Origin of the sequence: Bacteroides timonensis (assembly GCF_000513195.1) — a bacterium.
In the GTDB taxonomy this organism is placed as follows: domain Bacteria; phylum Bacteroidota; class Bacteroidia; order Bacteroidales; family Bacteroidaceae; genus Bacteroides; species Bacteroides timonensis.
This window is the reverse complement of sequence record NZ_CBVI010000020.1, coordinates 1-57,671: the sequence shown is the minus strand read 5'-3', so window position 1 is coordinate 57,671 and position 57,671 is coordinate 1. Positions and strand designations below refer to the sequence as shown.

The window sequence follows — 57,671 nt, the reverse complement described above, 5'->3', positions numbered from 1 at the left end:
TATAACAATACTTCCTCATCTATTAGCGCATAATCCGGCACAAAGATAATCAAAACGAGAATGAATTATTATAAAATGATTATGTTTTTATTATAAACCCTTTGATAAAAAAGCATTTACTTTGTAGCATCAAAAACAAATATGAAGACTATGGAATTAGAAAAGTTATCAAAAAATGAGATGCTACAAGTAAAAGGTGGCGAACACTCATGTGGAGAGTGGGTATATATCAAAGGAGAATGGATATATATTGAAGACCTCAATCTTGGAGAAGACGATTAATCTTATATCCATTTACATCAACGATTATTCATTCGGACGAATCGCGATAGTCCGACTAAATAATACAGGCCTCAACTGTATAAAATATGAGGAGCGAAAGCCAATACGCTAAATAGTAGGTAACAATTAATATTAGGTAGCATGAATATTAAACATTTTGAAATCACTCCTTCTTCTATTCTAAGCGAAGAAGAAATGATAAACGTATTGGGTGGATCTTATGAAGATTTTGAAGAAATCCAGCAACCCGACGCTAACTCTGACAAATGTAACAAATGTGACAAGTGCGACAAATGTACATGGTTTTGCAGTTAGGAGTTAAATGATGTGGAGGTTCTCACTATTGAGGGCTTGTTCAAATCATCATATTTCTAAACTTAATATGCACGAATCCTTATTATAAGATTCGTGCATAGCTAATAATATATATATGAGAGCAAACAAATACCTATATATTGTTCCATTGGATACTGAACGTACAGTATTATTCAATGGCATAAACAAAGAATTTCTGGTTATCAACAATGATGCTGTAAACTCTTTTATACAAGTATTACAATCACCCGACTCTTATAATGATTCCCATAAATCACTTATAAACATCCTTAAAACGATGGGGCTTATCGTGGAAGACCAAGAAGATGAACGTAAATATCTGATTGATATCAGAAACAAATTCATACAATCTAAAGAGTATAAAACCACCATACTTCCCACATATGAATGTAATTACAATTGCTGGTACTGTATTCAAAAGCACGAACCTATAAAACTGAATCTGGAAAAAATCAGACTGATAGTAAAACACATTAAGAAATATTTACTTGAAAATGCGATAGAGTCTTATGTATTATCCTGGTTTGGTGGCGAACCATTGACCCAACCCGAAATTATAGATGCTGTAAGCAAAGAGTTACGGCTTTTCTGTGCAGATAAGCATATAGAGTTCAGTGCTTCCATTACAACAAATGGAGCTTTGCTAAATTCCGACAATATAAAAATGCTTGCACGCAATGATATCAATTACTACCAGATAGCCATTGATGGTGATGAGAAAAATCATAATTTAAACAAACATGATAAAAATAGTGACAACTCATTTTGTCTGGTTTTAACTAACATTGTCAAATTGCTCCAAATTAATAGCAATGCTCAGATAGTCTTAAGATTAAATTATACGTTAGCAACATTAAAAAGTCCTGATTTATTAAATGATATATGTAAGTATATCCCAATAGAATATAGAAGAAGAATCAAAGTTGACCTTCAAAAAGTTTGGCAAATAAAAGAAGAGACTGTAAAAATAGAGCTATTGAGTAAACTACAAGAGAAGCTTGTCTTATGTGGCTTTGAGTTATCCACTGAACATGTATTTTCCATGTGTTATGTTGAGAAGCAACATTATAACATGTTTTTTTACAACGGAGGAGTCGAAAAATGTGATAAACGTGCAATAGATGATTTAAGAGGCCATTTGGATTCTGACGGTAATATCGTCTGGAAAGAAAAGCCTATTTTCCAAGACTATGATTTGTTTGATGAGAACTGCGTATGTAGTCAATGTCTATACTATCCACTCTGTTATTGTGGATGTCCTGTACTCAGAGAAGATAGAATAAATGAGCACAATGGTAAAATTGTATGTGGACATTGCGAAGATTATTCTATTTTTGAGAATCGTATCCAGGATTATTGTTGGAGAGTTTTAAACAACAAGAAAATTAAGAAGGACTATGAAAATAGACAAAAAGCATAAAGTTTTCTTAGCGATGATGATTGCAATTCCCAATATGGCTTTTTCGCAAGACATTGAACCGGAGAAATCAATTACGACATCGGAAGTGGTGGTGAAAGCTGATTTATTGAAGAGAAATGCCGTATCGGAAACATACATAATAACAGACTCTTTGCGAAAGGGAACAAAAAACGGACTGCAACTTTTTGATAAATTACAAGGGATAACGGTGGATTGGGTGTCGGATGAAGTCAAGATCGGTGAAAATCGTAATATACCGTTAATGATTGACGGACGTGATGTAAGCACGGAATCCGCACGCAGCCTTAATCCTAAACGCATCAAAAAGGTGGAAGTGCTCAGATACCCAAAAGGGAAATATGGTGATATCCCCATTATACTGAATATAATTCTACATGAAACCTATGTTGGATATGATTATGGCGTTCATGCGAGAAACTTACTTTCATTTCGAAACCGCAACTCTAATAATACAGACATTGGTACAAATATAACTTATACTTTAAACCGTTGGAATCTCTATGGCGAAATAGGTATGATGCATAAAAAGATGTTCAAAGCTACAGCCCATGAATATATTTATAATGATATAGCAAACGAGCAAACAGCTACGGAGGATTATCATCAGCCCAATTATAGTGACACTGACACCCAGTTAAATCTTAGCGTAGGCGCTGATTATAAAATCGCTCCCAAGCATGTAATCTCACTGCAAACCTGGATGGAAGGGAAAAAGAACTCAAATCATGAGGACTTTAAGGATCCATCGTCTCTTCCTCTGTTGAGCAATATTGCCGACTATAAAGCAATTAACACTACTACCGGACTTTTTTATCGCGGCTCGATAGGTCCTCGATTCACTGTGTCCAGCGATTTAACTTTTAACTATTACAAAGTTTCGGAAGATAACTTCTATTCTCGATATTCCGATAGAACGGATTTGTTCTATCAAGGAAAGAAATATTATTGGAATTACAATGTAGATGCAAATTATATCTGGAGTGATGTCTTTCGTAGCACCATCGGTTACACTTTCACAAGAAATGAATATCAGAATAAAGACCGATTGACCCATAGTGAATTATTTAAAACATCCGAACACCGCCAAAACGCTTATTTCTCTGTATTGGTAAATCCGACACAGAATATGAACTTCATAGTGGGAAGTAATCTATTATTCGTAAACGAAAAGAACGCGTCCATATCCGACGGACATTGTTCATGGATGCCAATGGCTAAATTCTTTTGGCAACCCATACACCTGCTTTCTCTTACCGCAAACTATTTTTGTGATGTACAATATCCTAACCTCGATCAATTGTCGACTGTTGCATACAGGAAGAACCCGATTTTATGGCATAAGGGAAATCCCGATTTACGGGCAAGGATAATGCACTATATGGAGTACAGAATAAATTTAAATAAAATTATTCAGCTCACGTATATGCTAAAGCATTCCTCAAATGACATTACTCCTTGGTACAATATTGAAGATAACCAAATTGTAGAAACACTGGCAGGCAGTGAGTATTTTCATCAATATACGGGTATTAACGGTGAATATAAAATGCCACATGATATTGAATTAAACCTCACCGCAAATTATCAATGGTATAAACGAAAACAAAACGAAAGCGTATGGCACAAGGGGCGCACATGGTATTTAGATGCGATGGTCGTGTGGAGAGGATGGCGACATTTAAGTTTGATGACAGGTTATTTCCTGCGCCATGATAAAATGCCGTTATTGCAAGGCAAACAGTATAGTCAGGATGAAAAATTCATGTTGGGGGCGATGACATCGCTGCTGAAAGACAAACTTTCACTCTCGATTGCATTTTCAATACCGACAAATGCTATTTCAAAGCGTATGTACACGGCTATTGATACTCAAGGCTTTCAATTCACTTCCTGGGAAAACGACAGGGTGAACAATACATTAATGCAAGTAAATTTGAGATATAATATCGGCAAAGGACATATATCAAAGCCCAGAAATCGTAATAAGAGTGAGTCGGAAAAAAACTAATGTCCAAGAATATGCGATATTTCTGTTGTTGCTGGATATTATAAAAATGATTGTAAAATGAAATTTATAAAGCAACATGATAGTATGCAATGTGGCATAACCTGTCTTCAGATGGTATGCAGTTATTATGGGAAAGAGTATTCGATAGAAGCTCTTTCACATTATTGCTTTGCCACAACTGAAGGTGTTTCTTTATTGGGTATTAATGAGGCTGCAGGAAAGCTGGGGTTTCATACTCAATGTGGAAAAGTCACCATTGAACAGCTATCCAAGGCCGAACTTCCATGTATCTTACATTGGAATCAGAATCATTTTGTGGTGCTTTACAAAATAAAGAAAAACAAGAAATTCTATGTAGCGGATCCGGGAAAAGGACTTCTTACTTACTATCGCAAGGAATTTGAGGAGCATTGGACCACTACAGTTGCCAATGGTGAAGAAAAAGGTATTGCCATGTTTCTGAATCCTACTCCCGAATTTTACCGGAGGACTGATGAACCGGTTGAAAAGAAACGTTCTTTCGCATTTCTGTTCGGATACTTTCGTCAGTATCGTAAGTTCTTTGGACAGATTGTTTTGGGACTGCTTCTTGCCAGTTTATTACAGCTTATACTACCTTTTTTGACGCAGGCTATCGTTGATGTGGGTATCACACACCAGGATATAGGCTTCGTCTGGCTCATACTACTGGGACAGCTAATGATTACCATAGGTCGAACATCCGTCGATTTCATACGCCGATGGCTACTGCTTCATATCAGCATGCGTATCAACATATCTTTGGTAAGTGATTTCTTCATCAAACTACTGAAACTTCCTATGTCGTTCTTTGATACGAAACTCATGGGTGACCTCATGCAACGCATGAACGACCATAGCCGTGTAGAGAAATTTCTGACCACTAAAACTCTGAGCGTTACTTTTTCCATGTTGAGCTTCATCGTGTTTGGTGCGGTGCTATTTTCATACAATCACCTTATATTTGGCATCTTTTTGATTGGCAACATCGTTTACGGTGCATGGATTTTCACCTTTTTGAAACGAAGAAAGGTTTTGGACTATATGCTGTTTGAGCAACAGGCCGACAACAACAATAAGACCTACCAGTTCATCACTTCGATGCAAGAGATAAAACTCCAAGACTGTGAACAGCGCCGTCGTTGGGAATGGGAAGATGTGCAAGCTAATTTGTTCGGTGTACAGATGAAAAGCTTGAAACTCCAGCAGGGTCAAGAAGCAGGAAGTATTTTTATCAATGAAGTCAAGAACATTGTCATTACAGTAGTGGCAGCTACGGCAGTCATTCATGGTGAAATGACCTTGGGTATGATGCTTGCCGTTCAATATATTATCGGCCAACTCAACAGTCCAGTGGAACAGCTAATGAGCTTACTTTATGCTCTGCAGGATGTCAAAATCAGCTTGGAGAGAATCAATGAAATTCATTCTATGGAGAATGAAGAGACCGATACTCATACAGTATGCGCATTACCGAAAAACAATAAAAGTATAACATTCAATCAAGTGGATTTCAAGTATGACCCTCACAATCCGAAAAAGACTATCGATGCGGTAAATATGTCCATACCCGAGGGCAAAGTTACCGCTATTGTCGGAGCTTCAGGTAGCGGGAAAACCACTCTCATTAAACTGATGCTGGGCTATTATCGGGTAAGTAACGGCTCAATATGTATAGGCAATTCTAATTTGAATACCTATAATTTGAAATGGTGGCGCAGGCATTGTGGTGTAGTGATGCAGGATGGTGTAATATTCTCTGAATCTATCGCCCGCAACATTGCAGTCGATGACGGTGAGATTGACAAAGAGCGCTTGTTACATGCAATGGAGATAGCTTGTATCAAAGACTATGTAATGAGGCTTCCACTGAAACTGAATACAAAAATCGGACGCGATGGCATCGGACTAAGTCAAGGCCAAAAGCAGCGCATTCTTATAGCCCGTGCAGTGTATAAGAATCCGAACTATATCTTTTTGGACGAAGCGACCAATTCGTTGGATGCGCAAAACGAACGCTCTATCGTTGAAAATTTAGATAAGTTCTATCAGGGAAAGACGGTGGTTATTGTTGCTCATCGCTTGAGCACCGTCAAGAATGCCGACCAAATCATAGTTCTTGATAAAGGCAGAATTATTGAAGTGGGTAATCATGCTTCATTAATAGCCAAGCAAGGGGCTTATTATAATTTAGTAAAGAATCAATTGGAACTGGGAAACTAAGAAAGAATTATGGAACAGAAAAATTTTGACCAAATAGAACTCAGAAGCGAAAAGGTTCGAAATATTATTGGTGTCATACCTCCATCATTAGTCAGGTTCGGCATCTCAATTATAGCCTTTATATTTGTGTTGCTTGCCATTGCCGCTTACTACATTCCATATCCTGAAAATATAGAAGGACAAGCCGTTGCTATCATTTCTAATCACAAAATTCATGTAAGGACGCTTGTTCCTTATAAATATTTGAGTGAGATAACTCTTGGTATGGATATTCAAATAGAGTTTGATGGTTATCCTTCAAAAAGATATGGTACCATTAAATCCCAAATTGCAATAATAGATAATAAAGTAATCACCATTGATAACGACAACTACTTTGTTGCAAATATCCTTTTGCCATCTCAAACTCAATATGAAATTCGGAATGGGATGAAAGGTAAGGTTTCCATACTGATATCCAACGAGACTCTTTTAGATAAAATATTCTAAAACACTGTTTTCCTTTCACAGATGAAAACTTTTCTCCGTGTATTGTTGCACCAAGTAAAAGTTTGTTTTATTTTTGTGCCTTAACAATAAAATTTATAGCCTAATAGGTGAAAAACATTATCAACTATGGATACAAGCAAGATTGTCGGAGAAAAGATAAAGTCACTCCGTGAAAGCCAATCAATCGGCATTGAGCAATTGGCCGAACGTTCCGGTTTAGCCGTAGAACAGATTGAACGCATTGAAAATAACATTGACTTGCCATCACTGGCTCCACTTATCAAAATAGCACGTGTTCTGGGTGTACGCCTGGGAACTTTCCTTGACGATCAGGATGAAACGGGGCCGGCCATCTGCCGCAAGACGGAAGCCAAAGACAGTATCAGCTTCTCCAATAATGCTATCCAGAGCCGCAAGCACATGGAATATCATTCCCTGTCCAAGTCGAAAGCGGACCGCCACATGGAGCCGTTTATCATCGACGTAGCTGCTACGGAAGATAGCGATTTCGTACTCTCCTCTCACGAAGGTGAAGAGTTTATAATGGTTATGGAAGGTATCATGGAAATAAGTTACGGTAAAAATACATATCTGCTTGAAGAAGGAGACAGCATCTATTATGACTCCATCGTTCCGCACCACGTGCATGCTTACGAAGGCAAAGCAGCAAAAATTCTTGCAGTAATCTATACACCCATTTAAGAATGATAGGATGGTAAGATGGTAGAATGATAGGATTGCTATTCTAATCTTATCACCATACCATCTTACCATCCTATCACTTTTATAACATTATCACTTCATTTATGTTATACGAAAGAACACTCGGCCAATGGCTGGAGCACTGGGCAGAGACTACGCCCGATAAAGAATATATTGTTTATTCCGACCGCAACCTGCGCTTCACCTGGAGCCAGTTCAACCGACGGGTAGACGACATGGCGAAAGGACTGATCTCTATTGGTGTAGAACGCGGAACCCATGTAGGCATATGGGCTGCCAACGTACCCGACTGGCTTACGCTACTGTATGCCTGTGCCAAAATCGGCGCCGTCTATGTCACTGTAAACACCAACTACAAGCAGGCTGAGCTGGAATATTTGTGCGAAAACTCGGATATGCACACCCTTTGCATTGTGAATGGTGAAAAGGACAGCGATTTCGTACAGATGACTTACACCATGCTGCCGGAACTGAAAACCTGCGAACGCGGACATCTGAAGAGCCAACGTTTTCCACACATGCGCAACGTTGTTTATGTAGGCCAGGAGAAACATCGTGGTATGTACAATACGGCTGAAATCCTCCTACTGGGTAACAATGTGGAAGACGAATGTCTGAATAATCTAAAAAGTCAGGTAACCTGCCATGATGTAGTGAATATGCAATACACATCCGGCACCACCGGTTTTCCGAAAGGTGTCATGCTTACTCACTACAACATCACCAACAATGGCTATCTGACCGGAGAACACATGAAGTTCACAGCTGATGACAAACTTTGCGTCTGCGTACCCCTGTTCCACTGTTTCGGTGTGGTGCTGGCCACTATGAACTGCCTGACACACGGTTGCACGGAGGTTATGGTGGAACGTTTCAATCCGTTGGTAGTGCTTGCCTCTATACATAAGGAACGCTGCACGGCTCTGTACGGTGTGCCTACTATGTTCATTGCCGAGTTGCACCATCCGATGTTCGATATGTTCGACATGTCCAGCCTGCGCACCGGCATCATGGCAGGTTCGCTCTGCCCTGTGGAATTGATGAAGCAGGTGGAAGAAAAGATGTATATGAAAGTTACGAGTGTGTATGGTCTGACAGAAACATCGCCGGGCATGACAGCTTCACGCATTGACGACCCATTCGATGTCCGTTGCAATACCGTAGGACATGATTTTGAACATACAGAAGTCATGGTGATTGATCCCGAAACCGGAGAAGAATGTCCCGTAGGCGTGCAAGGTGAAATGTGCAACCGGGGCTATAATAACATGAAAGGTTACTATAAGAATCCGCAAGCCACAGCCGAAGTAATCGATAAGGACGGTTTCCTCCACTCCGGAGACCTTGGAGTAAAAGATAAAGACGGTAACTATCGCATTACGGGACGCATCAAGGATATGATTATCCGTGGTGGCGAAAATATCTATCCGCGAGAGATTGAAGAGTTCCTCTACAAACTGGAAGGTGTGAAGGATGTGCAAGTGGCAGGCATTCCATCGAAGAAATATGGCGAAGAAGTAGGTGCTTTCATCATCCTGAAAGAAGAAGCGGATATACACGAATCGGATGTACGCGACTTCTGTACAGGCAAGATTTCACGTTACAAGATACCGAAATATGTATTCTTCATTGATGAATTCCCTATGACGGGCAGCGGCAAGATACAGAAATTCAAACTGAAAGATGTAGGCCTACAGCTTTGTAAGGAACAGGGGATAGAGATCATCTGATTTTAAACACTATCGTTATTAATAACAAAATGAAGAATGAAGAATGAAGAATTACCATGCGGCATTACAGCGCAGCCAATTCTTCATTCTTCATTCTTCATTCTTCATTTCATATCTCTGACCGCCCTTCAAAGACCAAAGAACCTGCTCTCTTTCATTCTTTAGAGAGCAGGTTCTTTGGGTTCATAATACCTTTAAGCCATCGGCAGCGTAAAGTAGAACGTCGTCCCTATTCCTTCTCCTGAACGTACCCAAATACGCCCACCCATCCGTTCCACCAGCATACGGGAAACAGTCAGTCCCAGTCCGGTACCCTGCGCAAAGTTATTAATCTTACCGAAACGTTCAAATATCTTAGCCACCCGATTGGTCGGAATACCGATACCCGTATCTTTTACATAAAATTGTACGATATTCCCCCGAAGCTGATAACCGAGATGAATCTCTCCGGACGGAGTAAATTTAGCGGCATTACTTAACAGGTTCATCAACACCTGCATGATTCGCATCCTATCTCCGATAACATATAGATTCTTGTCAACATCATCCAGCGCCAGTTTCACACCCTTATTAACTTTCATCCGGTGCCTTTCATATTCTTCAAGACAGGCTGCATACACATTTACTTTCTCCTTAACAAACCTCAAAGAGCCCACCTCCATAGCAGACAAGTCCAGAATATCATTAAACAGACACAACAGCAATTCCGAATTCTGCTCGATAATGTTGCAGTAATCATCCTTGTCTCCATCATGCCCCGGATAAATAACCAATCTTGAGAATCCTACAATCGCATTCAGAGGCGTACGGATCTCATGACTCATATTTGCAAGGAATGCCGATTTCAAGCGGTCGGATTCTTCAGCCTTTACACGGGCAGCGGCTAACTCACGCTGTGCATTTTCCCGACTCGTCACGTCCCGGCACATACACAACAAGTATTTATCTCCCAGCGGACATACCAGATTCTCGTAATGATGCGTCTCGCCTTCGAACTGTAACGAATGTTCCCCTATACTGGGCAAACCGGTACGCAACACTCTTTCCATATTAGCACGAATCTTACGATATTCTGATTCCGGCACTATATCCTTCAGGTTAGGATGTGACTTATCTTCACCGGACAGACCTTCCACATGATTGGTACCAGGAGAAGATAGTAGTTCTATGTAGTCCAGATTACGATCAAAAACCGTCAACATATCAGGGATAGCCTCCAGTATTTCCTTGCCATATTTCTCACGGAAGCGTTCTGGTTCTTCATCCGGACAAGGATCGGCCGGCAGGGAGCGGCTTGCCAGCTGTTCTTCCAAATCCCGGATTATCTCCAGCAGTTCTTCTTTCGTTTTATCTTTATAATCCCTCATTTCAAGGCAGATATGTTGTAGAGTGTTATTTTCGGGGAGCAAATATAGCATATCTTTTCAATTATATCAACACATATTGCAGGCTTTTATTTAAAAAAAACCAATAGCTTTTGTCCTACTAATCAGAATGTTCTATCTTTGCATCACTTTTTATTTTAAATCATTGATAGATATGTCTAAAGAATTATTCTCTACTCTGCCCTACAAGGTGGCAGACATTACGCTTGCCGACTTCGGTCGCAAGGAAATCGATCTGGCAGAACAAGAAATGCCCGGCCTTATGGCTCTTCGCGAAAAGTATGGAGAAACAAAACCGTTGAAAGGTGCTCGTATCATGGGTTCCCTGCACATGACCATCCAGACGGCGGTACTGATTGAAACCCTCGTGGCACTGGGTGCCGAAGTACGCTGGTGCTCATGCAACATATATTCGACTCAAGACCATGCCGCAGCTGCTATTGCCGCAAGTGGAGTACCTGTATTTGCCTGGAAAGGCGAAACGTTGGCCGACTACTGGTGGTGCACGCTTCAGGCACTGAACTTCCCCGGTGGTAAAGGCCCTACGGTAATCGTTGACGATGGCGGTGACGCTACCATGATGATACATGTGGGATATGAAGCCGAAAGCACTGCTTCTATTCTGGACAAAGAAGTCCATGCAGAAGATGAAATAGAACTGAATGCAATTCTGAAGTGCGTACTGGCCGCAGATCCTACTCGCTGGCAACGTGTAGCAGCCGAAGTACGTGGTGTTTCTGAGGAAACAACTACAGGCGTACATCGTCTGTATCAGATGCAGGAAGAAGGCAAATTGCTGTTCCCGGCATTCAATGTAAACGACTCTGTAACGAAATCCAAATTCGATAACCTTTACGGCTGCCGCGAATCGCTTGCCGATGGCATCAAGCGCGCCACGGATGTAATGATTGCCGGTAAGGTAGTGGTGGTCTGCGGATATGGTGATGTAGGTAAGGGATGTTCACATTCCATGCGTTCATACGGTGCCCGAGTATTGGTTACGGAAGTAGACCCGATTTGCGCTCTGCAAGCCGCTATGGAAGGCTTTGAGGTAGTAACCATGGAAGAAGCCTGCACACAAGGCAATATCTTTGTTACCACAACAGGCAATATCGACATTATCCGTATCGATCACATGACGCAGATGAAGGACCAGGCTATTGTCTGCAACATCGGTCACTTCGACAATGAAATCCAGGTGGATGCTCTTAAACATTATCCCGGTATCAAATGCGTTAACATCAAGCCACAGGTAGACCGCTATTATTTCCCTGACGGACACAGCATTATTCTGTTAGCTGATGGTCGTCTGGTAAACTTGGGTTGTGCCACCGGACACCCGTCATTCGTTATGAGTAACTCATTCACCAACCAGACATTGGCTCAGATCGAGTTGTTCAACAAGAAATACGAAACCGGTGTTTACCGCCTGCCTAAGCACCTCGATGAGGAAGTAGCGCGCCTGCATCTTGAGAAAATCGGTGTAAAGCTAACGAAGCTTACTCCCGAACAAGCTGCCTATATAGGCGTGAATGTAGACGGACCGTATAAGGCCGAACACTATCGTTATTAAAAACAACGAAATTGACAATTGACAATTGACAATTGACAATTAAGCTGCGCTGTCATTCTGCATAGCCATTGTCAATTGTCAATTGTCAATTGTCAATTTCATAAAAGCTCCGTTTTTATGAAGAAGTTCCTCCCTGACCTCCTGGTCATCTTTATGTTTGCAGTACTTTCATTCGCCTATTTCTTCCCGGCGGATATAGAAAACCGCATTCTTTTTCAACATGACACGGCTGCCGGTGCAGGTGCCGGACAAGAAGCGACTCAGTATCGCGAAGAAACCGGTGAGTATACACGCTGGACTAACTCTCTGTTCGGTGGTATGCCGACTTATCAGATAGCCCCCAGCTACGAGTCAACCCAACCGTTGACCTGGGTACAGAAGGTCTACCAACTATTTTTGCCTACGTATGTCAACCTGACATTTATCCTGATGCTGGGCTTTTTCATCTTGTTGCGTGCATTCGGTATACCTACATGGTTGGCAGGATTAGGCGGATTAATGTGGGCATTCTCATCCTACTTCTTCATTCTGATATCTGCCGGACACATCTGGAAGTTTATCACGCTAGCTTATATACCACCTACAATAGCAGGTATCGTACTGGCTTACCGGGGTAAATATCTGGCAGGAGGCATTGTTACAGCACTGTTCATTGCCCTGCAAATTCTGTCGAACCACGTACAGATGAGTTATTACTTCCTGTTTGTCATCCTCTTCATTGCAGGAGCCTACTTTGAAGACGCATGGCGCAACAAGACCTTACCGCAATTCTTCAAGGCAAGCGGTGTGCTTGTGGTAGCTGCGCTGATTGGTATATCCGTCAATCTGTCGAACCTGTATCACACTTATGAATACAGCAAAGAAACCATGCGCGGCAAAAGCGAGCTCGTAGAAACCGGTGACGCCGCCAAACAAACCAGTAGCGGACTGGACCGTGACTACATCACCCAATGGAGCTATGGTATCGGCGAAACCTGGACCTTATTAGTGCCCAACTTTAAAGGTGGTGCTTCTGTTCCTCTCGCCCTGAATGAGACAGCCATGGAAAAAGCCAATCCGACCTATGCCGGACTCTACCAGCAACTGTCCCAATACTTTGGTAGCCAGCCTATGACGTCAGGTCCTGTATATGTAGGTGCTTTTGTACTATTCCTTTTCATTCTAGGCTGCTTCATCGTCAAAGGTCCATTGAAATGGGCATTGATCGGAGCCACATTCTTCTCCATTGTTCTTTCATGGGGTAAGAACTTCATGCCACTGACAGATTTCTTCATTGATTATATACCCATGTATAGTAAGTTCCGTGCAGTATCATCCATCCTCGTTATTGCTGAATTTACCATTCCACTACTGGCTATCTTTGCTCTGAAAAAGATTCTGGACGAACCGGAGATATTGAAAAAGAAGATAAAGTTCGTTGGTATCAGTCTGACACTGACTGCCGGTGTAGCTTTGATATTAGCCGTGATTCCAGGAGCTTTCAGTTCAACTTTCGTCCCCGCACAGGAAGCGCAGATGTTGCAGAATGCGGTCAATCAGCAGATGATTCCTGCAAACGAGCTATCCGGCATCCTTTCCAACCTGGCAGAAATGCGTGCTGCAATGGTAAGCGCCGACGCACTGCGTAGCTTCATTATCATTGTAATTGGCTGCGTGTTGCTGTGGCTTTACTACAGCGGAAAACTAAGAAAGTCATTCGTAATTGCCGGCATCGCTATTCTCTGTGTAGCAGATATGTGGAGTGTCAACAAGCGTTATCTGCACGATGACCAATTCGTCCCCCGTTCTGCCCAGGTTGACACCTTTAAGAAAACGCAAGCTGATGAAATCATCCTCCAAGACACTGACCCGAATTACCGCGTATTGAGTTTTTCCGGAGATGCATTCAGCGAGAATAAAACTTCTTACTGGCACAAGAGCGTAGGTGGATATCACGCAGCCAAACTGAGACGTTATCAGGAAATGATTGACCGTCATATTTCCCCCGAAATGCAGGCAGCCTATCGGGCTATCGCTACCGCAGGTGGTGAGATGGACAGTGTAGATGCTTCCAAGTTCCGTGTTCTGAATATGCTGAACACGAAATATTTCATCCTCCCTGCCGGACAAGGGCAGACTGTTCCTATCGAGAATCCGTACGCTTACGGCAATGCATGGTTCGTCAACAATGTGGATTACGTGGACAATGCCAACCAGGAAATTGATGCCCTAAGCACCATATTGCCAACAGAGACTGCCGTAGTAGATGCTCGTTTCAAGGATATTCTGAAAGGTATTACCACTGCCCATAAAGACAGTCTTTCCAGCGTGCATCTGACAAGTTACGAACCGAACCGTCTGGCTTATGAAACGAATAACTCTAAAGACGGCGTTATCGTATTCTCCGAAATCTATTACCCGGACGGCTGGATAGCCACCATTGACGGAGAGCCTGCCGACATTGCCCGCGCAGACTATATCCTACGTTCTATGTACGTCCCTGCCGGAAAGCACACCATCGAAATGCGCTTTGATCCGAAGAGCTTGCATGTAACGGAAGGTATCGCTTATGCAGCACTGGCTCTGATGGTGATAGGCATTATGATAATGGTGATTGTATATAGAAAGAAGCTGAGTTCACGCTAATACTTTTCAGGATGAGGTAAACTTCTTTTCTATAGATTAATATAAACACCCGAATGTGACGATTACCTTCGGGTGTTTATATTATGACTCTTACATCTTATTTATATTTACTTCTGTATTCTTTGGGAGTAATCTCCATTTCCTTTGTGAATGCTTTTGAGAAATGAAATTGGTCATAATATCCCAGCCGGAAAGCAATCTCCTTGATCTTTAAATCAGAGAATTGCAGATAAGAACAGGCACGCTGAATTTTCAACTGATTGTAATATTCCATCGGAGCATAAGAAGTCCTTTCCGAAAATAAGGCACTGAAATGGGATGCAGAATAGTTCACATGCTGTGCTATATCTTCCAGCGTAATTTTAGTTTCCATATGCTCTTTCATATACGAAATACTTTTCTGCACAAAATCTGTTTCCCTCACCTTTTTGATTTCCCTAAATTGGTTGATGTACTTCAAGGAAGCAAGAAAATGCATCAGACAGAAACTTACATACTCCAGGTTTTCAGGACTATACCCCATTTCCAAATTCTGAAACATTTCCTCGAATAATAGAAAACGGTCATCATAGCGGCTTTTATCCGACTCTTCCAAAGATATAACCTTACCTATTATAGATGAAAACATAGTCACACTCTCGCCACAAAAGTGTATCCAGTAAATGCTCCATGGGTTAACCTCATCAGCACCATATGCATGTTTTTCATTGGCAGGTAATATAAAGGCCTGGTTTTTATGCAAAATATACTTTTCACCATTATAAGCAATCCAGCCCCCCCCTTCTTCACAATATATAAAAACATTCTCATTCGTTCCCAGTTCCCTTTCCCTAAAATGGAATTGCGCACGAGGATAGTAGCCTATGTGACTGACAAATAATTGCTTTGTAATATTATTCTCCCGTTGAAGGTTACGTATATTATAAGGTGTAACAATAGCCTTCTCTCCTTTAAAGCCTTCCGCTACTTTTTCCATGATATATGATTTTGGTTGATTTTTACATATTTCTCATAGTATTTTACATGTATACCTGTTTTTGTAGTATTTTCGAGGTATTCCACTGATAAATATAATAAGATTATACATACTTTTGATAACAATCTGCATTTTTTTATTGACTTTTAAGGCATACATTTGCCATACATTAAAACTGATATCATGAAAACAAAATCTATTAGCAACAATTTTTACCTCTTGCTTATTTCATTAGTTTCAGCCATGGGCGGACTACTTTTCGGATACGATTGGGTAGTTATCGGTGGCGCCAAACCTTTCTATGAAGTTTTCTTCGGAATAGCCAATTCTCCCGGCATGCAAGGGTGGGTTATGGGCAGTGCCATCCTCGGTTGTTTAATAGGAGTCATGATTGCCGGTGTCCTATCCGACCGGTACGGACGTAAACCTCTCATGATAGTTGCCTCCATCACATTTACCGTCTCTGCAATCGGAACAGGAGCTGTGAATGACATTGACTGGTTCATTTTCTACCGTATATTTGGCGGTATCGGAATCGGAATCGCTTCCAATCTCTCACCTATGTATATTGCCGAAGTCTCTCCCGGTGAGGTAAGGGGAAAATTCGTATCTATCAATCAGCTGACAATAGTATTAGGTATTCTGGCCGCCCAGATTGCCAACTGGCTGATTGCAGATCCGGTGATAGCCGGTGAGGATATGCTGAATACGTGGAATGGGCAAATGGGATGGCGCTGGATGTTTTGGGCAGAAGTTGTTCCCTCGTTACTGTTCTTTATTCTGGTATTCTTCATACCTGAAAGTCCCCGTTGGCTGGCCACCAAACACCAATACACCAAAGCCGAAAGTATTTTAAGCCGTATAGGTGGAAAAGAATATGCAAAAACAGAGGTTGCAACCATAAGAACTGTTTTGCAGGCAACCAAAGAGAAAGTAAATATCCGCCTGCTCTTCCAGGGAAAAATGCCGGGGATATTATTGATAGGTATCGTTATCGCAGCTTTCCAACAATGGTGTGGCCTCAATGTCATTTTCAATTATGCACAAGAAATCTTTGCAGCAGCCGGTTATGGTGTTTCCGACATTCTGTTTAATATTGTAGTGACGGGCGTGACGAATGTGATATTCACTTTTGTGGGTATGTACACTGTAGACAAGTTAGGACGCCGTTCGCTTATGTTGTTCGGTGCTTCGGGATTGGCCTGCATTTATATAATCATGGGAGTATGCTACTACCTCAACATTACCGGAATAGCAGTACTGACAATGGTAGTATTAGCCATCGCCTGTTATGCCATGACTTTGGCTCCCGTGACTTGGGTGGTATTATCTGAAATATTCCCGAACCGCATACGTGGTATGGCAATGGCTGTTTCCACCTTTTCCCTTTGGGCTGCGTGTTTTGTTCTGACATATACATTCCCGCTATTGAACTCCGGATTAGGAGCTTACGGCACTTTCTGGCTATACGGGATTATATGTATTCTCGGATTTATATTCATCAAAATCAAGTTGCCCGAAACGAAAGGGAAATCATTGGAAAGCATTGAGAAAGAACTGACTAATTAAAATAAGAATATCACTTTTTAAATTCATTTTTACTTAAGCGATGAAGCCTGTTCATCGTTTAAATCACCCTTATTGTCTCAAAAAACAATAAATACCTTATGGAAAAGATTACAGAATATTTGATTCAGCCCACTCTTTTTGAAAAAGGAGTAGTAAAAGTCTGGAAAGAGACCGTAAAGCTTCCAACCTACGAAATAGGAGAGGAAGAGAAAAACCCTATTTTCCTGGAGAAACGCGTTTATCAGGGAAGTTCGGGAGTAGTATATCCCTATCCTGTTGTTGAAAAAATATGTGATGAGAAGAAGGAGAAGGAATACAAAGCCTATTTTCTTGAAAATGAATATCTCAAGATAATGATACTGCCGGAATTAGGTGGACGCGTGCAAATGGCCTACGATAAAGTAAAGAAACGCCATTTTGTATATTACAACCAAGTCATCAAACCTGCATTAGTAGGATTGACCGGTCCCTGGATATCAGGCGGAATAGAATTTAACTGGCCTCAACACCACCGTCCCAGTACTTACCTTCCCACCGACTGTACCATTGAAGAAAATGCGGACGGCAGTAAAACCGTATGGTGTAATGAGGTGGAACGCATGTTCAATATGAAGGGAATGCAGGGATTCACACTACATCCGGGTAAATCCTATTTGGAAATCAAAGTCAAGGTCTACAACCGTACTCCTTTCCCGCAAACTTTCCTATGGTGGGCGAACCCTGCCGTAGTTGTCAACGACCATTATCACTCGGTTTTCCCACCCGATGTGCATGCCGTCTTTGACCACGGAAAAAGAGATGTATCCAACTTTCCGATTGCCACAGGAGTATATTACAAACAAGATTACTCGGAAGGGGTTGACATCTCCAAATATAAGAATATCCCTGTCCCTACTTCATACATGGCTATCCAGTCACGCTATAACTTTGTCGGTGGTTATGAGGAAAATGCACAGGCAGGACTATTACACGTAGCCGACCATCATCTGTCCCCCGGCAAAAAACAATGGACCTGGGGTAACGGTGATTTCGGGATTGCCTGGGACAGAAACCTCACCGATGAAGACGGCCCTTATATTGAACTGATGACCGGAGTCTACACAGACAACCAACCGGACTTTACCTGGCTGCAACCTTACGAAGAAAAATCATGGATGCAATACTTCATGCCATACAACGAAGTAGGATACGTTAAAAATGCATCCAAAGATTTCATTCTGAACCTGGATGTGGCGGATAATACCGCCCATATCATAGTATATGCAAGCGGACAGCAAGAAGACATCAAAATCGAATTAAAAGATGTAACCGGAAAAATCCTGCTAAGCCAGATAACAGCCCTTTCCCCGGAAAGCATATTTAAAACTCAAGTAGAGACTGCCGGACAACTGCCGGAAGAACTCATCCTCTCCATATACAATAGTGATGGAAGAGTTCTTTTAGAGTATAAGGCCGACAAACCGGAAATAAAGCCCACACCAGATCCCGCCAAAGCGGCTAAACAACCCGAAGAGATAGCTTCCATAGAACAGCTTTTCTTAACCGGATTGCATCTGGAACAATATCGTCATGCCACATATGACCCTATGGCTTATTATAAGGAAGCTTTGGACAGAGAACCCGGTGACGCCCGTTGCAACAACGCAGTCGGTTTATTGAATATGCGCCGCGGAAAGTTTGGAGAAGCCGAGAAATATTTCCATAAAGCCATAACGACACTGACAGAACGTAATCCGAACCCATATGATGGAGAACCCTATTACAATTTAGGATGGAGCCTGAAAATGCAAGGTAAATATGATGAAGCATACAATGCTTATTACAAATCGACCTGGAATTCAGCCTGGAGAGATGCAGGATATTTCGGTGTAGCCCAAATAGACTGTATCAGAAAGGACTGGACCGCCGCTTTGGAACATATCGACCTGGCACTCATACACAACTGGCACAACCATAAGGCGCGCCAGCTTAAAGCCTCTATTCTAAGGTATTCCGGACAAACAGATGAAGCATTAAAATTCATCGGAGAATCGTTGACCATTGATAAATTCAATTTAGGATGCCGCTTTGAAAAGTATTTCATCGAAAACGTCTCTACTGATTTACAAGAGATGAAAGAGATGCTTAACGGCAGTGTACATAACTATATTGAATACGCATTCGACTTTGCCGCAGCCGGAATGTACGAGGAAGCATCCCGGATAATGCACACCTATATGGATGGAGAAACCACCATTTACCCCATGGCAGCCTACATGACAGGATATTTTGCAGCGATGTCGGGAGATACGGAATTGGCATTGCAATGGTACCGGAAGGCGCAAAATTTGTCTCCTCACAAATGCTTCCCCAACAGAATTGACGAAGTAAATGTATTGACAGATGCCATGAAGATGAATCCGGAAGATTTCAAAGCTCCCTACTATCTGGGAAACTTCTGGTATGCACACCGCTGTTATGAAGAAGCTATTGCCTGCTGGGAAAAATCAGTAGAGATAAATAACCAGTTCCCTACAGCTCTACGCAACCTCTCATTGGCTTATTACAACAAGAAAGGCAGGAAGGAGGAAGCGTGCCGATTATTGGAAAAAGCATTCGAATTGGACCAAACGGACTCCCGTATCTTTATGGAGTTGGACCAACTGTACAAGAAAATGGGAAGACCCCATGCAGAACGCCTGGCTTTTCTTGAGGCACATCAGGAATTGGTGGCACAACGGGATGACTTATGCATAGAACGAATAATCCTCTACAATCAGTTAGGAGAGTATGAAAAGGCAAAAAGACTGATAGCCGCACAAAAATTCCATCCGTGGGAAGGTGGTGAAGGCAAAGTTACAGGGCAATATATTCTCTGCCGGGTAGAACTTGCCAAGAAAGCTATTAAGGAGAACCGGTATGCGGAAGCCATCAGCCTTTTAAAAGAGACAGAACATTATCCGCACAATCTGGGTGAAGGCAAACTGATCAACGTTGAAGAGAATGAAGTGGACTACTATAGAGGAATAGTCTATCAAAAGCTGGGCAACGAAGTTGAATCCATTAAATACTTAATGAAAGCGACACAAGGTTCCAGCGAGCCTCAACAGGCATTTTACTATAATGACCAACAACCTGACAAGATTTTCTATCAAGGACTTGCCTGGAGGGCATTGGGCGAAGAAAGTAAAGCACGCAGCCGTTTCAACAAACTGATTGACCACGGCAAAAAACATCTCTTTGATGAATGCAAAATCGATTATTTCGCAGTATCCTTGCCGGAGCTTGCTATTTGGGAAGACGACCTGAACATTCGCAACAAAATACATTGCTATTACGTAATGGCATTAGGATACAGTGGATTGGGCCAGAAGGAACTTGCAGAAAAATATTATTCATTGGTAGAAGAGCTTGATATAAACAAGCAAGTTTTCAGGATATAACTGCTTTTATTGTACGGGGATGTGTTGGAATCAACACATTTCCCTGTGCAATAACTCACTTAGAAATGAATTATTAGTTAACAACAATATTGATATTATGAAAAGTTTATTTAGGTTGTCAGCATTATTGATGCTGTTTTGCTTTACGGGATGCTCAGACGATGAGGGGGTCTCCTATTCTGCATCCGACGCACCAGAAATAAAAGTGTTGCGTGATGAATTGTATTCTAATCCCAACAGAAAGTTTGTAATCAAGGCTGATTTAAAAGATGATTTAGGCCTTAAGTCTTTAAAAATTATGATTCCAGAGCTCTATCTGGATAAGGAAATCGTATTTCAGACTGATACTTTAGTTACAGAATATAAATTGGATTATGAGTTTCTGGCACCTAAGGACACAAAGAATGAGGATGTATATAAGGTCAATCTGGTACTGGAAGATGTCTCGGGAAATGTTGTGGCCAAAGAGCTTACACTACATCTGGACGGAGACTTTAACGCTCCTGAATTTTCGGATGTATCTCCACAAGACGGAACGATACAGCTATTGGAGAGCAAGATGGAATTGGCACTCTCTTTTAAAGTTACAGATGAATCCGGTTTAGATTCAGTCTATGTGGAAGAGCCGATATTGGGCATCATGGAAAAAATCAAATTAAATGGTGAAAAGGAATACTCTTTCAACAAGACTTATTCGTTGCCATCCAAACCGGAAGAATATGAACTAAAAATAACAGCAATCGATAACTTTGTGGAAGCTAACAGGAATATACAGAAAATTAAATATATTGTTTCCAGCGAAATGGTTACTTTGTTCCTGGCCGATGTTCCCAAAGAAACTAATTTGACAGCTGATATTTGTGGAGTACCGATGCTCTATCATAAGAAATCAAATGGTACATTTACCTTCAAATATTATGCAGACTGCGATAATAAGGAAATCTATTTTTTGGGACAGGAAAACTCTTTTGAACCTCATTGCTTCGGTGTATCAGGCGAGAATGGTAAATTACTAAACAATCCTTCTGCCGCTCCAATAGTGCTGCCTACAAAGGGATATTATGAAATTACAGCAAATACCAAGGAGCAGACGTATACTGTGGCCCCTTATATACCTTCTTCAGCTGTGCACGATTCTCCTGATATCACAATGTGTGGTTATGGATTTGAGGGTGCCGGATGGGACCCTACCAACAAGGATTGTCTACTCACTCCAGATGCGGAGAATCCGTATATACTTGGACGGACTCTTATACTGAACGAAACCCAGCTTAATATAACCATTACTTATCCGGGCTGGAGTAAATACTGGCGCTTGCTTGAAAACGGTATTATTGATTATATGGGATCAAGCCAACCTTATTTGAAAGTAAACCAAAAGGGAAGTTATAAATTCATTATCGATACAGAGATTGCACGTGCTAAATTATTGAAAGAATAATCATTAAACGATGTATATAATCATGAAAAGAAATATTATATTTTCTCTTATTGTTTCTTTCTTCTGCCTTGCTGCGAATGCACAGATAAAGGTTCGGGGAACTATTGTTGACGATAAAAATGAACCTTTGATAGGTGTTAATATTAAGGAAGAAGGAACTACCAACGGTAGTATATCTGATGTAAATGGACAATACAGCATAACAGTAGATGGGATAAATTCCAAACTGTCATTCTCTTTTATCTCTTACAAAACCATTGTAGAAAAAGTAGGAAATAGAACTGTCATTAATGTAACCTTGGCAGAAGATTCAGAGCTACTTCAAGAAGTGGTAGTGGTAGGCTATGGCGTACAGAAAAAAGTGATTTGACAAGTTCCATCTCTTCCGTGAAAGGAAAAGAGGTAAGATCGATGAATGTGAGCAATGCTACTGAAAGCCTCCAGGGAAAAGTGGCTGGTGTGACGATTGTAGGAGCCGGAAATCCGGGTGGTCAGCCAAAGGTTTTGATTAGAGGTTTCTCTACCATCAACTTATCCACTGATCCATTGTATGTAGTTGATGGGGTTCCTATGGGCGAAGGAATCAATTTCCTTAATCCTAATGAGATTGAGAGCATCGAAGTATTGAAAGACGCTTCTGCCAGTGCTATTTATGGTAGCCGTGCCTCAAATGGAGTTATTATGGTGACTACCCGTAAGGGAGTGGAAGGCAAGCCTTCATTCTATTTTGATATGCATTATGGTGTGCAGGAGATGAAGAATCCTTATGACATGGCGGATGCTGTGGAGTATGCTGAAATATTAAATATGGCTGCCCGCCAAGCCGGTTATCCTGAGGAATTTGAAAATCCCGCTTCTTTTGCAGGTAAAACAACGAATTGGTGGGATGCAGGTATTCGCCAGTTCACACCTCAATTAAATGCAAGTTTGGGTGTACAGGGTGGAACGGAGAAGAATAAATATTCGGTTAGTTTGAATTATTTCCAGCAAGATTCTTTCTATCAGAAGGGAGGATATAAACGATTTACCGCTCGTTTTACCAATGATTATAAGTTTAATAAGCATTTCTCAGCCGGATTCTCATTAAATCCGCGTTATGAGTCATGGGGTAATCCTACTAATTGGTCGGACTTTGACAGAGTGGATCCGATTACCCCTATTTTCAAGTCTGAAGATGAATTGAATGGTACTGAAAATGAATATAGTCTGTATTCCCGTTCTCCATCTCAAATTTGGAATCCGGTTGGTTATGTTCACAGATGGAATCAAAGCAATAATTCTTATGCTTTGTCATCTTCTGCTTATCTTGAAATCAAACCGATAAAAGATTTGATATTTAGATCTCAATTCTCCATAGACTTAGATACTCGAATTTCCAATACGTTTTCACCGGATTTTGTTATTGATGCGGCTCATGAGTTTCAGACAAACAACAAGTTCACGCGCAACAAACCTACTTATCGTAATTGGAGTTTGCAGAATACGTTGACTTACCTGAAAACTTTTGCGAATAAGCATAATTTTTCTTTTATGGCGGGGAACACCCTGGAAGAATGGAATAGCACTACTTTGTGGGGAAGCTATGAAAAGATGCCCAACAACTCAGATAATTTGCATGAATTGGATGCCGGTACCGTCAATCCACAAACCGGAGGTAATTCTTCTACCACTTCTATTATGTCTTATTTAGGTAGACTAACTTACAATTATAATGATAAGTATTATCTTACAGCTACTTATCGCGTGGATGGTTCTTCCAAATTCCTGTCTAAGAACAAATGGGCCTCTTTCCCTTCGGCTTCCATAGCTTGGCGTATGTCTAATGAACCGTTTATGGAAAGCACAAAGTCTGTGCTTAATAGCCTTAAACTCAGAATAGGTTGGGGACGCGTAGGTAATCAGAATCTTCCTTCAGGGGTTTATATGTCTCAATTAGGGCAAGATTACTATGTATTGGGCGATAATGTGGTGAATACCGTTCATCCCAGTCTGGTTAAAAATGAGGATGTGAAATGGGAAACTGTAGAGGATTACAACTTCGGTATTGATTACGGATTATTTGATAATCGTTTAACGGGATCTTTTGAGTATTATATAAAGAATACCAGAGATATGCTTTTTCAGAAGGCTTATCCCAGTTATTCCGGCTATCCGGGTGATGCCAAGATTTGGACTAATGTAGGTTCTATGCGTACCAAAGGCTTTGAAATGACAATCAACTACAATGACCGTTGGGGAGATTTTACCTTTGGAACTACTTTAAACCTGACTACTTTCAACGTGAATATGACAGAGTTGACAGGTGATAAAGATCCATTGTATGGAAATGGTGAAAAGACAAAGACAATACAAGGTGAAGAACCTGCTTTCTTCTATGGATATGTGGCTGATGGCATTTTCCAGAATCAGATTGAACTGAATAGCCATACTAACAACAAAGGACAGTTCTTGCAACCTAATGCGCAAGTCGGTGATATTCGATTTAAAGATGTAAATGGAGATGGGCTATTGAATGCAGATGACCGCACAAAGATTGGCTCTCCATGGGCTGATATGACGATGGGGCTTAATCTGAATTTAGGTTATAAGAACTTTGATTTAGTGGCAAACTTCTATGCCAGCATTGGCAATGATCTTGTTAATCAGAATATTCAAGAACTGTACAATGTCGCCGGTAGTGGTGGAAAAGTGAATAAGGTGAGCGGCTTGCTTGATATGGCTTGGCACGGTGAAGGTACTTCTAACTATGTTCCTCGCTTATCTACCCAAGACCATAATGAGAACTTTACCAAATTCTCATCTTTCTATATAGAAGACGGTTCTTATTTGAAGTTGAAGAATTTGCAATTGGGGTATACTTTTAAGAAAGTCCCCGGTGTCAATAAACTGAGATTATATATAGCAGGACAAAATTTGTTTACCTTGACTGGCTATAACGGTGTAGAGCCCGAGGTTTCAGGTGATGTGTTGAGTTTCGGATTTGGCGGATGGACTTATCCGGTACAACGTATATACTCAGTAGGTGTAAATGTAACATTTTAATAGATTGTAAATCATGAGAAAGAATATATTTGCTTTCGTAATAGCAGCTTCATTGGGATTGGGACTTGTGTCCTGTGAAGATTTTATTGAGCACGAAAAGAGAGGTGTTCAAGATTTGGATAATTATTTTGAGACAGATACCGAATGCCGTGATTTTGTCATCGACTTGTATAAACGCGCTTTGTTGAACAATGACTGGCAGCCGATAGCTCATACCAGAATTACGAATGAAACAGCTACCGATGATGCTTGGATGGGAAATACCGGACAAGCTACTGACGGATTCAGTCCAGCTTCGGAGTATTTGATAACTCCCAATAGAATGGGGTATCTTACGGATTTGTTCAAAGAGAGATATAAGAATATCATGTCATGCAATATTGCTATAAACTCTATTCCGGAAGCTCCTATTTCTGAAGACAAGAAAAAGGCCTATGTCGGTGAAGCCCTGTTTTGTCGTGCATATAATTACTTAGATCTTGTAGGCAATTTCGGTGGTGTGCCATTGGTGCTTAAAATGCTTTCATCCAATGATATGAATTTAGGACGTTCTAGCAAAGAAGAGATATATCAGCAAATAGAGAGTGACCTTAAATCGGCCGTTCACATGGTAAATACTACGTATGGAAGTGAAGGAAAAGGCAGGGCTACCGTATGGACTTGCACAGCATTGTTGGCAAGAGTTTCATTGTATCAGGGAAAATGGGAAGAAGCTTATCATTATGCAGATACCACAATCGTGAATAGCGGCTGTAAACTCGAACCTGATTTCCTGGATATTTGGAACGTCAATAATCATAATGGCATAGAATCACTTATTGAAGTTCAGACAAGCTCTGAAATAGGTAAAATTTTGGGCAATCCTCTTTCCACACTTTGTGGAGGGCGTGGCGAAAGTCTGGAAAATTTCCCCAGTAAAGATCCTAATGACATTATGGACGGTTGGGGATGGGGAGTGCCCACCAGTGATTTGGAAAATTGTTATCTCTCTGAAGGAGATGAGATAAGAAGACGCAGTACAATAACGGTATGTGGTGATGCTGTATATGGTGATGAGGATTTAAATCCTACTTATGTATTTGACTTGGCACAGAACAAATCTGGCCGTGTAATCCGTAAATATTATATTCCTATCGCTACTCGCAGGACTTTAGAAGATAAGAGGTATAACGCTCCTTTGAATACGCCGATTATTCGTCTGGCAGAGATGTATCTGACCCGCGCGGAAGCAGCTTTTCACTTGGGTATGCTTGATGAAGCAATGGACGATGTAGATATCATCCGTGCCCGGGTAAAACTTTCTCCAAAGAAAGGAACAGTTTCCGGTAATGCGATACTTTATGCCATTTGGAAAGAACGCAGGATGGAATTGGCATTTGAAGGATTGCGTCTGTTTGATATTAGGAGACAAATAGATCCAGCCACTAATCAAACCGTTATAGCTGGCTTGTTCGGTCCTAATGGAAGTTTTGTTCGTTATAATATGCATGAATCAACAGATCAGTATGAAACAAGTAATCTTAAGGAGTTACAAAATAAAGGTATCAACTTTGATGTCAATAAACATTTGGTATGGCCCATTCCTCAATCGGAAATAGACCGTAGTTTTGGTACTGTAACACAGAATCCTAATTACTAATAAACATAAGAAGTTAAACTTAAATTTTGCAGAAATGAGAAATGGTAAATATTTGCAGATATTAGGTATCTGTACACTGTTTTCAGTTACAGCATGTAGTTCCAATTTGGAGATACCAGAACCACCTGTTTACAATAAGGTGAGAAATATTACAGTAGACTTGAATCAGGAAATGCAGACTATTGACGGTTTTGGAGCATCAGATGCTTGGCGCTGTCAGATGGTAGGAAAATATTGGCCGGAAGCGAAAAGAAATCAAATTGCCGATTGGCTGTTTAGTCGTGAAGTAGATGAAAGCGGAAATCCTAAAGGCATCGGTTTGTCTATGTGGAGATTTTATATTGGTGCGGGAAGTACAGAACAAGGACTTGAAAGTGACATTGCGGACGAGTGGAGACGGTCTGAATGCTTTTTATCAGCTGATGGTACTTACAATTGGAATAAATATGAAGGGCAAAGATGGTTCTTGAAGGCAGCTCGTGATAGAGGGGTTGAACGTTTTCTTGCTTTTAACCTGAGCGCTCCGGTTCATATGTCCATAAATGAGAAAGGCTTTTCGATTAAGGAGAAAAGGATGAATATCAAGGCAGGTATGATGCCTGATTATGCAGACTTTTTAGTGGAGTGTATTGATAACTTACAGAAGAAAGAAGGAGTTAAATTTGATTATTTAAGTCCTGTGAATGAACCGCAATGGGATTGGAGTAAAGGCAGTCAGGAAGGAACTCCCGCTACTAATGAAGAAATATCTCAGTTTGTAAAATTGCTATCAGAAAGACTCAGCAAGAAAGGATTGGCTACCCAAATAGCGTTGGGCGAAGCCGGAAATATTCAATATTTGTATAAAAATGTAGATGATGAAAACATTGATAATCAGATTGATGTTTTTTGGAATCCGTCATCCCCTTTGAGCATTGCTTCTCTGCCCAATGTAGAGCGGGTGATAACTGGACATAGCTATTGGTCTGTTTGGCCTGTCAAGGATTTGGTTTCACATCGTAAAGCCTTAAATGATAAAATAAAAGAGTACAGCGGCTTAAAATATTGGCAAACTGAGTATTCTATTCTCGAAAGCCCCGGAGAGTCCGAAATTCCCAACGGAAACGGAAATAAACGCGATTTAGGTATGCAAACGGCACTTTTTGTAGCACGTACTATTCACAATGATTTGACATTGGTAAATGCTTCCTCTTGGTCCTGGTGGACAGCTCTTACCCGTGCAGACTACAAGGACGGTTTGGTTTATCTGGATGATGGAACAAATAATGGTTCACAGACTACAGATTATTGCAAGAAAGACGGATTTGCCAGAGACTCCAAACTGATGTGGATGCTGGGTAATTATTCTTTTTTTGTCCGTCCGGGCATGAAGCGTATTGCCGTAATTACCGAAACCCCAGATCCGGAAAAAGAGGGTAAAGATGTCATGATTAGTGCATACAAAGACGATTCTTCCAAAAAGATAGTTCTGGTAGCGGTGAATGTCGGTTCTGTCAACCGAAAATATAATCTTCAAGACTTGAAACTGAAGAATCAGACTTTAATCCCTTACACCACTTCTGAAACATCCAATTTAGGAAAGGGCGCAGCAATAAAGGCTAACGGGATTATTGTTCCGGCAAAGTCTGTCGTTACTTTTGTTGGTGAACTAGAATAATACTTGAAATATAGACTCTATGCGTAATATTTTCTTTCTCATATCAGGTTGCTTTTGTCTTCTTTCAGCAGAATCCTTCTGAATATCAGTACTCTGGTGAAAGGTAGTAATTTTGCATCTAAATTTCCAGAGGAAATAACTTTGTCTGGTTCTACAAACAATATAGTGGAGCAGTTTGGTATGAGAAAGAAAATGTTTTTATAAGGACAAGAATATGAAATATCTGTATTTACTATTATGCACATTGTTAGGGTTTGATGTCATGGCACAGACCAGTCAACCCTCCGAATTCACGAAAATCCGCCAAGAACTGCAAAAGAAATGGCCGGATAACAGAACTGTAAACCTTGTATTTCATGGCCACAGTGTCCCTTCTGGCTATGCCAACACACCTAATGTAAAAACACTTCAGGCTTATCCCCACCAAGTTCTGGAAGCCGTCAAAGAAATGTATCCATACGCAGTGGTCAACTCTATCACCACATCCATCGGCGGTGAAAATGCCGAACAAGGTGCCAAACGGTTCAGGCGAGAGGTTCTGCCCCACCGCCCGGACGTCTTATTCATAGATTATGCTTTAAATGACCGTAGTATCGGACTGGAAAGAGCCCAGAAAGCCTGGGAGAAAATGATAAAAGAAGCGCAAAAACAGCATATCAAAGTCATCTTATTCACCCCAACACCCGATTTAACCGAAGATATATTGGACGATAATTCTCCACTTGAACAACATAGCCGCCAGATACGTCGTTTAGCCCACGCCTACAAAACAGGACTGATAGACAGCTATGCAACCTTCAAGGAGAAAAGAAAAAATGGAGAAGATTTAAAAATATATATGAGCCAAAGCAATCACCCCAATGAAAAAGGACACCATGTGGTGGCCGAGCTTATCTTGAATTATTTCTTCAATGAAACACAATGGAATGAATACTACCAAAAGCAAACCGTGAAGATCATGAAAAAGGTAGCCGACTGGCAACTGATGAATTTTGAAAATCAAGTACGGAAAGGCTCCCAATGGACAAATTCGCATGCCTACTGGGCATGGACTAACGCAACCATGTATATCGGCATGGCAGAATGGGCGGAGATGTCTGATGATCCCAAATACTGGAACTTCCTGCTCACCATAGGCGAAAAGAATCAATGGCAGACTGGCCCTAGTATCTATTTTGCCGATGACATCTGCATCATCCAGCCTTATGCTATGTTATTCAATAAATACAAGGAACCACGCATGATCAAAAAATCCGTTGAGACCTTGGATACTCTCATTGCCAACCCCAGACACAACAGCCTAAGCTATTATGCTGACGGTTCACATTCCCGCTGGTGTTGGTGCGATGCCTTGTTTATGGCTCCAACTTCTTTTGCACGCATCGGAAAAGCGACAGGCGAACCAAAGTATTTGGAATTTATGGATAAAGAGCTTCGAATCACTTATGACAGCCTCTACTCTGCTACCGACAGTTTGTTTTTCAGAGATACCAGATATATCAATATGCGTGAGCAAAACGGGGAGAAAGTATTCTGGGGACGAGGAAACGGCTGGGTAACAGGAGCACTGACCTTCATCATCGACAACATGCCTGCCCAATATCCCTCACGCACTTTCTATATCAGTCTTTTCAGGCAAATGATGAAAAAGATATCTACGCTTCAGGATAAACAAGGCTTCTGGCACTCTTCTCTATTGGACACAATTTCCTATCCCATGCCGGAAGCCAGTGCATCAGGTTTCTTCACATATAGCCTATTTTGGGGCCTTAATCATGGATATCTTGAAAAAGAAGAATATCTGCCCATTGCAAAAAAAGCGTGGAATGCATTAGCTTCCGTCGTACACGAAGACGGCAAGATAGGCTATGTACAACCAATAGGAGCTGACCCGAAGAAGGTAGATATGAACGACACAGAAGTGTATGGTACGGGGGCTTTCCTGCTAGCTGCAACCGAATATGTCAAATACTTAAAGCATACGAAATGAAAAATAGACTTTTACTCGCACTGATCTTTATCCCTTGCCTGCTTTCAGCGCAAAACGAATATTATTTCTTCACTGAAAGCGACATCAGCCAAATACGCTCAGCCGCAAAAACGAAATGGGGAAAGGGCATTATAGAATCACTGAAAGATACCGTGGAAGCCCGGCAAGAATATCCCCTAACCGTACCCTTATTGGAAGGAGGACATATACACGATTATTTTTGTCCCGAACACAAAGTACGTTTTTCATTCGACTGGAATAAGCCGGAAGCACATTACTGTTCACAATGCAAGCATTATTGGACAGGGAATAAGCGTTACGATTGGGCATGGGTAAATGTGGCGCATACTCATAATTATACATATTTGCGTAACTGTATGTATTTATACCTTGCCACTGGCAATAAGGTCTATGCTGAATACATTCGGAATATGTTATTGGATTACGCATCCAAATATATTACTTATCTGGACCACGACACAGCCAGGAAAGCAGGTCCCTGGGGAGGCAAAATGTTTGGTCAAAGCCTTGATGAATCTGCATGGGCCAGTGATGTCTGCCGAGCCTATATGGTAACCAAATCCATAATGACAACTAACGAAATAAGAGAAATAGAAAAAGGTTATCTCATACCTTGTTCCGAGCTTTTGCTGAAAAGAAGAGGAACTGCTAATTGGCAAGTATGGCACAATAGCGGTCTGATAGCATTAGGAGTAACATTACAAAATGACAGCATCATTAACGTAGCAATCAATGATCCGGAATGTGGATACCATGCCCAAATGGAGCGGTACGTTATGAATGACGGTTGGTGGGGCGAAGGTTCTCCTACATATCACTATTATCCTTTACGAGCTATGCTTCTGTCAGCCGATGCCGTACGTTGCCGTAATATCAATCTATATGACAGGAAACTATATAAAATGCTCGCTGCTCCTGCATCCGGAGTGTATGCAGATCTATATTTTCCTGCCCACAATGACGGATGGTATGGAGAGTCTTTAATTGCTCAGGTCGGACTATATGAAATTGCCTACCAACGCTACAACAAGGATCCATTTTTCCTGAGTGTACTTCGACAGTGCTACCGATATACAGACAGGAACTTCGGTGAAGCACTACAGAATAATATAGAAATTCCTCAGGTAACAGCAATGGCAGCATGGCCATCCGTTCATTTTAAGGAAACGGGCTATGCTGTACTCAGATCAGGTACAAAGACGGTGGTCATGAAATACGGTCCACATGGTGGAGGACACGGCCATCCGGATAAGCTGTCCATTTCCATTCATGACGGTGAAAAAGAGATTGTATCGGATATGGGGACATGTGCCTATGGAGTACCTGCATTTACGAAGTGGTACCGAAAAACTTTATCACACAGCACACTAACCGTAGATGCTAAAGATCAAAAAGAATCAACCGGCAAATTGTTGGCATTCAAAGCATATAAGGACGGAGGAGAAGTTTCTGCAGAAGCTCCGGATGCATATTCCGGAGTCACAATGGAAAGAAAGTTAATTTTAAAAAAGAATAAACTTACAGATATACTTACCGCCCGTTCCGATGAGCAACACCTCTATGATTATGTATTGATGCTTACAGAGAAACCTGTATTCAGCCAAACCGGAAAAACTATCATCCTCAATGACTCGCCAAGCTACAACTATATAAAAAACGCAATAGTGCGAAAGCAATCATCGCCCCTTAGTTGCAAAATAGGAAAAGCATATATGAAGATCGAAGTATTCGAGGGACAAGAGTTTGAAGTTATTACGGGGGAAGCTCCTGGTATTCCACCAGGAAACGGAAGTGTTCTGTCAAAATATGATTCACCTTTTTGCTATCCTTTGATTGTAAGAGTAAAAGATAAGAAACTAAGAATTAAAACAGAATGGAAATTTTAATTTGATATTATGAGAATAAGTAAATTTTTAATCGCCTGGGGCATCATAGCCCTATTGATGACTTCGTGTAAACAGGTAGTACGCGAGATGGATCTCTCCGGAGAATGGGAAGTAGCATTGGACAGTCTGGATAAAGGCATTGCAGGAAAATGGTATATGGAATCGTTTCCAGATAAGATCACCCTCCCCGGAACACTTTGTGATGCCGGCTATGGAACTCCATGTACCCTCGAACCTACCATGGACAAGGAGATATTCTTAAATTTGAAACGTAAATTCGACTATCTCGGCCCCGCCTGGTACAAGAAAGAATGCTTCATTCCGGCAGAATGGAACGAAAAAGATGTCTTCCTTACTCTTGAACGCGTGATATGGAATTCGCAAGTATGGATCAATGGTACTAAAGTAGAAGGATTCAATGAAAGTCTTACCACTCCTCACTACTTTAACTTGAGTAAGTATCTTGTTCCAGGAGAGAATAACAAGATAGTTATACGCATCGATAACCGGAGACAGCATGATATATCAGTCAAAAACCTTGCACATGCTTATACGAACGATACTCAGACTATGTGGAATGGTATCCTAGGGAAAATAGCATTAACAGCAAAAGATAAGGTACAGATTGAGGAATTGCGCTTAACACCCGATATTGATAACCAAACGGTCAATGTCTGTGTAAAAATCGGAAGTAACGGTTCATCCCCGGTATCCGGTAAACTTCTGTTCGCTGTCAAAGACCCTAAAGGAAATAAGCTGGCAGATAAAGAAGTACAGATAAACAACACTGAAATAACATTCACTTATCCCATTAACAACCCAATGTTGTGGGATGAATTCAATCCTAATATCTACGAAGCAACCGCAACTCTTGAAACGGAAGGCATGACTGATTCGAGATGTGAGACATTCGGTATGAGAAAACTGACGAACCAAAATGCTCTCCTACAGATTAATAACAGAAGACTCTTCCTTAGAGGAACACTGGAGTGTTGCATTTTCCCGCTAACGGGATATCCGCCGATGGACGAAGCCGGTTGGGAAAAAGTATTCAGTGCAGCCCGTGATTATGGCATGAACCATCTGCGCTTCCACTCCTGGTGTCCCCCGGAAGCAGCTTTCAACGTAGCTGATAGAATGGGATTCTATCTTCAGGTCGAATTACCTCTATGGACACTCAATGTAGGTGAAGATAAAGGCACTGTTGATTTTCTGTATGCTGAAGCCGCTCACATCATGAAAGAATATGGTAATCACCCATCATTCTGTTTCTGGAGTCTGGGTAATGAACTGCAAGGGGATTTTAGTGTCATGGATAAATTACTCAATACCATTAAGCAACAGGATAACCGTCATTTGTATATGACTACTACATTCACCTTTGAACCAGAGCACGGCAGTTGGCCCGAACCTAATGACGACTTCTGGGTTACACAGTGGACTAAAAATGGCTGGGTACGCGGGCAAGGAATTTTCGACGACCAACCTGTAAGTTTCAATAAAGACTTCTCCAGTGCTATAGAGGGTTTGCCTGTTCCACTTATTACCCACGAAATCGGACAATACAGTGTATTCCCCAATCTAAAAGAAATTGATAAATACACAGGTAATCTGATACCATTAAACTTCAAAGCCGTAGCTGTAGACCTTAAAAAGAAAGAACGGCTCCATCTGGCAGAAGGCAATCTGATGGCAAGTGGCAAACTGGCAACTATTTTATATAAAGAGGAAATAGAACGGGCACTAAAGACTCCCGGATTCAGTGGTTTCCAACTATTGGACCTGCATGACTTCCCCGGACAGGGCACTGCACTCGTCGGAATTATCGATGCATTCTGGGAGAGTAAAGGTTTAATCACTCCTGAAGAATTCCGGAATTTTTGTTCTCCGGTAGTACCGTTAGCACGCTTTGAGAAAGCTACCTATGTAAATAATGAAACCTTTAAAGCTCAGTTTGAAGCTGCAAACTTCAGTGATAAAGTCCTGAGTGATATTCAACCGGAATGGAGATTAAGTGATTCAAAAGGAACGGTCATTGCACAAGGCAATCTGGATAAACAAGAAATACCTGTGGGGAATGCATTTAATCTGGGAAGCATCTCTGTTCCTCTGGAATCCATATCCGTTGCCGACCAATTAACTTTATCCATCCGTTTTACAGGAACCCAGTATCAAAACTCCTGGAATGTTTGGGTATACCCTCAGGAAGTACCGGAAGTTGGTAAGGAAATCTTTTACACCCGTAGCTTTGCCGATGCAGAGAAAGCATTAAGTCAAGGGAAAAAGGTATTACTAAACCCGGAAAAAGAAGAAATTAATGGGCTGGAAGGCAAATTCGTACAAGTATTCTGGAGTCCTGTGCACTTCCCTAACCAACCGGGGACAATGGGAATCCTCTGTGATCCCGCCCATCCGGCATTAGCCGACTTTCCAACTGAAATGCACAGTAACTGGCAATGGTGGGATATTTGCAAGAATGCTACAACCATGGAACTCGACAGTTTAAAGAACAACATGCAACCGATTGTCAGAATGGTAGATAACTTCTATAAGAACAGAAACTTAGGTTTACTATTCGAGGTAAAAGCAGGAGACGGAAAGCTATTAGTATGCAGCTCAGACCTGGCAAAGAATCTCAATACCCGACCTGTAGCCCGTCAATTACGCTATAGCCTCCTGAAATATATGGAAAATGATAAGTTCAATCCACAAGAAGAAGTTACATTTAAGCAGATAAAACAGGTACTCCATAATGTGAACCGGACAAAGGAAGAAAAGAAATCAATCTATGAGTAATCTAAATTTCTAAAATTAAATAAAAGAATATGGAGATGCGGCCAAGAGCCACATCTCCATATTTTATAAATGATTTCTATATAACATCCTCAAGATAAGGATACCATATACTAAAATTACAATTTAACCGATTTCTTCTTCCCGCCATATGAAACCGATTTCGTGAATTTCGTCGACTGAACACTCCCTGTTCCATTCTCCTTATCCACCACAACGATATTGAACTTACGTGATTTCAACATACCGGGGAAAGTACCTTCCCGATCTGCGATATTCAACGTCCGGTTTGCATCATCCCAAGTAAACTTAATGGTTGAATAAGCACCTTTCTCATAGTTATAATTATCGTTTTCATCTTCATACAACACAAATTCGCCATCGGCTCCGGAATAAATACGTATCTCCAGATTATTCCATTTCTTCTCTGTAGAATACTGTACTTTCGGTCCAAAAGGAACAATGGAACCTGCACGTACATACAATGGAATAATATCGATAGGAACCTCTTTGGTAACCATCTGTCCGCCATTCAATACTTCTCCCGTCCAAAAGTCAAACCATTTGGTTCCCTTAGGAAGATAAACATCCTGTGTTCCTGTCTTGCTAAAATCTTCATACGGATCTTTCCACTGTTCCTTATCAGAGAATACATACATATTCTTGGTCACAGGAGTCACAAGAAATGCCTTTCCAAACATATACTGATTACTGATAGTATGTACCTTCTTATCTTCGTTGAAGTCCATGAACAAGGCACGGAGGAAAGAACCTGCATTATCAGTCACCTGCCATCCTGTTGAATACAGATACGGTAGCAGTGCATAGCGCAGGTTTATGTATTTCTCTTCCGAATCATACACCCAGTCACCCTTTTTGCCCAGATTGTAGATTTCCTTTTTCACACCACTTCCATGCGAACGCTGCATGGGCAGGAATGTACCATATTGAAACCAGCGGGTATACAGTTCATGATAAGCTTTATTTTCAGCCCCACCATGATAAGGCCAGTTAAAGAATCCACCTATATCCGTATTCCAGTAAGGTATTCCCGATAGAGAAAAGTTCAAGCCTGTGGGAATCTGCTTACGGAATGTTTCCCAATTACACATAACATCGCCCGACCAGGTATTCGCCGCATAACGCTGTTGTCCGGCAAATGCACAACGAGTCAGCAGATACACGCGCTTATCAGAGGTTACGGCACGTTGATGCTCATAAACTCCCTTGTTACTCATCAACGGGAAAGCATTTACTACACTGCGATAAGTTCCCATCGCTGTTGGAATATCAAAGTCTCCTTCCTGAACATCCAGATGATCAGGTTCCGTTGAATCTGTCCACCAGGCATCAATACCTTTACTGAACAGACCTTTATTCAGATGCTCCCAATAAATATCACGTGCTTTTTCATTATAAGCATCATAAGCTTTCACTCCCCCGTCTGCAGGCCATGTCTTGAAATTGAACAGGGCATTGATTTTCTCCAAGTCCTTGTACGGATTCGTATCCGGTCCGAATGAAGCCCATATGGAGATCATAATCTTCGCATTTTTCTTCTTCACATGGTCGATCATCTTCTGAGGATCAGGGAACTCCGGATTATCAAAATTCATAGAGTTCCAGTTAGAGTTCGGTCCCCAATATTGCCAGTCCTGAATAATCCCGTCTAAAGGAATCCCCAGTTCACGGTATTTATCTACAACTTCCATCGTTTCCTTTTGTGATTTGTAACGCTCACGCGATTGCCAGAAACCAAACGTCCACAACGGATACATAGGTGCCTGTCCTGTTAAGTCACGTATCTGCGCTATCACGCCATCAGCATTACCGCCATACATAAAGTAATAATCCATACATTCTCCCACTTCCGAATCAAAGGACATCTCCTGCAGATTATCTGTATAAGTGGTTGGAGAATAATTATCCCAAAACATCCCGTACCCTTTTGTAGACTGAATAATTGGAACACTGGCATACAATGCACGCTGACGCATGAAATGTTTATGATTGCGCTGATTCAGGTCATCAACCTGTTGCTGTCCCAGACCATAGATAGCCTCATCCTTATCCAGCAAAAAGGCCTGACGCACACTGAAAGTCTGGTTCCCCGCATCATTGAAAGGAGTAAACTGAGCACCATAATCTTTCTCGGTAAATAATGCCTTTCCTTGCTTGTCAAAGAAAGAAATTCGTCCGGTCCCTACATTGAAATCAACACGTACAGCATTGCTTTTCAGAGAAACGGTTTCTCCTTTCTTCTCGGTTGTTACAGACATGCTTTCAGGGCTTTTAATTACAGAAAGACTTTTCTTTGTAAAGCTACGTCCTTCGGGCGCCTTCACCACACGTACAATTTCAGGGCTGACGAATTGGATTTCAATATCCATTCCCTGCGTAGTACCCGTTATTCCCTGCTTAGTTTGCCGGAAAGTTTGGGCCTCGACAGGTAAGGTCGACAAGAAAACCGCAGCCACCAGCATACTACTTATTTTTAAACAAAACTTCATGTTCATGGTTTCTTTTTTACTTGTTTATATTATGAATTACCTAATGAAAATAATCTATCTCAGTTGAATGACTTCGGAAAATATATAATCATTTCCTTGCCGTGCCTTAACCCCGACTCTTGCATATAAAAACTTAGCAGCATCAGTCACTCCATTATCACTCAGGTCGAAAGTGAATTCATGCTCACCCGGAGTCAGATTGGTGAATGACTTCTCCGCTATCTTCGCGACATTATCCACCAGCTTCGTTTTGGATATATAGATCACCGCCCTGTCAATGGAAGCAGTCTCAACCACCTGGTTTATCTTGCATTTCACTTTTACTACCTTATTCTGGAAATCAATCTCAGTATCCTTGATAAGGAAATAAGGAGTAACCTCAACATCCAATATCTGATTACCTTTAATGTTTACTTCAATCGTATCCTTCCGGGGAATCCACGGACCTCTGTCCTGCCTCAACACAATCTGATAGAAGCCGTTATACATCAAAGAATTAAATTCTCCATCAGAGTTAACAAACAAATTGATGGCTCCCCGATCTTCATACTCAGGTCCTTCCTGATAGGCATACATCATGCAATCATTGTCATAGGCAGTCCCTCTTAATTGCAGTGCTTCACCTTCATAGACAAACCTGCCCTTAAACTCACTTTTAGGCTCATCGAAGTTATCCAGCTCGCAACCGGTTACCAGAAACAAGCCAAGGATTAATATAAGGCTATTGATATTCTTCATTTTATTTAATCTAATCGTTAGTTACTATATTACTGTAATGGGTTCTTAACCAGCTTCGGATTCTTGTTAATCCAGCCATCATCAATCGAACCGTAATAACACCGCATGGTGAAGTTCCTTGCATTCGGCGCCATGTAAGATCTGTTTTTCTCGAAAGCCCATTTACCATCATATGGCGAACCGGGTGCATACACCTTATAGGGGAAAAGGGAATACATCTGTGAAGTCGGACTGTCAATGACTCCATTCCATACAGTATGGGCAAGCCTCCAACGTTTCAAGTCCCACCAACGATGATCTTCAAAGGCAAACTCAACCCTATACTCATTCACAATGTACTCAAAAGTAATCGTGGATTCCGTCAATTCTTTAATTCCACCACGGGCACGAACTCTGTTTATATATTCGACGGCTTTCACCTTGTTCGCTCCCCCTAATTCATAAGCTGCTTCCGCTGCAATCAGCAAAGCCTCTGCGAAACGGAAACGGGGATACCACATCTCACTATTCTGCGTATCCGATCCTGCATTGGCAGCTTCATCCAGAAATTTACGCACCAAGAAACCGGTCTTATTAAATCTGTCGCCTGCCGTTGCCAATGGTCCGTCCAGTGCAGTGATTAGCTGCCCGTCTTCAGTGGTTGCACCTAAAGAACTGATCTTTGTTTTCCATTGGTTCGGATTCTCTGTATCCTTAATCAACAAACCTGCTTGTAGAGCCACCGGCTCACTTCTATAAAGTGCATTAGGCCATATCACAGTTCCCCACAATCGGGCATCTTTCATTTCGAAAGGCTCTTCCGGATTATCATAAAACACAAAGTTGCCATTATCATCATGCGTCTTTATCTCGGAGTTGCTTCCATCCCTGTTTTCAAAAGATTCCACTAAATTGAGAAGTGCTCCCAAGGCATTTCCCTGTATTCCATCTTTCAAAGAGAAAGGCATACACCAGGCTGTGAAGTTAGTCGTCACCTTATCCGTCACAGATCTGTCCAAAGCCCAAATAACTTCTTTATTATTCGATTTCTGGCATACAGCCTTATAAAAGCTCAATCCTAAATCCTGAGGATCGGAAATCTGCAACTCATAAGGACTGTTCTTTATAACTTCCTCAGCAGCAGCCAATGCAGTCTCATAGTATTTAGTAGCCAAATCAGCCGGAATACCGACTTCTCCATTGTCTGTCTTCAGAGTCGGAGTAATCTTATTACCATAATTTGCAATGGAGCCTGCATACACGGCAGCACGTGCCTTCAACATTAAAGCCGCCCATTTATTGGCCCGGGCAGAATTTATAGTCGTTTGTTCGGTCAGCTGGCGGGCAATTTCATCACATTCGCTGATTACATAATCATAGATTCCCGCCTCTGTGGAACGTGGCACCTGATAGGTTTCCACATCTATTCCCGATTCATAATTAAACACCTGGTCTCCAACAAGCGGCATACCGCCCAAAGTACGGGCCATGTGGAAATAATGCCAGGCACGCAGGAAACGAGCCTCTCCCTCAAAAGCCTTTTTCTCACTTTCCTGAAGTGCACTACTGCCTCTGACGCCCTGTAAAAACAAGTTTACCCGGCGTACAAAGTCATAATCACGGACTCTCCATGAGTTCCGATCATACTCCGTAAATATCACCCACGGACTTCCATAGCATTTATTAGCTTCGTCCAACTGGTCGTAACTCCCAAAATCCCCATTATTCTGTCCCCAGTTTACTCTGCCATACAAATTTGAAAGTACGGATAATACAAGCTCCTTATCTTCATAAATCATACTCTCAGGTATCACATTTTCAGGTTCCTGATCCAAAAAGGATTCCGAACAACCGGCAGCCCCCATTAAGAAAAGGGCGGATATGATTATCAATTTTATTTTTGTCATCTTGATGCGTATAAAGGTAATTAAAAATCAACGGAAAAACCAAAGTTCACTACTTTCATATTCGGATAGGCCATACCGTTCTCCGCCGTAATTTCAGGATCGATATCAATATCAATATTCTTCAGAGCGAACAGGTTTTGCCCTGAAACATAGAAACGGCAACGGGAAATTCCGACTTTTGAAGTCCACTTTTGAGGCAGAGTATAACCTATCTCCACATTTCTCATCTTCAGATAAGTCATATTGGTATACCAGAAATCACTGGGCCAATGTGTGCAGTCACTGTTATTCCGGGTACGTAGAGCCAACGGGTATTTGCCGATATTAAAACCACTATCAGCATCCCAGATATCCACAAGTCTGGTTGAGTTATCCCAAAGGTATTGGGAGAGATTCTTATTAGGATCGAAATATCTCAGGAATCCCTGTTGAACATATGTATAGGCTGTTGCTCCAACAAAATCTGCACGGAAGTCAATTCCCTTCCAGTCCAGAGCCAGATTAAATGCAAAGTTCACCCACGGTGTTCCTCCTTTACGATAGCCTATCGGACGCCAGTCGGCATCATTTATCAGACCGTCACCATTCATATCCTTATATTTGGCATCACCCGGTTTCAACGTAATATTTCCCTGATGGTCCTGGTCAACAGAATGGTTTGCAATCTCCTCCCAACTCTGGAATTGTCCATCCGAGACGAGCGAGAACTCCACATCCGTATAACGTCCCTTTATATTTCCTGCCTGATAACGGAACTTCTGCCATTCGCTGGAGAATCTGGGCTTATACCGGTCTCCAACATACCAGCGTGAATACGTAGCGTTACCTCCTATCATATAATTCACATCTCCAATGCGGTCTCTCCAGTTCACAGAGGCGTCGAATCCTCTGGCATAATTAGAGTTCAGGTTTTCCTGAGGCAATGAGAATCCCACTTCTTCCGGAATCTGCACATCATAACGGCTTGCCAGCAATCCGGTCTGATCTCTGTTGAAATAGTCAAAAGAAGCATTTAGGCGATTATCCAGGAAACCCAAATCAATACCGATATTCAGTATCTTCGATTTGCCCCATGTAATATTATCGGTTGCCAATCCCGTAACAGTACTGCCGGTAACCAGCCCGCCGTCAATCACAGCACCACCGTCATTATAATTATAGCCTACAATATGGCTTAAAGCCGTACCCAATTCTTCACCTAACACACCATACGAAGCACGGATTTTCAGATTGGTGATATTGTCTTTCAGGAAATCAACATCCTGCCAGAACTTCTCTTCCGTAACCCGGTAACCGATAGAAGCCGACGGGAAGAATCCCCAACGCTTACCCCGTTTATACCTGTAAGAACCATCATATCTGCCGGATAATTCTATGATGTACTTATTTGCATAATCATAGTTCAGGCGACCTATATATCCCATACGTGTTTGCGGGTTACCAATGCCATCGGTAAAATTAGACAGACTGGTTTTATCAATATAAGGGATTCCGTTTGCCGGAGGATTTCCCAATGCATACATTCTTGGATAAGTGCCTTTCTTTGCCTCAAAGCCCACAACGGCATTCACATGATGGAGTGCAAACGTATTTTCATACGACAGTTGAATATTGGAAGTCAGTTCTTCTTTCATCTCCATATTTCTTTCCGTGTAACGTGCCGTACCTGTTTCCACTACATTGTAGACATCACTCTCCTTGTCATACTCATAGAATTTATAGGAGTATTCCCGGTTCGACTGTCTTCTGTTTGCCAGCCAATAGCTGAACAGTCCTCTTGCTTTCAGTCCTTTCAGTATTTCATATTCGGCAGTACCGTTAATCTGAATAACCTTCCACTGATCCTTATAGCTGCCTGCATGTTCGTAATTCATCCAGCCGAAGCTGTCTTGAGCCCAAGATGCCGATATAGCCGGATACTTAGGATTATTATTGGCATAAGGCTTTTTAGTCGGCAGGTTATTATAAGCTCCATAGATAGGCAGATTATAGTCGTCGCCCGGCAATCCCGGATTATCGGTAGTCTCTATGCGTCCGTTGATTGCTACACCGACTTTGAACCTGTTCGTAATATCAATGTCGATATTAGACTGCATATTGGTTCTGTTGAAGCCATTAAAACCTCTGATATTTCCTTCCTGATCGATATGACCCAAGCTCAGGTAATATCTGACTTTCTCCGTGCCACCAGATACATTTGCATTTACATAAGACTGCGGCGCACTCACCCAAATGTACTTATACCAGTCGAAGGAGGTATGGTCTTCGTCAACCTTATCCACCCATTTCTGGTACTCTTCTTTCGTAACGGTTCTCGGAGTTCCATTTATAGTTTCAGTCTGTATGATAGCCGCCAGATAATCTTCTGCAGAAGCCGGTTTCGGATAGTTGGAAGGTAACTGCCATCCATAATACCCATTCACATTGACCTTCAACTTTTGGTTCTTCTGTCCTCTTTTGGTAGTAATCACTACTACACCATTAGCGGCCTGCATACCGTAAATAGCCGCCGAAGCATCTTTCAATACAGAAACAGATTCGATATCATTGAAATCCAGGTTATTCAGATTACCGGAATCTTTCTGCACACCGTCAATAATGATTAAGGGTGTTCCCATGTTTCTGATCTGGATATTGGGAGCGGCACCCGGACGTCCGTTATCCTGACGGAAGTTTACACCAGGGAGCTTACCTACCAATGCACCTGTAGCCGTTACCGACTTTGCATGAGCCAATTCCTGTGCACCCACAGAAGAAATTGCACCCGTGACGGAAGCCTTCTTCTGGGCAAGTCCAAAACCAGTGACTACCACTTCATCCAGCAACATACTATTTTCTTTCAGCGTCACAACAATATTGTTTTTACCGGACACCGGAACTGTTTGGGTGATATATCCTATAAAAGAGATAGTCAAAACATCATTAGAACGAACCGACAGTTTAAAATTACCTTCCACATCGGTTATTGTACCATTCTTACTTTTCTGAGCAACTACACTGGCTCCTATCACAGCTTCCCCCTGATCATCCACAACAGTTCCACTGATATTTATATTATTCTGTGCTGCCACATGAACAAAACTCAGAAGGATAATCAGTGAAAGTATTAGCTTCTTAAAATTAGATTCCGGTAAACGATACCGGTAATCTGGTGTTAAAAACAGATTATGATTTTTCATGCATTAAATAATTCATAAAACAGTTAATCAATTAAAGTTAGAAATAAAGGTAAAAAACATGATACGACTTTTAAGGTGCATTTTCCATGGCAATTGATTTATGGGTTAATACTCGGTTATTTCAATTGCAAAAGTACCGGGAAAGCGACTCTGAGTAGGGGTCAGCTCGTTGCTTTTTAGGGTACATTTCGTTGTTTTCAAAGGGAAAATGCACAGCAGGCAAGGGTTTGAGGGGAGGGAACATAGTAATTAGTTACGAGCTACAAGCTACAAGTAGCTGCGCTATGTTTCGAAAGGCACTTGTAGTTTGTAGCTCGTAGCTGATTCATAACCCTACAGTTATGAATCAATTCTCCCCAGTCATATTAGTCTTATATTGAGAAGGCGTTACACCAAACGCCTGTTTGAAGTACTTTGTAAAATATTTAGGAGTATTGAAACCAACCATATCGGCCACTTCACCTACCTGATATCCTTTATTCAGTAATTGAGCAGCATGCTTCAATCGGATGGAACGAATAAAATCAGAAGGAGTCTGACCGGCAATAGCATTCAATTTACGATATAGTACTGTACGTTCCATCCCAACATCGGCACTCAGCTTTTCTACCGAATATTCAGGATTATCTATATTCTTTTGAATCAATGAGCAGACCTTCTCTATAAACTGTTCATCAATAGAAGTGATGGTAACCTCTCCCGGATTAATATTTATTCCCTGTGAAAAAGACTTCTGACGGGCTTTCTCTTCGTTTATCAGTTTCCGGATTCTCAATAACAGAATATCCAGATTAAACGGTTTGGATATATATTCATCCGCACCGGATTCGTACCCGAACAATTTACTTTCGTCCGTAGAACGGGCAGTCAGTAATATGACAGGGATATGCGACACCTGTATATTGGACTTGATGCGTTTACATAACTCCAGTCCATCCACTTTCGGCATCATGATATCGCTGATTATCAAATCGGGAAACTTTGTAGTGGCAATCCGTTCTCCTTCTTCACCATCACCGGCCTCCAATACATTGTATTTCTTGGAAAGCAGTTCAAACATGTAATGCCGGAATTCTTTATTATCTTCAACTAAAAGTATGGTGTACTCTTTATCCGTTTGCAGGTCCTGATCACTTTCCGCATCAGGGTTCAATTCATCCCCGATGAAAGTATCTTCCTCTTCCGGTAACTCTGTATCCACTTCTACATCAGTACGCACAGGTAGATATACAGTAAACAAACTGCCTTTATTTACTTCACTCTCCACTTCTATCTTTCCGGAATGCAATTCTACATACTCTTTCACCAGATGAAGACCGATTCCACTACCTATTTTATCTTCTTCCTCTTTCACCTGATAGAAACGATCAAAAATATGGGAAAGATTCTTTCGTGGAATCCCTGCTCCGGTATCTTTCACGCAAAGACGGAAATACTGTACCCCGTCCGGTTCCTTACAGGTATCGAGAGTTATCGTCACCATACCTCCTACAGGTGTGAACTTGAATGCATTAGACAATAGATTATTCAGTACCTTTTGTATCTTCTCACGGTCGAAACTTATATATAAATCTTCTGCAATCTTATCATCTATCTCAAAAGAAATCTCTTTTTCCTGAGCCAGATAATCAAAAGAGGATTTTACCGAAGAAACAAACTCCGCTATATTCCCCTTAACAAGAAACAGTTTCTCTCCATGAACTTCCAAACGTCTGAAGTCCAGCAATTGATTGACGAGGTTCAACAGTTCTTTGGAATTACGGTAAATGGATTGTAATCTCTTTTTCAGGGCTATGTCGCCGACTTCCTTAATAAGAGATTCCAATGGGGTTATAATCAGAGTCAGGGGGGTGCGGAATTCATGGCTTATATTGGTAAAGAAGCGGAATTTCATTTGATTCAGTTCTTCTTCCTGAGCTTTTTGCAACTTCCTCTTATTCATTCGCAAATAACTGGAAAGGGCCCAATATATGGCAAGGGCAATCAACAGGCAATAAATAAAATAAGCCAAAGGAGTTTTCCAATACGGGTCCTTTACAATGATTTGTATAGTTGCACAGCTACTTCCCCACTGCTTACTGTTGTTTGCCGCATATACTTCCAGATTATACGTACCCGAAGGAAGATTGGCATAAGAGGCAGTTCCGGTCCCTGTAGGAGAAACTATTTCGTGCCACTCCTTATCCAGCCCCTTCAGCCGATAGCGATAGTGAGTCTGTGATCTATTGATATAATTCAACGCAGAAAAATCAAACGATACAAAGTTCTGGTCATAATTCAAGATAATCTTTTGAGTTGCGCTTACAGGCTCGCTCAATAGTATATTGCCATCATAAGCCTTATCCATCTCCACCTTTTTCCCGAAAAGATGAAAGCTCACGAAAAGAGGCTTCATATCCTGTTTCACCGGAGGCAGTTTATTAATTCCGAATTCGTTGAAACCATCAATTCCTCCCATCAGAATCACATCATCCTTCGTTACATATACGGATCTTTCCAGGAATTCCCGTTCTATCACTCCATCACTATGGTTAAAGTTGGAGAAAGAGTATTCTGTTCTTCCCCCTTCCTGAACTACATTCACACAAGATATTCCATAAGAAGTGGTAATCCACATCACGTGGTGACGATCTTCAGATATTGCCTGTATACTATTGTTTACCAGGCCGTTTTCCATATAAAACATCCTGATCTCTTCATTCTTCGGATTCCAGACTATCAGGCCATCCTGTGTGGCAAGCCAAATCAGATTACGGCTATCTACGTACAAATCAGAATAACGATGGATATCATAGAAATCTTGCCAAGCCTTTTTATCTTTAAACACCGGTGCCGTCAGAACCTGATTTTTATAATCATAGGTAAACAGCCCTAAATTACAGATTCCTATCAGCATACCCTCTTTATAATTCCTGATCTGTGAAACGGAGTTGATTTGTCGTCCTTCACTTTCTGCTATCTTCTTAAGTTCTCCGGTATCAGGATTCAAAAGACACAGGCCATCTATATATGAACAGATATACAGGTTCTTATCCGGTGCTTCAAATACCTTCGCCACATCACGTACAGGATAACTTCTGCTCTTTCCATTCTGAATGCAGAATAATGCCTCAACCGATGAAAGCCATATCCGCTGCCGGCTATCTTTAGTTAACCCATTGCACCGTAAATTGCGGGGTAATCCTGCCTCAACAGACAATTTGCTCTCAGATAAAGAGTACCGTAAAAGTCCCTGGCGGGTACCTACCAGGATTTCGCCATGAGTATCCTCTACAAAACACGACACACTAACTTCCCCATTCTGATCAATATTAGGGAAGAACACTTTACCTATATTTTTGAATTTAAAGCGGTTAGGATGGTAATAACATATTCCCCTGTCCAAAGTCCCGATCCAAGTTCCTCCCTGGTTATCATTAAAGACTGTGCTGACTTCCGTTTTTATCTCTTTACCATCTACAAATTCCAGCGTAGGGATGAATTGTTTGTTTTGCAGTTTTTCGTCACATACCCACAAGCCGGCCTGACTGGTTATCCATATATCGTGCTCTTTACCTACAGAAAGCACATTCAGCCTATATTCAGTCTCTAATATTACTTCCCACTTACGCAGTTCAATATCAAACCGTAAAGCTTCAGTCTTTCGCCCATTCATCAAATAGTACAAGTACTTTCCCCGGGGGACAACCAACAGGGTAGCAGACCTATCCTGCTTTTCAACCAGTGCATATTCCCGGTATAACTCCCTGGATGTTTCCAGATCATAACAGACCATGAGGCTTGAATTGTAGAACAAGAAAACTTGCCGGTTTACTACCGCTATGTCCAGAAGCCTGTCACGCATATCTCCGTTCATTGAAACATCCTTCAGAAACTCAACTGTCTTTCCCCCGGCATAATCCCTGTACAGCAGTACATCATCATCCGTCAGCATCCAATAATTACCTGACTCATCCACAAAGAAGTTCACCAACGCCCCCTTTACACCATAAGACTTAAACAGATCGTCCAAATGCTGTTCAAAGCGTTCTTCATTGACGTTGATGGCCATTAGCTTATACCAGTCTTTGATATAAATATAGTCCTCATTCACATAAATGCGATGATGCCCAACGTAGTCATTAAGAGGAATTATGTTACTTTTATTATAATGAAAATATTGAAAAGAAGTCCCATCGTAGATGCTGACGATCTCATTGGCATTGATTGCAATGCGCCCATCCCGCAATTGAATGATATTGCGGACTCTGTTACCCGAAAGTCCGTCACTGCAATCAATGGGAGTAAACGCATAGTGATCTTGTGCATGAAGCGGGAAATTAAGCAGTAAGACAATAAACAGCAAAAGTCTTATCACTTTGATCGTTGACAATTTCATTGTTATGTTTTCCATATTAGATTATCAGTGATGCAAAGATATAGAAAAAATATATCTGATAAAGATTCCCATAAAAAGAAAACCGTCCCCTCCCCTCACGGGGGTGGAACGGCACAGTCAATAATACATGAAAAAACGCTATTTAGAGAGAGTCTCTACAGATTTGGTTTGTGAGGATGATCCTGTGGCTGGGGTGGTTCTTGTGGTTGGCACATTTCCTGCCACTTGGCGTATTGCTCCGTCGTCAGGATTTTCTTGATCTTCTTTTCCTTCTTGGCAGCAGCTTTCTGCATCTTCTCCACATTGTCCTTTCCCATTGCAGGACGTTCACCCGGAACTCCCATCGGCGGACGACCACCGCCCATACCGGGACGCCCTCCCATTGAAGGACGCTGGCCGCTTCCTCTTTCAGCCATGGTTGCAAAATGTTCTTGTTGCTCCTTCAGATTCAGTTTGTACAGCTTGTCATATTGCTTGTCTGTCAGTTGCAGTTCTTCTTTCATCCGGTCCGTCATTTTACGGGCGGCCTTTTCCGGTGAGGGAACTTCACGAGGCAATTGCTTCTTTTCCTGTTCCTGCGCTTGCATGCAGACCAGTCCACACAACAGACATACAGCTAATAACCATAATCTTCCGGTACTTTTCATTTTGCGTCATTTTTTTTATTACGATGCAAATGTAAGGGAGAGAAAGAAGAGCTGAAAATAAAATCTACGAAAGGGGAGGTTTTGTCGACGGAATAGCCAAATAAGGAAACGCTATATGCAATCCAACAGCATCATAAATCCTACCCCTCTCACTGTCTTTATTTCGACACAGGGTTCATCTTCCAGATACTTTCGTATTTTACTCATAAATACATCCAGACTGCGTGACGCAAAGTAATCATCCTCCGTTTCCCAGAAACGGCTGAGTATAGCACTTCTATTCACCGTTTCGCCTCTATTTTCATAAAGCAAATGTATAATCTTCGCTTCCCTGATGGTCAACACTTTGATAGAACCGGTTTTATCATCCCGCAAAGTAGCATGTTTGGTGTCCAGCAAATATTTACCCATCCTGCAATGGTCGGTTTCATTACGCGACTTTGCCCCTTCCTTCATTCTAAGCAATGAACGAATATGAGCATCCAGTTCATCAGGAACAAAAGGTTTCTTTACGTAGTTGTCCACTCCTATATCGTAACCTTTCGTCACATCCTTCGGCGAGCTCATGGCCGAAGCGAACAGAATAGGCGTATCACCATCCGTTTCACGGATACGCGCCACCATTTCATAACCATCCATTACCGGCATATCCACATCGGACATAATGATATCCGGATGATGTTCTTTCCATGCCTTCAGCCCTTCGGCGCCATTGGTTGCCGTAAAAACTTCATATCCCCCAATAATTTCCTGCAATCCGCTTTGCACAATATAAAGCAAAGTAGGGTCGTCTTCTACAACCAATAATCTAATCATAAGTCATTCGTCTTTAATGGTATATATAAGGTGAATTCACTGAATTCCTTTTCTATGCTATTCACTGTCACGCTTCCCTCATGAGCCTCCATCACCTGATAAACGTAATTTAGCCCCAATCCGAAACCTGCTACTTTGCCAAGTCTGGAACGTTTAAAAGCCGAAGCACGTTCAAACTTCTCAAAGATATGCTTCACATCTTTTTCTGAGATACCAATACCGTTATCACGTACTTTAATAAGAGTATGGGTAGCATTATTAAGCGAACTTATACTTATATCAACCGTCTGGTATGAATATTTAATAGCGTTATCTATCAGATTACTGATAGCCTCTTTCAGGTACTCTTCATCACCATGCACCTCTTCTGCCTGCAAATTTAAAGTGAAATGTAGCGGTTTGGCACACTTAGCGGAGAACTTCTCTATTAAGTCTTCTACCATAGGCTTCAACTGAAATGTAATTTTAGCCATTTCCAGTTTATGGCTCTCCAACTTAGAAATGGTCAGAACCTTATTTGCCAAATTTAGCAAATGTCCGGTCTCATCCTCTATAATACAAAAATATCGCTCCCTTAGTTGAGGAGTGCTCTCCGTCTTGCCACTATGCAAAAGACTTGTACAAGCCAAAATGGAGCTAAGAGGAGTTTTCATATCATGGATCATAGCATAAGAGAAATCTTCGCGAACTTTAGCTATCTTGTCCTGACGGATGATAATCTTGATCTGGTAGATGATACAGGTGATTACCATTATCATCATGATGGCAGTCGCTATCATTAAGAGGCTCATACGCTCAAAGATAGTCCAATAAGGATTTGTTAAAATTAGCTGTATTCCAAGTGACAAATCAGTTCGTACAGGGATTATCTCAGACTTAATAGCTCCCCAAACAGCTATAGTTTGTAGTTTACTCTTTTGGTAAATCTCTCCATTTTGGGGATTAACCCAACATGAAAAAAAAATCACTTTCCACCCCAGCCCTATTTAACAAGTCATTAGTAAGAGAGTCAATATCACTCAAAGAAATCTCAATTCCTAACTTCCACAAACCTTCATAAAAATAAGTGTTTGCCGGTATTGAATCATTTATAGGTCCAGACGAGATTGCCGTCCCCTCAGGAACGCCTAACTTACTGAAATCTGCAATAGCTTCAGTTAATGCTTCATCTAAAACTTTATTAGTTTCTTCATATATATTATTTCTAACCAGTACAAAAGTATTATATAGCCATATCGTTTGTAATGATAATATAGCTATTAATCCTAAGACTGTAAATAATATAATATGTTTTCTATTCATACATTTTTTTGCAAAGATAATAACATTCAGATAATAATGGATAACATTTAGATAACATTTTATTAGAAAAAACAGCCATACCTTTGCGACATCAAACTAATAACAAAGAAATAACTAAAAATTATAAATTATGAAACAGCTTACAAAAGAATTAACGCAGGAAGAAAAAATGACAATTTATGGTGGTGCATATAAATGGGTACTTGTTAATGGAGAATGGATTATGGTTAGGACATTAGCTTCTTCAGCAAATATTAACCTTCCGATAACAGAGTAATAACATAAGTATTGAGAAAAGCCGCTTAGCTTTGCAACATCAATCAAAAACAAGAGTAACACTTAATAAAGAACAGTTATGAAAAGTAAGAAGTATCTAAATGATTTGGATGTTTGGGAAACCAAACAAATCTTAGGAGGTTCTAAAGTATGTACCTTATATAATATACCAAATGAATTCTTCAAGACACAGCAAGAAAATATTAACATAGCGATAACAAAGTGATAACATAAGTAGAGAAACAAACCACTTATCTTTGCAACATCAATTAAGAAACAAAGTAACAAACTAAAAAAAGAGAGCATATGGAGAGCAAGAGATTTTTAAACTTTAATGCCCGTTCGAGAGATTGCCCGAATCATTAAATGTACTAAGCAAACCCTCAACAAAACAACAAGAATTAATTAACATAACGATAACAAAGCAATAACATAAGCACTGAAAGAAACCGCTTAACTTTGCAACATCAACAAGAAATAAAAGAAATATTTATAAACAATTTAATAACTAAAAGAACAATTATTATGAAGACAAACACAATGAAAGCGCTTAGCGCAAATGAACTGAGAAATGTAAATGGCGGATGCAGCAACTGCCAAATGAACAAACTTTTTAAAGGAATATATGGAGAGAACAATCCTTTCTTTCCTACCGATGATACCTGTCATACGGATATGGGCAAAAATTTCTCCAACCACATTTAATTATTAACATAATGATAACAAAACAATAACACAACCACAGTTATAAAGCACTTAACTTTGCAATATCATACAAATGCAAAAAAAACATATTACAAACAATTAATTAATAAGTAGAATTATGAAAACAAACACAGTTATGAAAAAGAATGAAAAGTACATGGTAAAATCATTGAGTGAGAAAGAACAAGAAAATGTGAACGGTGGCTGCTGTCCCTATTGTGGAATGACCGTATATGATGAAACTAATGGTATACCAGCACATGGCCATTGCCCGAGAACTCCAGGAATCTTTGAGCAAATCTTTATAAAAAAAGACTTCGTATCCTGTTTCTAAAGGAGGATATAGATGACATAACAACACAAGACACATAGTAAACCGATGAAAGTATTAACTTTAGAAGAATGTATCAATACGTATGGCGGCTGTTACAATTACAGCGAAAGCACCAGCTTAACCAGTATATTTGTAACGCCCCATACTTTCCAAAAGTATTATAAGTATTAACATAAAAAATCAAACACAGTTATGAAAAAGAATGAAAAGTACATGGTAAAACCATTGAATGAGAAAGAACAGAGAAATGTATCGGGAGGATTTGTAGATACCCGTAGCCCGCTTGATATTCTTAATGAAGAGAAGCTGAATCCTTTTAAGAAGCCCCGCGAAGAGGACTTCACTAAATTCTGGTAAGGTTCTACTCTGTTGATAACAAACACTATTTTAGTAACAATTAAAAAATGAATTATGAAAGATTTAAAAAGAATTGAATTGGTACAAGAAATGGGTATCAGTGAAATGAAAGGTGTAAGTGGCGGTATCATAATATCACCCATTGTCGGACCATTGATCCCTTTAGAAGTACTACAAAGAGTATTTGATGCAATCATAAAAGAGTAAATGTAGCTTTTGCTCAAATGGGAATATTTACATAACAAATAATTAAACACATATTATTAACAATTAAAAAAAAGAAGATTATGAAGAATTTAAAAGGAAATGCAATGATGCAAGAAATGAGTCTGCAAGAAATGAAGGAAACAAATGGCGGTGGCCTTGTTTTAGTCGTCCTTGGTACATTAGCCGTCAACTTTATTTGGGAATGTATAAATGAGCCGGGTGACTGTATTGATGGTTTCCGAGATGGAGCTAACAGCAATTTTAAATAACATTAAAAATATATGAGTATGAAAAACAAAATAGAAGAACTGTCTTTGTTAGAAATGGTAAATATCAATGGAGGGTCTACCCTGACTTATTGGATTAATTGGTTTGTCGGTAAAGCGTTTACGACTCCAGCTGTAGCAAATAACAATGGAATGAATCCTGTTCATTTATATAATTAATGACAACAATTATTTCTATATCAACCTATAAACGGTTGATATAGAAATAATCTAAAAATTCAAATTGTATGATAAATAAAAAGTATATAATATTAGGAATTTTAATTGGGATAATAGGATTAATCCTATCACATACGTATCGCCCTTACATATATGAAAATCATATATACGATTTTCATATTGCCGACACTATTGGAAGCATCGTTTGCGTGCCTGCCGCAACTTTATTGTTTTATGGATTTACTGATAAATATTCTATTGGGAAACTCACTCTTATAATCACATTAACATATATATTCTATGAACTGTTGGGTCTTCTGAATATACACGGTACTTTTGATTTATATGACATCATTGCCATTATTATAAGTGGTATATGTACTTACTTCATTTTAAACTGGCGTTTAAAATGAAGTAAAATCATACAATAGTACAATTTCCAAATAAGATTCAAGGAATCACATTAAGCCAACGACTAATATTGCGTCCTCGGAGCTGAACTCCACACCGAGCTTTATCACTTCGCGTCCATCCGCCTGATAAGGTATCAGGTAGCCTTTTTCATCAATCTGTTTCAAGGCACAAGAAAATCCACAAAACCATAACGCACTTCATCGTTAGGAAACTCCAACAGGTAGCTGCGGAAACGCTCATCAAAACCTTTTATCGTCAGATAACCGCTCTGATAACCCGTTCAAGCGGATTTGCAATCATTGCCATTATCATAAGTGGTATATGTACCTATTCTAACTGGAAAAGTTACTCCTAAAGCAAGATTCAAGGAATTTCACTGAGCCAACGACTAATATTGCGTTCTTCGGCGCAACTCCACACCGAGCTTTATCACTTCGCGTCCATCCGCCTGATAAGGTATCAGGTAGCCTTTTTCGTCAATCTGTTTCAGGGCTTCCTCCGCAGTGCCGTTCAACTTGAACTCAAAAACATAGATAAACTTCGGAGTTCTTACAACGGCATCCGCACGGTCCCGGCTTGCAACTCTTGCTGCAGGCAGAGCGGGACACACGCAAAGAGAACCGGAACGCACGGTTGATTAAAGAAGCCTATTTCTGTTATCAGTCAGTTACCAGTAGCACACTGGTATGATATACTGGAGGGGTAAATACCACAGCGGCAGATGCCATTTTGGACAGAATCGTACATACAGGCATACGTTTTGAGCTAAAAGGTGAAAGTATGAGAAAAAAATAACTAATTTTGCCGCACATGGCTGATAATGATAAAAAGTGAACGGATATCACCGTTTTGAGTGGGTGGGTATCAGCCGTTTTTTCCCACCAAGCGATAAGAGGTATATAAGTAAAACAGCTATTCCGAATGACCACCACATTGGTGATATTCTTTACGGTATGGTGTTTCTGCTGACTACCTTTTTCATCTCTCATCTATTCTTTGAGAGAAGATTATCAACAAAAGAGTTGCTGACAATCATCATATTCGGGATTGCTTTTTGCGGACTGTATGGAGACTTATACAAAATAGCAGGTTCCATCTGTATGAGTTGCATTCTTCTCATAATAAAAAAGGGATAACCTATTTATTCGTTGAAGTCTATTACTCCCTTATTTTCCCCAGCTTGAAATAAAAGCTTTATATAATGAGTATTTGTGATTTCCACTCAAAGAAAACGAGCAATAAGAAAAAGTCGAATAATCATATTTTTAATAATTATAGAAAATGGATAACAAAGAGAAAAAGTTAGAAAAAGAAATCCAACGTTTAAAAAGAGAACGATTATTTTTACTTATTTATGTAGGAATAAGTGGCATTATCATGCTATATAACGCAATAATGCAATAAACGATCACCCGAAATTTCGGTGCATAGATTCACCTTAAAAATTACTTATAGGTAATTGAGACTTCACTTCGCTACTATTGAATATAGGAGGAAAAAGTAAGATGCACCGGAAATACCCTAAAAAATGGAGAAATCAGAGAATACTTCAAAATGCTTGACTTCTAAACCTACAAGAGCAAACACTTTACAGAAACGATACACAAGAAAACCGATGAAAGCATTAACTTTAGAAGAATGCATCAATACGTATGGTGACTGTTACAATTACAGCGAAAGCACCAGCTTAACCAGTATATTTGTAACGCCCCATACTTACCAAAAGTATTATCAGTATTAACAAATAAAAATCAAACACAGTTATGAAAAAGAATGAAAAGTACATGGTAAAACCATTGAATGACTCGGAGCAGCCGTATCAGGCAAAGCATTAGCTATTGCAACAGCTAGCGTTATTTTTTTAGCTGGAGTTTACGTAGGTTGTAGTCAAAACAGTAATAGTAGTGTTGTAGCAATTTATGAAGCAGGAAATGACTTTTTTAGATACCTCATTATTATAGGGTGTGCAGCAGCTATATTCTGTTTATTCTATTACGGCGGAAAAGAAGTTGGTAAAACAATAAGTGCTCTTCAAAAACAATAAGGCAACCTGTTGGCGGAATTAATTCATATCCTTTTCGGTTATGAATCTTTTCACCACAGAGTAACACAGAGTATCACAGAGTTTAATCGATTTGAAATCAAAAGAATAGAACTCCGTGATACTCTGTGTTACTCTGTGGTGAAAAGTTCATTACTATTTCGGATGGAACCTGAGTATTATTCTGACATTTTGTATTATCAGTCCTCTGAGAATCGTTTCTTTACGCCCAGAAGGACGTTGCAAAGGAAAGACGGGAATAAAAATCCGCAATCTGCTATTCTACAGTTCGATACAGAAATACGTACAATTATTCTACAATAAAATAACAAGCAATCTGCTGCATCGGAACAAGCAATGTGCCAAGTATTAAGATACTATCTACAGGATATCAACATCCAATGTGTTGGATCTTTATATCCAACGCACAGGAAATAGAGACCGAACGCACCGGATATAGAGAACTGACTTGTAAGATATATAGATACGGAGATTCAATTCTCCATATTCGGTAAAAAAGATGTAAATATACTGCATATAAAGACAGAAATCCGGTGGATAAGTCCTTATTTTATACTCTCTAAAAACAGTAGTTGTAAGTTTATAGTCTATTCTGATGACTTTTTGCGACTATATTCCTGGTTTTTCAGTCACTTCGCTTTCTTTCCGGAACAGGCTCTTCGGCATTATTGCTTAAAGTTCTGAGCCGGATGACTGTATTAAATGAAGTAAAAACATATAATTCAACTCACGAACTATTTAACATAGCGATAACATACCTATAACCTATCTTCCGCCGTCAACCCCGTACTTTTGCTTCACAGAAAAAGAGAAAAGTATTAATCATTAAAAACAGAAAGATATGTTATTACCGAACGAATGGATAGAAAACAGTCTTGAGACGTATATCTATCAGCACACCACAAAGTCCCAGATTATTTATTGGGTCGTTCTATTAGCCATTACGGCAACCATGATCGCACTTCCCTTTATTTATGTAGACATTTCCGTACAAGGCAGTGGAGTAGTTCGCCCCGTAACGGAAAAGACTGAAATTAAATCAGCTATCACAGAACTGGTAGACTCTGTTTATGTTCGCGAAGGCGAACAAGTCAGCAAGGGCGATATCCTTCTGCGTTTCCGCACAAACAGTTCCGACTACAAAATCAACTACCAGACTAACCGTCTGAATGATTACGAGGCACATCTTGCCGACTTGGCATATCTGGCAAAAGGCGAGCATCCTGCCACATTCCGCTCTCCGGTCCGCCAGCAGGAGTACACTTACTTCACCAAAAAGAAGAAAGAACTTGAAACCTCCCTGGCACAAGCGGAAAAAGAGTATAAACGCAACAAAACATTGTTTGAAAAGAAAGTAATTTCAGAAGAAGAATATGACAAATACTACTATCAATATCAAACCCAGCAAAACGAACTGGCTTCATTGACACAGAGTCAACTTAGCACCTGGCAAGCTGACTTGAACAGCTACCGCAATTCACGCAATGAGATGAGTACCAGCCTCAAGCAAGAGGTAAAAGACCAAGATATGTATATCGTCCGCAGTCCGGTAGACGGCACGCTCGACCAGTTCTCCGGCATATATCGGGGAAGTAGCATTCAAGCCGGACAATCACTGGCAGTAATCAGTCCCGACTCCACACTCTGCCTCGAAGTATACGTCACTCCCCGGAATATCGGTTTTATGAACATAGGTATGCCGGTCAATATACAAGTGGAATCTTTCAATTATAACGAATGGGGCACACTACCCGGAAAGGTAAAAGAAATCTCCTCCGACTTCCTGACGGACAATCAAGGCAACTCTTTCTATAAAGTGAAATGTGAAATGGAACAAGATTACCTGACACTGAAAAACGGACAGATAGGAAAGCTGAAAAAAGGTATGACCGCCAGTGCACACTTCATGGTGACACGCCGCTCCCTGTTCGATCTGCTTTATCAGAAGATTGACGACTGGGCAAATCCAAGACAATATGCGGCTAATGAGATGATAGCAAAAAATAGCAAATAGGCATTAAGTAGCAAAAAAGAGAGTGGATTAAAACGAGGGCACTGAAAAAGTCCTCCCTTCCTTTTTAAGAGAAAATATCTGCACATACCTTACAATCTGTTTGGTTCTGTGCAGATATTTTAGTATCTTGT

The 57,671-nt window shown here is 40.7% G+C and carries 43 protein-coding genes and 3 pseudogenes (1 of these 46 running past the window's edge); 32 read left to right on the top strand and 14 right to left on the bottom strand.

The genetic code is table 11. The annotated features are described in order from the left end of the window. Window positions 1-19: the 5' portion of a sensor histidine kinase gene (locus BN161_RS06235; protein WP_044263973.1), read on the bottom strand. It extends 1,367 nt beyond the left edge of the window; the window shows 19 of its 1,386 coding nt (coding positions 1-19); it begins with the start codon at window positions 17-19; its stop codon lies beyond the left edge, outside the window. Window positions 20-141: 122 nt separating this feature from the next. Here BN161_RS06235 and BN161_RS29740 point away from each other — a divergent pair, with 122 nt between their 5' ends. The 8 genes from BN161_RS29740 (at window position 142) to BN161_RS06205 (ending at window position 9,250) form a co-directional block, all read left to right on the top strand. Continuing rightward, window positions 142-282: a hypothetical protein gene (locus tag BN161_RS29740; protein WP_167332502.1), complete on the top strand. Its 141-nt coding sequence runs from the start codon at window positions 142-144 to the stop codon at window positions 280-282. Between the two features lie 141 nt (window positions 283-423). After that, a complete protein-coding gene (locus BN161_RS29735; protein WP_167332501.1) occupies window positions 424-597 on the top strand; it encodes a hypothetical protein in 174 nt (57 codons plus the stop codon). A 115-nt stretch (window positions 598-712) separates the two neighbouring features. Beyond that, complete coding sequence (locus tag BN161_RS06230; protein WP_044263971.1) at window positions 713-2,038, top strand: radical SAM protein; 1,326 nt, start codon at window positions 713-715, stop codon at window positions 2,036-2,038. Continuing rightward, a complete protein-coding gene (locus tag BN161_RS06225) occupies window positions 2,016-4,067 on the top strand; it encodes an outer membrane beta-barrel protein (RefSeq protein ID WP_044263969.1) in 2,052 nt (683 codons plus the stop codon). Before BN161_RS06230 ends, BN161_RS06225 begins: the two co-directional genes overlap by 23 nt. 57 nt (window positions 4,068-4,124) lie before the next feature. Beyond that, window positions 4,125-6,308 (top strand): peptidase domain-containing ABC transporter, encoded by a 2,184-nt coding sequence (locus BN161_RS06220; protein ID WP_044263967.1) that lies wholly within the window; start codon window positions 4,125-4,127, stop codon window positions 6,306-6,308. A gap of 9 nt (window positions 6,309-6,317) precedes the next feature. Continuing rightward, window positions 6,318-6,797 (top strand): HlyD family secretion protein, encoded by a 480-nt coding sequence (locus BN161_RS06215; protein WP_044263965.1) that lies wholly within the window; start codon window positions 6,318-6,320, stop codon window positions 6,795-6,797. 126 nt (window positions 6,798-6,923) lie between these two features. Then, window positions 6,924-7,499, top strand: a complete 576-nt coding sequence (locus tag BN161_RS06210) for a helix-turn-helix domain-containing protein (RefSeq protein WP_044263963.1) — start codon at window positions 6,924-6,926, stop codon at window positions 7,497-7,499. A gap of 104 nt (window positions 7,500-7,603) precedes the next feature. Then, on the top strand, window positions 7,604-9,250 hold the full coding sequence (locus BN161_RS06205; RefSeq protein WP_044263960.1) for an AMP-binding protein: 1,647 nt from the start codon (window positions 7,604-7,606) through the stop codon (window positions 9,248-9,250). Window positions 9,251-9,444: 194 nt separating this feature from the next. On the opposite strand, the gene BN161_RS06200 is transcribed toward BN161_RS06205, so the two are convergent. Next, complete coding sequence (locus BN161_RS06200) at window positions 9,445-10,617, bottom strand: PAS domain-containing sensor histidine kinase (protein ID WP_044263999.1); 1,173 nt, start codon at window positions 10,615-10,617, stop codon at window positions 9,445-9,447. A 172-nt stretch (window positions 10,618-10,789) separates the two neighbouring features. Here BN161_RS06200 and ahcY point away from each other — a divergent pair, with 172 nt between their 5' ends. Further along, window positions 10,790-12,208, top strand: coding sequence for an adenosylhomocysteinase (gene ahcY / locus BN161_RS06195; RefSeq protein ID WP_044263997.1), 1,419 nt, complete (start codon window positions 10,790-10,792; stop codon window positions 12,206-12,208). Between the two features lie 117 nt (window positions 12,209-12,325). After that, window positions 12,326-14,833: a YfhO family protein gene (locus BN161_RS06190; protein ID WP_044263958.1), complete on the top strand. Its 2,508-nt coding sequence runs from the start codon at window positions 12,326-12,328 to the stop codon at window positions 14,831-14,833. A gap of 97 nt (window positions 14,834-14,930) precedes the next feature. Here BN161_RS06190 and BN161_RS06185 read toward each other — a convergent pair whose 3' ends face one another. After that, the gene (locus tag BN161_RS06185) at window positions 14,931-15,809 is read right to left on the bottom strand and encodes an AraC family transcriptional regulator (protein ID WP_044263955.1); all 879 of its coding nucleotides are present in this window, start codon (window positions 15,807-15,809) and stop codon (window positions 14,931-14,933) included. 183 nt (window positions 15,810-15,992) lie between these two features. Between BN161_RS06185 and BN161_RS06180 the strand changes: the two genes are divergently transcribed. From BN161_RS06180 to BN161_RS06140, 10 genes are all read left to right on the top strand, one after another. After that, window positions 15,993-17,378, top strand: coding sequence for a sugar porter family MFS transporter (locus BN161_RS06180; RefSeq protein ID WP_044263952.1), 1,386 nt, complete (start codon window positions 15,993-15,995; stop codon window positions 17,376-17,378). A gap of 98 nt (window positions 17,379-17,476) precedes the next feature. Further along, window positions 17,477-20,800: a DUF5107 domain-containing protein gene (locus BN161_RS06175; RefSeq protein ID WP_044263949.1), complete on the top strand. Its 3,324-nt coding sequence runs from the start codon at window positions 17,477-17,479 to the stop codon at window positions 20,798-20,800. A 97-nt stretch (window positions 20,801-20,897) separates the two neighbouring features. Beyond that, a complete protein-coding gene (locus BN161_RS06170; RefSeq protein ID WP_209441890.1) occupies window positions 20,898-22,241 on the top strand; it encodes a hypothetical protein in 1,344 nt (447 codons plus the stop codon). A 22-nt stretch (window positions 22,242-22,263) separates the two neighbouring features. Next, the gene (locus BN161_RS30400; protein ID WP_244436429.1) at window positions 22,264-22,611 is read left to right on the top strand and encodes a carboxypeptidase-like regulatory domain-containing protein; all 348 of its coding nucleotides are present in this window, start codon (window positions 22,264-22,266) and stop codon (window positions 22,609-22,611) included. 41 nt (window positions 22,612-22,652) lie between these two features. After that, window positions 22,653-25,283 (top strand): SusC/RagA family TonB-linked outer membrane protein, encoded by a 2,631-nt coding sequence (locus tag BN161_RS06165; RefSeq protein ID WP_244436428.1) that lies wholly within the window; start codon window positions 22,653-22,655, stop codon window positions 25,281-25,283. A gap of 13 nt (window positions 25,284-25,296) precedes the next feature. Then, window positions 25,297-26,922 (top strand): RagB/SusD family nutrient uptake outer membrane protein, encoded by a 1,626-nt coding sequence (locus tag BN161_RS06160; RefSeq protein WP_044263944.1) that lies wholly within the window; start codon window positions 25,297-25,299, stop codon window positions 26,920-26,922. A gap of 34 nt (window positions 26,923-26,956) precedes the next feature. Continuing rightward, on the top strand, window positions 26,957-28,579 hold the full coding sequence (locus tag BN161_RS06155; protein ID WP_044263941.1) for a glycoside hydrolase: 1,623 nt from the start codon (window positions 26,957-26,959) through the stop codon (window positions 28,577-28,579). Between the two features lie 214 nt (window positions 28,580-28,793). Beyond that, complete coding sequence (locus BN161_RS27990) at window positions 28,794-30,569, top strand: glycoside hydrolase family 88 protein (protein ID WP_052356190.1); 1,776 nt, start codon at window positions 28,794-28,796, stop codon at window positions 30,567-30,569. Further along, entirely contained in the window at window positions 30,566-32,476 is a 1,911-nt protein-coding gene (locus tag BN161_RS06145) for a heparinase II/III domain-containing protein (protein ID WP_044263938.1), read from the top strand. The genes BN161_RS27990 and BN161_RS06145 overlap by 4 nt, the downstream gene beginning before the upstream one ends. A 9-nt stretch (window positions 32,477-32,485) precedes the next feature. Then, entirely contained in the window at window positions 32,486-35,272 is a 2,787-nt protein-coding gene (locus BN161_RS06140) for a glycoside hydrolase family 2 protein (RefSeq protein ID WP_044263936.1), read from the top strand. Window positions 35,273-35,388: 116 nt separating this feature from the next. Here BN161_RS06140 and BN161_RS06135 read toward each other — a convergent pair whose 3' ends face one another. The 9 genes from BN161_RS06135 to BN161_RS30390 all read right to left on the bottom strand — a co-directional run bounded on the left by BN161_RS06135 (window position 35,389) and on the right by BN161_RS30390 (window position 50,725). Beyond that, a complete protein-coding gene (locus BN161_RS06135) occupies window positions 35,389-37,785 on the bottom strand; it encodes a glycoside hydrolase family 31 protein (RefSeq protein WP_081743642.1) in 2,397 nt (798 codons plus the stop codon). A gap of 48 nt (window positions 37,786-37,833) precedes the next feature. Beyond that, complete coding sequence (locus BN161_RS06130; RefSeq protein WP_044263934.1) at window positions 37,834-38,517, bottom strand: DUF3823 domain-containing protein; 684 nt, start codon at window positions 38,515-38,517, stop codon at window positions 37,834-37,836. Between the two features lie 29 nt (window positions 38,518-38,546). Beyond that, window positions 38,547-40,403 (bottom strand): RagB/SusD family nutrient uptake outer membrane protein, encoded by a 1,857-nt coding sequence (locus BN161_RS06125; protein WP_044263931.1) that lies wholly within the window; start codon window positions 40,401-40,403, stop codon window positions 38,547-38,549. 20 nt (window positions 40,404-40,423) lie between these two features. After that, window positions 40,424-43,582 (bottom strand): SusC/RagA family TonB-linked outer membrane protein, encoded by a 3,159-nt coding sequence (locus tag BN161_RS06120; protein WP_044263929.1) that lies wholly within the window; start codon window positions 43,580-43,582, stop codon window positions 40,424-40,426. A 346-nt stretch (window positions 43,583-43,928) separates the two neighbouring features. Continuing rightward, window positions 43,929-47,975, bottom strand: coding sequence for a hybrid sensor histidine kinase/response regulator transcription factor (locus BN161_RS06115; protein WP_044263927.1), 4,047 nt, complete (start codon window positions 47,973-47,975; stop codon window positions 43,929-43,931). Window positions 47,976-48,115: 140 nt separating this feature from the next. Further along, window positions 48,116-48,607 carry a DUF4890 domain-containing protein gene (locus tag BN161_RS06110; protein WP_044263925.1) on the bottom strand — a complete coding sequence of 164 codons (492 nt, stop codon included), beginning with the start codon at window positions 48,605-48,607 and terminating at the stop codon, window positions 48,116-48,118. 111 nt (window positions 48,608-48,718) lie between these two features. Beyond that, complete coding sequence (locus tag BN161_RS06105; protein ID WP_044263924.1) at window positions 48,719-49,423, bottom strand: response regulator transcription factor; 705 nt, start codon at window positions 49,421-49,423, stop codon at window positions 48,719-48,721. Next, window positions 49,420-50,214, bottom strand: a complete 795-nt coding sequence (locus BN161_RS30395; protein ID WP_244436427.1) for a sensor histidine kinase — start codon at window positions 50,212-50,214, stop codon at window positions 49,420-49,422. Before BN161_RS30395 ends, BN161_RS06105 begins: the two co-directional genes overlap by 4 nt. 151 nt (window positions 50,215-50,365) lie before the next feature. Then, window positions 50,366-50,725, bottom strand: coding sequence for a hypothetical protein (locus BN161_RS30390; protein WP_044263922.1), 360 nt, complete (start codon window positions 50,723-50,725; stop codon window positions 50,366-50,368). A 130-nt stretch (window positions 50,726-50,855) separates the two neighbouring features. Between BN161_RS30390 and BN161_RS29730 the strand changes: the two genes are divergently transcribed. The 8 genes from BN161_RS29730 to BN161_RS06075 all read left to right on the top strand — a co-directional run bounded on the left by BN161_RS29730 (window position 50,856) and on the right by BN161_RS06075 (window position 53,463). Then, window positions 50,856-51,002: a hypothetical protein gene (locus BN161_RS29730; protein ID WP_167332500.1), complete on the top strand. Its 147-nt coding sequence runs from the start codon at window positions 50,856-50,858 to the stop codon at window positions 51,000-51,002. Between the two features lie 524 nt (window positions 51,003-51,526). Beyond that, window positions 51,527-51,706 (top strand): hypothetical protein, encoded by a 180-nt coding sequence (locus BN161_RS06090; protein ID WP_044263919.1) that lies wholly within the window; start codon window positions 51,527-51,529, stop codon window positions 51,704-51,706. Window positions 51,707-51,842: 136 nt separating this feature from the next. Further along, a complete protein-coding gene (locus BN161_RS06085; RefSeq protein ID WP_044263916.1) occupies window positions 51,843-52,040 on the top strand; it encodes a hypothetical protein in 198 nt (65 codons plus the stop codon). 192 nt (window positions 52,041-52,232) lie between these two features. Further along, window positions 52,233-52,397: a hypothetical protein gene (locus BN161_RS29725; protein ID WP_167332499.1), complete on the top strand. Its 165-nt coding sequence runs from the start codon at window positions 52,233-52,235 to the stop codon at window positions 52,395-52,397. 54 nt (window positions 52,398-52,451) lie between these two features. Continuing rightward, the gene (locus BN161_RS29720) at window positions 52,452-52,604 is read left to right on the top strand and encodes a hypothetical protein (protein ID WP_167332498.1); all 153 of its coding nucleotides are present in this window, start codon (window positions 52,452-52,454) and stop codon (window positions 52,602-52,604) included. Between the two features lie 80 nt (window positions 52,605-52,684). Continuing rightward, window positions 52,685-52,873, top strand: coding sequence for a hypothetical protein (locus BN161_RS06080; RefSeq protein WP_044263914.1), 189 nt, complete (start codon window positions 52,685-52,687; stop codon window positions 52,871-52,873). Between the two features lie 18 nt (window positions 52,874-52,891). Next, window positions 52,892-53,050, top strand: a complete 159-nt coding sequence (locus BN161_RS29715; RefSeq protein ID WP_167332497.1) for a hypothetical protein — start codon at window positions 52,892-52,894, stop codon at window positions 53,048-53,050. A gap of 68 nt (window positions 53,051-53,118) precedes the next feature. Then, entirely contained in the window at window positions 53,119-53,463 is a 345-nt protein-coding gene (locus tag BN161_RS06075) for a hypothetical protein (protein WP_044263912.1), read from the top strand. A 37-nt stretch (window positions 53,464-53,500) separates the two neighbouring features. On the opposite strand, the pseudogene BN161_RS30385 reads toward BN161_RS06075, so the two are convergent. Both BN161_RS30385 and BN161_RS06070 read right to left on the bottom strand, forming a co-directional pair. Continuing rightward, window positions 53,501-53,738, bottom strand: a pseudogene (locus tag BN161_RS30385) (PD-(D/E)XK nuclease domain-containing protein); the annotation flags it as partial. 89 nt (window positions 53,739-53,827) lie between these two features. Further along, a pseudogene (locus BN161_RS06070) lies at window positions 53,828-54,044 on the bottom strand (PD-(D/E)XK nuclease domain-containing protein); the annotation flags it as partial. An 81-nt stretch (window positions 54,045-54,125) separates the two neighbouring features. Here BN161_RS06070 and BN161_RS31135 point away from each other — a divergent pair. The 4 genes and pseudogenes from BN161_RS31135 to BN161_RS06065 all read left to right on the top strand — a co-directional run. Beyond that, window positions 54,126-54,259 (top strand): annotated as a pseudogene (locus tag BN161_RS31135) (ATP-binding protein); the annotation flags it as partial. A gap of 35 nt (window positions 54,260-54,294) precedes the next feature. Further along, complete coding sequence (locus tag BN161_RS31130; RefSeq protein ID WP_125910762.1) at window positions 54,295-54,600, top strand: hypothetical protein; 306 nt, start codon at window positions 54,295-54,297, stop codon at window positions 54,598-54,600. A 145-nt stretch (window positions 54,601-54,745) separates the two neighbouring features. Further along, window positions 54,746-54,868, top strand: a complete 123-nt coding sequence (locus BN161_RS30785; protein WP_262483898.1) for a hypothetical protein — start codon at window positions 54,746-54,748, stop codon at window positions 54,866-54,868. A 1,499-nt stretch (window positions 54,869-56,367) separates the two neighbouring features. Then, the gene (locus BN161_RS06065) at window positions 56,368-57,540 is read left to right on the top strand and encodes an HlyD family efflux transporter periplasmic adaptor subunit (protein ID WP_044263907.1); all 1,173 of its coding nucleotides are present in this window, start codon (window positions 56,368-56,370) and stop codon (window positions 57,538-57,540) included. Window positions 57,541-57,671 lie beyond the last annotated feature (131 nt).

What these genes read in the sequence shown, in the direction of transcription:
- BN161_RS06205 (WP_044263960.1), top strand. Translation starts at nt 7,604, where the DNA reads ATGTTATACGAAAGAACACTCGGCCAATGGCTGGAGCACTGGGCAGAG.
- BN161_RS06065 (WP_044263907.1), top strand. Translation starts at nt 56,368, where the DNA reads ATGTTATTACCGAACGAATGGATAGAAAACAGTCTTGAGACGTATATC.
- BN161_RS27990 (WP_052356190.1), top strand. Translation starts at nt 28,794, where the DNA reads ATGAAATATCTGTATTTACTATTATGCACATTGTTAGGGTTTGATGTC.
- BN161_RS06080 (WP_044263914.1), top strand. Translation starts at nt 52,685, where the DNA reads ATGAAGAATTTAAAAGGAAATGCAATGATGCAAGAAATGAGTCTGCAA.
- BN161_RS30400 (WP_244436429.1), top strand. Translation starts at nt 22,264, where the DNA reads ATGAAAAGAAATATTATATTTTCTCTTATTGTTTCTTTCTTCTGCCTT.
- BN161_RS29715 (WP_167332497.1), top strand. Translation starts at nt 52,892, where the DNA reads ATGAAAAACAAAATAGAAGAACTGTCTTTGTTAGAAATGGTAAATATC.
- BN161_RS06225 (WP_044263969.1), top strand. Translation starts at nt 2,016, where the DNA reads ATGAAAATAGACAAAAAGCATAAAGTTTTCTTAGCGATGATGATTGCA.
- BN161_RS29740 (WP_167332502.1), top strand. Translation starts at nt 142, where the DNA reads ATGAAGACTATGGAATTAGAAAAGTTATCAAAAAATGAGATGCTACAA.
- ahcY (WP_044263997.1), top strand. Translation starts at nt 10,790, where the DNA reads ATGTCTAAAGAATTATTCTCTACTCTGCCCTACAAGGTGGCAGACATT.
- BN161_RS06200 (WP_044263999.1), bottom strand. Translation starts at nt 10,617, where the DNA reads ATGAGGGATTATAAAGATAAAACGAAAGAAGAACTGCTGGAGATAATC.
- BN161_RS06105 (WP_044263924.1), bottom strand. Translation starts at nt 49,423, where the DNA reads ATGATTAGATTATTGGTTGTAGAAGACGACCCTACTTTGCTTTATATT.
- BN161_RS06170 (WP_209441890.1), top strand. Translation starts at nt 20,898, where the DNA reads ATGAAAAGTTTATTTAGGTTGTCAGCATTATTGATGCTGTTTTGCTTT.
- BN161_RS06215 (WP_044263965.1), top strand. Translation starts at nt 6,318, where the DNA reads ATGGAACAGAAAAATTTTGACCAAATAGAACTCAGAAGCGAAAAGGTT.
- BN161_RS06135 (WP_081743642.1), bottom strand. Translation starts at nt 37,785, where the DNA reads ATGAACATGAAGTTTTGTTTAAAAATAAGTAGTATGCTGGTGGCTGCG.
- BN161_RS06085 (WP_044263916.1), top strand. Translation starts at nt 51,843, where the DNA reads ATGAAAAAGAATGAAAAGTACATGGTAAAATCATTGAGTGAGAAAGAA.
- BN161_RS29735 (WP_167332501.1), top strand. Translation starts at nt 424, where the DNA reads ATGAATATTAAACATTTTGAAATCACTCCTTCTTCTATTCTAAGCGAA.
- BN161_RS06185 (WP_044263955.1), bottom strand. Translation starts at nt 15,809, where the DNA reads ATGGAAAAAGTAGCGGAAGGCTTTAAAGGAGAGAAGGCTATTGTTACA.
- BN161_RS30785 (WP_262483898.1), top strand. Translation starts at nt 54,746, where the DNA reads ATGGATAACAAAGAGAAAAAGTTAGAAAAAGAAATCCAACGTTTAAAA.
- BN161_RS06115 (WP_044263927.1), bottom strand. Translation starts at nt 47,975, where the DNA reads ATGGAAAACATAACAATGAAATTGTCAACGATCAAAGTGATAAGACTT.
- BN161_RS06125 (WP_044263931.1), bottom strand. Translation starts at nt 40,403, where the DNA reads ATGACAAAAATAAAATTGATAATCATATCCGCCCTTTTCTTAATGGGG.
- BN161_RS06180 (WP_044263952.1), top strand. Translation starts at nt 15,993, where the DNA reads ATGAAAACAAAATCTATTAGCAACAATTTTTACCTCTTGCTTATTTCA.
- BN161_RS06175 (WP_044263949.1), top strand. Translation starts at nt 17,477, where the DNA reads ATGGAAAAGATTACAGAATATTTGATTCAGCCCACTCTTTTTGAAAAA.
- BN161_RS06165 (WP_244436428.1), top strand. Translation starts at nt 22,653, where the DNA reads ATGAATGTGAGCAATGCTACTGAAAGCCTCCAGGGAAAAGTGGCTGGT.
- BN161_RS29725 (WP_167332499.1), top strand. Translation starts at nt 52,233, where the DNA reads ATGAAAAAGAATGAAAAGTACATGGTAAAACCATTGAATGAGAAAGAA.
- BN161_RS06145 (WP_044263938.1), top strand. Translation starts at nt 30,566, where the DNA reads ATGAAAAATAGACTTTTACTCGCACTGATCTTTATCCCTTGCCTGCTT.
- BN161_RS06210 (WP_044263963.1), top strand. Translation starts at nt 6,924, where the DNA reads ATGGATACAAGCAAGATTGTCGGAGAAAAGATAAAGTCACTCCGTGAA.
- BN161_RS06140 (WP_044263936.1), top strand. Translation starts at nt 32,486, where the DNA reads ATGAGAATAAGTAAATTTTTAATCGCCTGGGGCATCATAGCCCTATTG.
- BN161_RS30395 (WP_244436427.1), bottom strand. Translation starts at nt 50,214, where the DNA reads ATGAGCCTCTTAATGATAGCGACTGCCATCATGATGATAATGGTAATC.
- BN161_RS06075 (WP_044263912.1), top strand. Translation starts at nt 53,119, where the DNA reads ATGATAAATAAAAAGTATATAATATTAGGAATTTTAATTGGGATAATA.
- BN161_RS29720 (WP_167332498.1), top strand. Translation starts at nt 52,452, where the DNA reads ATGAAAGATTTAAAAAGAATTGAATTGGTACAAGAAATGGGTATCAGT.
- BN161_RS06130 (WP_044263934.1), bottom strand. Translation starts at nt 38,517, where the DNA reads ATGAAGAATATCAATAGCCTTATATTAATCCTTGGCTTGTTTCTGGTA.
- BN161_RS06090 (WP_044263919.1), top strand. Translation starts at nt 51,527, where the DNA reads ATGAAGACAAACACAATGAAAGCGCTTAGCGCAAATGAACTGAGAAAT.
- BN161_RS06190 (WP_044263958.1), top strand. Translation starts at nt 12,326, where the DNA reads ATGAAGAAGTTCCTCCCTGACCTCCTGGTCATCTTTATGTTTGCAGTA.
- BN161_RS06110 (WP_044263925.1), bottom strand. Translation starts at nt 48,607, where the DNA reads ATGAAAAGTACCGGAAGATTATGGTTATTAGCTGTATGTCTGTTGTGT.
- BN161_RS30390 (WP_044263922.1), bottom strand. Translation starts at nt 50,725, where the DNA reads ATGAATAGAAAACATATTATATTATTTACAGTCTTAGGATTAATAGCT.
- BN161_RS06230 (WP_044263971.1), top strand. Translation starts at nt 713, where the DNA reads ATGAGAGCAAACAAATACCTATATATTGTTCCATTGGATACTGAACGT.
- BN161_RS06120 (WP_044263929.1), bottom strand. Translation starts at nt 43,582, where the DNA reads ATGAAAAATCATAATCTGTTTTTAACACCAGATTACCGGTATCGTTTA.
- BN161_RS06155 (WP_044263941.1), top strand. Translation starts at nt 26,957, where the DNA reads ATGAGAAATGGTAAATATTTGCAGATATTAGGTATCTGTACACTGTTT.
- BN161_RS06160 (WP_044263944.1), top strand. Translation starts at nt 25,297, where the DNA reads ATGAGAAAGAATATATTTGCTTTCGTAATAGCAGCTTCATTGGGATTG.
- BN161_RS06220 (WP_044263967.1), top strand. Translation starts at nt 4,125, where the DNA reads ATGAAATTTATAAAGCAACATGATAGTATGCAATGTGGCATAACCTGT.
- BN161_RS29730 (WP_167332500.1), top strand. Translation starts at nt 50,856, where the DNA reads ATGAAACAGCTTACAAAAGAATTAACGCAGGAAGAAAAAATGACAATT.